This is a genomic window from Variovorax sp. V93 (genome assembly GCF_041154485.1).
Classification (GTDB): domain Bacteria; phylum Pseudomonadota; class Gammaproteobacteria; order Burkholderiales; family Burkholderiaceae_C; genus Variovorax; species Variovorax beijingensis_A.
The window spans coordinates 2,611,575-2,668,474 of record NZ_AP028669.1; the positions used below are offsets into that span (position 1 = coordinate 2,611,575).

47 protein-coding genes (2 of these 47 cut by a window edge) are annotated in these 56,900 nt (G+C 67.6%); 30 read left to right on the forward strand and 17 right to left on the reverse strand.

Features of this window, described 5'->3' with window-relative positions; all coding sequences use genetic code 11:
- Positions 1-1,039, reverse strand: partial view of a [protein-PII] uridylyltransferase gene (locus tag ACAM54_RS12395; protein WP_145743822.1) — the 5' end (the start) only. The gene continues 1,568 nt to the left of window position 1, outside the view; 1,039 of the gene's 2,607 nt are visible here — the first part of the coding sequence; its start codon is at positions 1,037-1,039; the stop codon falls past the left edge of the window.
- 34 nt (positions 1,040-1,073) lie between these two features.
- Complete coding sequence (gene map, locus ACAM54_RS12400) at positions 1,074-1,898, reverse strand: type I methionyl aminopeptidase (protein ID WP_012748043.1); 825 nt, start codon at positions 1,896-1,898, stop codon at positions 1,074-1,076.
- 197 nt (positions 1,899-2,095) lie between these two features.
- Here map and purL point away from each other — a divergent pair, with 197 nt between their 5' ends.
- On the forward strand, positions 2,096-6,118 hold the full coding sequence (purL, locus tag ACAM54_RS12405; protein WP_369650865.1) for a phosphoribosylformylglycinamidine synthase: 4,023 nt from the start codon (positions 2,096-2,098) through the stop codon (positions 6,116-6,118).
- Positions 6,119-6,187: 69 nt separating this feature from the next.
- Here purL and ACAM54_RS12410 read toward each other — a convergent pair whose 3' ends face one another.
- From ACAM54_RS12410 to ACAM54_RS12435, 6 genes are all read right to left on the reverse strand, one after another.
- Positions 6,188-6,973: a peptidylprolyl isomerase gene (locus tag ACAM54_RS12410; RefSeq protein WP_369650866.1), complete on the reverse strand. Its 786-nt coding sequence runs from the start codon at positions 6,971-6,973 to the stop codon at positions 6,188-6,190.
- 125 nt (positions 6,974-7,098) lie between these two features.
- A complete protein-coding gene (locus ACAM54_RS12415; RefSeq protein ID WP_145743827.1) occupies positions 7,099-7,380 on the reverse strand; it encodes a BolA family transcriptional regulator in 282 nt (93 codons plus the stop codon).
- On the reverse strand, positions 7,377-7,916 hold the full coding sequence (locus ACAM54_RS12420; protein ID WP_145743829.1) for a septation protein A: 540 nt from the start codon (positions 7,914-7,916) through the stop codon (positions 7,377-7,379). The genes ACAM54_RS12415 and ACAM54_RS12420 overlap by 4 nt, the downstream gene beginning before the upstream one ends.
- A gap of 25 nt (positions 7,917-7,941) precedes the next feature.
- Entirely contained in the window at positions 7,942-8,352 is a 411-nt protein-coding gene (msrB, locus tag ACAM54_RS12425) for a peptide-methionine (R)-S-oxide reductase MsrB (protein ID WP_012748038.1), read from the reverse strand.
- Positions 8,349-9,833 carry a YdiU family protein gene (locus tag ACAM54_RS12430; RefSeq protein WP_369650867.1) on the reverse strand — a complete coding sequence of 495 codons (1,485 nt, stop codon included), beginning with the start codon at positions 9,831-9,833 and terminating at the stop codon, positions 8,349-8,351. The genes msrB and ACAM54_RS12430 overlap by 4 nt, the downstream gene beginning before the upstream one ends.
- A 65-nt stretch (positions 9,834-9,898) precedes the next feature.
- On the reverse strand, positions 9,899-10,975 hold the full coding sequence (locus ACAM54_RS12435; RefSeq protein ID WP_369650868.1) for an AraC family transcriptional regulator: 1,077 nt from the start codon (positions 10,973-10,975) through the stop codon (positions 9,899-9,901).
- Between the two features lie 200 nt (positions 10,976-11,175).
- On the opposite strand from ACAM54_RS12435, the gene ACAM54_RS12440 reads away from it, so the two are divergent.
- The 20 genes from ACAM54_RS12440 to ACAM54_RS12535 all read left to right on the forward strand — a co-directional run bounded on the left by ACAM54_RS12440 (position 11,176) and on the right by ACAM54_RS12535 (position 35,339).
- A complete protein-coding gene (locus ACAM54_RS12440) occupies positions 11,176-12,972 on the forward strand; it encodes a carboxylesterase/lipase family protein (RefSeq protein WP_369650869.1) in 1,797 nt (598 codons plus the stop codon).
- Between the two features lie 130 nt (positions 12,973-13,102).
- Entirely contained in the window at positions 13,103-14,746 is a 1,644-nt protein-coding gene (locus ACAM54_RS12445) for a 3-(methylthio)propionyl-CoA ligase (RefSeq protein WP_369650870.1), read from the forward strand.
- A gap of 140 nt (positions 14,747-14,886) precedes the next feature.
- Positions 14,887-16,116, forward strand: coding sequence for a branched-chain amino acid ABC transporter substrate-binding protein (locus ACAM54_RS12450; RefSeq protein WP_145747408.1), 1,230 nt, complete (start codon positions 14,887-14,889; stop codon positions 16,114-16,116).
- A gap of 201 nt (positions 16,117-16,317) precedes the next feature.
- The gene (locus tag ACAM54_RS12455) at positions 16,318-17,556 is read left to right on the forward strand and encodes a branched-chain amino acid ABC transporter substrate-binding protein (RefSeq protein WP_145747409.1); all 1,239 of its coding nucleotides are present in this window, start codon (positions 16,318-16,320) and stop codon (positions 17,554-17,556) included.
- 82 nt (positions 17,557-17,638) lie between these two features.
- Positions 17,639-18,592 (forward strand): branched-chain amino acid ABC transporter permease, encoded by a 954-nt coding sequence (locus tag ACAM54_RS12460; protein WP_369650871.1) that lies wholly within the window; start codon positions 17,639-17,641, stop codon positions 18,590-18,592.
- 4 nt (positions 18,593-18,596) lie between these two features.
- Entirely contained in the window at positions 18,597-19,922 is a 1,326-nt protein-coding gene (locus ACAM54_RS12465) for a branched-chain amino acid ABC transporter permease (protein ID WP_369650872.1), read from the forward strand.
- The gene (locus ACAM54_RS12470; protein WP_145747412.1) at positions 19,922-20,698 is read left to right on the forward strand and encodes an ABC transporter ATP-binding protein; all 777 of its coding nucleotides are present in this window, start codon (positions 19,922-19,924) and stop codon (positions 20,696-20,698) included. The genes ACAM54_RS12465 and ACAM54_RS12470 overlap by 1 nt, the downstream gene beginning before the upstream one ends.
- Before the next feature lie 364 nt (positions 20,699-21,062).
- Positions 21,063-21,758 (forward strand): ABC transporter ATP-binding protein, encoded by a 696-nt coding sequence (locus tag ACAM54_RS12475; protein ID WP_369650873.1) that lies wholly within the window; start codon positions 21,063-21,065, stop codon positions 21,756-21,758.
- Positions 21,759-21,911: 153 nt separating this feature from the next.
- Positions 21,912-24,017: a 3-hydroxyacyl-CoA dehydrogenase NAD-binding domain-containing protein gene (locus ACAM54_RS12480; protein WP_369650874.1), complete on the forward strand. Its 2,106-nt coding sequence runs from the start codon at positions 21,912-21,914 to the stop codon at positions 24,015-24,017.
- 23 nt (positions 24,018-24,040) lie between these two features.
- Complete coding sequence (locus ACAM54_RS12485) at positions 24,041-25,516, forward strand: M20 family peptidase (RefSeq protein WP_369650875.1); 1,476 nt, start codon at positions 24,041-24,043, stop codon at positions 25,514-25,516.
- A 43-nt stretch (positions 25,517-25,559) separates the two neighbouring features.
- A complete protein-coding gene (locus ACAM54_RS12490; protein WP_369650876.1) occupies positions 25,560-26,735 on the forward strand; it encodes an acetyl-CoA C-acyltransferase in 1,176 nt (391 codons plus the stop codon).
- Between the two features lie 146 nt (positions 26,736-26,881).
- On the forward strand, positions 26,882-28,735 hold the full coding sequence (locus tag ACAM54_RS12495) for an acyl-CoA dehydrogenase (protein ID WP_369650877.1): 1,854 nt from the start codon (positions 26,882-26,884) through the stop codon (positions 28,733-28,735).
- Positions 28,736-28,737: 2 nt separating this feature from the next.
- Entirely contained in the window at positions 28,738-28,974 is a 237-nt protein-coding gene (locus tag ACAM54_RS12500) for a hypothetical protein (protein ID WP_192324630.1), read from the forward strand.
- Positions 28,975-28,989: 15 nt separating this feature from the next.
- Positions 28,990-29,292 (forward strand): Dabb family protein, encoded by a 303-nt coding sequence (locus tag ACAM54_RS12505; protein WP_369650878.1) that lies wholly within the window; start codon positions 28,990-28,992, stop codon positions 29,290-29,292.
- 31 nt (positions 29,293-29,323) lie between these two features.
- A complete protein-coding gene (locus ACAM54_RS12510) occupies positions 29,324-30,118 on the forward strand; it encodes an SDR family oxidoreductase (RefSeq protein WP_369650879.1) in 795 nt (264 codons plus the stop codon).
- A 1-nt stretch (position 30,119) separates the two neighbouring features.
- The gene (locus tag ACAM54_RS12515) at positions 30,120-30,581 is read left to right on the forward strand and encodes a PaaI family thioesterase (RefSeq protein ID WP_192324634.1); all 462 of its coding nucleotides are present in this window, start codon (positions 30,120-30,122) and stop codon (positions 30,579-30,581) included.
- A gap of 22 nt (positions 30,582-30,603) precedes the next feature.
- Positions 30,604-31,620, forward strand: coding sequence for an NADP-dependent oxidoreductase (locus tag ACAM54_RS12520; RefSeq protein WP_369650880.1), 1,017 nt, complete (start codon positions 30,604-30,606; stop codon positions 31,618-31,620).
- A 94-nt stretch (positions 31,621-31,714) separates the two neighbouring features.
- Positions 31,715-33,355, forward strand: a complete 1,641-nt coding sequence (locus ACAM54_RS12525) for an isovaleryl-CoA dehydrogenase (RefSeq protein WP_369650881.1) — start codon at positions 31,715-31,717, stop codon at positions 33,353-33,355.
- 35 nt (positions 33,356-33,390) lie between these two features.
- Positions 33,391-34,329: a glutathione S-transferase family protein gene (locus ACAM54_RS12530; RefSeq protein ID WP_369650882.1), complete on the forward strand. Its 939-nt coding sequence runs from the start codon at positions 33,391-33,393 to the stop codon at positions 34,327-34,329.
- Between the two features lie 104 nt (positions 34,330-34,433).
- Entirely contained in the window at positions 34,434-35,339 is a 906-nt protein-coding gene (locus tag ACAM54_RS12535; protein ID WP_145747427.1) for an SDR family oxidoreductase, read from the forward strand.
- A 33-nt stretch (positions 35,340-35,372) separates the two neighbouring features.
- On the opposite strand, the gene ACAM54_RS12540 is transcribed toward ACAM54_RS12535, so the two are convergent.
- Complete coding sequence (locus ACAM54_RS12540; RefSeq protein WP_369650883.1) at positions 35,373-36,299, reverse strand: LysR substrate-binding domain-containing protein; 927 nt, start codon at positions 36,297-36,299, stop codon at positions 35,373-35,375.
- A gap of 100 nt (positions 36,300-36,399) precedes the next feature.
- Between ACAM54_RS12540 and ACAM54_RS12545 the strand changes: the two genes are divergently transcribed.
- A complete protein-coding gene (locus tag ACAM54_RS12545; RefSeq protein WP_369650884.1) occupies positions 36,400-37,119 on the forward strand; it encodes an FMN-dependent NADH-azoreductase in 720 nt (239 codons plus the stop codon).
- Here the strand turns inward: ACAM54_RS12545 and ACAM54_RS12550 are convergent.
- Both ACAM54_RS12550 and ACAM54_RS12555 read right to left on the reverse strand, forming a co-directional pair.
- On the reverse strand, positions 37,086-38,117 hold the full coding sequence (locus ACAM54_RS12550) for an aldo/keto reductase (protein ID WP_145747430.1): 1,032 nt from the start codon (positions 38,115-38,117) through the stop codon (positions 37,086-37,088). The two genes, ACAM54_RS12545 and ACAM54_RS12550, sit on opposite strands and share 34 nt — an antisense overlap.
- Positions 38,118-38,155: 38 nt before the next feature.
- The gene (locus ACAM54_RS12555) at positions 38,156-39,349 is read right to left on the reverse strand and encodes an MFS transporter (RefSeq protein WP_369650885.1); all 1,194 of its coding nucleotides are present in this window, start codon (positions 39,347-39,349) and stop codon (positions 38,156-38,158) included.
- 94 nt (positions 39,350-39,443) lie between these two features.
- Between ACAM54_RS12555 and ACAM54_RS12560 the strand changes: the two genes are divergently transcribed.
- The gene (locus ACAM54_RS12560; protein ID WP_369650886.1) at positions 39,444-40,406 is read left to right on the forward strand and encodes a LysR substrate-binding domain-containing protein; all 963 of its coding nucleotides are present in this window, start codon (positions 39,444-39,446) and stop codon (positions 40,404-40,406) included.
- Here ACAM54_RS12560 and ACAM54_RS12565 read toward each other — a convergent pair.
- From ACAM54_RS12565 to ACAM54_RS12575, 3 genes are all read right to left on the reverse strand, one after another.
- Positions 40,355-41,128 (reverse strand): fumarylacetoacetate hydrolase family protein, encoded by a 774-nt coding sequence (locus ACAM54_RS12565; protein ID WP_369650887.1) that lies wholly within the window; start codon positions 41,126-41,128, stop codon positions 40,355-40,357. The two genes, ACAM54_RS12560 and ACAM54_RS12565, sit on opposite strands and share 52 nt — an antisense overlap.
- A gap of 147 nt (positions 41,129-41,275) precedes the next feature.
- On the reverse strand, positions 41,276-42,253 hold the full coding sequence (locus ACAM54_RS12570; RefSeq protein ID WP_186454309.1) for a tripartite tricarboxylate transporter substrate binding protein: 978 nt from the start codon (positions 42,251-42,253) through the stop codon (positions 41,276-41,278).
- A 113-nt stretch (positions 42,254-42,366) separates the two neighbouring features.
- Positions 42,367-43,611, reverse strand: a complete 1,245-nt coding sequence (locus ACAM54_RS12575; protein ID WP_145747435.1) for an alanine--glyoxylate aminotransferase family protein — start codon at positions 43,609-43,611, stop codon at positions 42,367-42,369.
- 121 nt (positions 43,612-43,732) lie between these two features.
- Here ACAM54_RS12575 and ACAM54_RS12580 point away from each other — a divergent pair, with 121 nt between their 5' ends.
- From ACAM54_RS12580 to ACAM54_RS12590, 3 genes are read left to right on the forward strand one after another with little or no spacing between them, the layout of a single operon-like run.
- Positions 43,733-44,431 (forward strand): GntR family transcriptional regulator, encoded by a 699-nt coding sequence (locus tag ACAM54_RS12580; RefSeq protein WP_145747436.1) that lies wholly within the window; start codon positions 43,733-43,735, stop codon positions 44,429-44,431.
- Between the two features lie 16 nt (positions 44,432-44,447).
- A complete protein-coding gene (locus ACAM54_RS12585) occupies positions 44,448-47,525 on the forward strand; it encodes an FAD-binding and (Fe-S)-binding domain-containing protein (RefSeq protein WP_369650888.1) in 3,078 nt (1,025 codons plus the stop codon).
- A 21-nt stretch (positions 47,526-47,546) separates the two neighbouring features.
- Positions 47,547-48,122: a methylated-DNA--[protein]-cysteine S-methyltransferase gene (locus ACAM54_RS12590; protein WP_369650889.1), complete on the forward strand. Its 576-nt coding sequence runs from the start codon at positions 47,547-47,549 to the stop codon at positions 48,120-48,122.
- 16 nt (positions 48,123-48,138) lie between these two features.
- Here the strand turns inward: ACAM54_RS12590 and ACAM54_RS12595 are convergent, their stop codons facing one another.
- Both ACAM54_RS12595 and ACAM54_RS12600 read right to left on the reverse strand, forming a co-directional pair.
- The gene (locus ACAM54_RS12595; RefSeq protein WP_369650890.1) at positions 48,139-49,359 is read right to left on the reverse strand and encodes an MFS transporter; all 1,221 of its coding nucleotides are present in this window, start codon (positions 49,357-49,359) and stop codon (positions 48,139-48,141) included.
- Between the two features lie 67 nt (positions 49,360-49,426).
- Positions 49,427-50,341: a LysR substrate-binding domain-containing protein gene (locus ACAM54_RS12600; protein WP_192324655.1), complete on the reverse strand. Its 915-nt coding sequence runs from the start codon at positions 50,339-50,341 to the stop codon at positions 49,427-49,429.
- 78 nt (positions 50,342-50,419) lie between these two features.
- Here ACAM54_RS12600 and ACAM54_RS12605 point away from each other — a divergent pair, with 78 nt between their 5' ends.
- Both ACAM54_RS12605 and ACAM54_RS12610 read left to right on the forward strand, forming a co-directional pair.
- Entirely contained in the window at positions 50,420-51,592 is a 1,173-nt protein-coding gene (locus ACAM54_RS12605) for an MFS transporter (protein ID WP_369650891.1), read from the forward strand.
- Positions 51,589-52,203: a pyridoxamine 5'-phosphate oxidase family protein gene (locus ACAM54_RS12610; protein WP_145747442.1), complete on the forward strand. Its 615-nt coding sequence runs from the start codon at positions 51,589-51,591 to the stop codon at positions 52,201-52,203. Before ACAM54_RS12605 ends, ACAM54_RS12610 begins: the two co-directional genes overlap by 4 nt.
- A gap of 18 nt (positions 52,204-52,221) precedes the next feature.
- On the opposite strand, the gene ACAM54_RS12615 is transcribed toward ACAM54_RS12610, so the two are convergent.
- Positions 52,222-54,090: a M48 family metallopeptidase gene (locus ACAM54_RS12615; RefSeq protein ID WP_369650892.1), complete on the reverse strand. Its 1,869-nt coding sequence runs from the start codon at positions 54,088-54,090 to the stop codon at positions 52,222-52,224.
- A 214-nt stretch (positions 54,091-54,304) separates the two neighbouring features.
- Between ACAM54_RS12615 and ACAM54_RS12620 the strand changes: the two genes are divergently transcribed.
- Positions 54,305-55,522, forward strand: a complete 1,218-nt coding sequence (locus ACAM54_RS12620) for a multidrug effflux MFS transporter (RefSeq protein ID WP_369650893.1) — start codon at positions 54,305-54,307, stop codon at positions 55,520-55,522.
- Positions 55,523-55,536: 14 nt separating this feature from the next.
- On the forward strand, positions 55,537-56,900 hold the 5' portion of the coding sequence (locus ACAM54_RS12625; RefSeq protein ID WP_369650969.1) for an MFS transporter. It continues 67 nt past the right edge of the window; 1,364 of the gene's 1,431 nt are visible here — the first part of the coding sequence; it begins with the start codon at positions 55,537-55,539; its stop codon lies beyond the right edge, outside the window.

Sequence of the window (56,900 nt, forward strand, 5' to 3'; positions counted from 1 at the left end):
CGTAGAGGTCGTCGCTCGCAATCTCGATGAGGCCCGCACGCTCGAAGAAGCGCTCGTTGATCGGCGTGTGCTGTTCGTCCACCGGCTGCAGCCGCTCCGCGATGTTCAGCAGCAGGATCTGGTTGAGCTGCGAAACCGCCTTGGCCGCCCAGTAGTAGCGCCGCATCAGCGCCTCGCTCGACTTGCGCTGCGATTCGCTTTCATAGCCGAAGCTCGCGGCCACGGCAGTCTGCAGGTCGAACACCAGGCGGTCCTCGCGCCGGTTGGCAATCACGTGCAGGCGCGCACGGATCAGCGAGAGCAGCGCTTCGTTGCGCTTGATCTGCTGCGCCTCGAAGGAGGTGGCCAGGCCGTTCTTGGCCAGATCGTCCCAGCGGCTGCCGAAGCCGGCGGCCTTGGCCATCCAGAGAATGGTTTGCAGGTCGCGCAGGCCGCCCGGCGATTCCTTGCAGTTGGGTTCGAGCGCGTAGGGCGTGTTGTCGAACTTCTGGTGGCGGTGGCGCATTTCCTGCGACTTGGCCACGAAGAAAGCCTGCGGATCGATGGCGCGAGCGAAGCGCCTGCGGAAGCCCACGAAGAGCTTCTTGTCGCCCGTGATCAGCCGCGATTCGAGCAGCGAGGTCTGGACCGTGACGTCCTTCTCGGCCTCAGCCAGGCACTCGTCGACGGTGCGCACGCTGGAGCCGATCTCGAGCCCCGCATCCCAGCAGTGGCCGATGAAGGCCTCGATGCGGGCCGGATCGATCGCGCCGGCCTCGCCCTCGGGCGGCAGCAGCAGCAGCACGTCGACATCGGAGTAGGGGAACAGTTCGCCGCGGCCGAAACCGCCCACGGCCACCAGCGCGAGCGCGTCGCCGAAATCGGCTTCGCGCCAGAGCGCGCACAGCGTCTGGTCGGCCAGCGCCGACAGCTGCCGCAGCACCGTGTGCACGCTGCGCGTGGGCGCGCGCGCAAAGCGCAGGGTGTCGAACAGCGCCAGCTTCCTGGCGCGATAGGCTTCGCGCAGGGTGGCGACATCGATCTTGGCGGGTTCGATCACGGCTGTGTCCTCGGCCGCGCGCCGCTCGCGCGGCTCACGTTTTCGTGGAAGTGACGAACGAGGGCAGGGGTGGGCTGCCTTCCGACAGCGTGAGCACCTCGTAGCCTGTTTCGGTGACCAGCACCGTGTGTTCCCACTGCGCCGACAGCGAATGGTCGCGCGTGACGATGGTCCAGCCGTCGTACTGGCCGCCCTTGAAGTCTTCCTTCACCTCGCGCTTGCCGGCGTTGATCATCGGCTCGATGGTGAAGATCATGCCGGGCTTGAGTTCTTCCAGCGTGCCCGGGCGGCCGTAGTGCAGCACCTGCGGCTCTTCGTGGAAGCGCTGGCCCACGCCGTGGCCGCAGAATTCGCGCACCACCGAATAGCCCTGGCCTTCGGCGAACTTCTGGATCGCATGGCCCACGTCGCCCAGGTGCGCGCCGGGGCGCACCTGCAGGATGCCGTGCCACATGGCTTCGAAGGTGATGCTGCACAGCCGCTTGGCGGCAATGGAGGCATCGCCGATGATGTACATGCGGCTGTTGTCGCCGAACCAGCCATCCTTGATGACGGTCACGTCGACGTTCATGATGTCGCCCTTTTTCAGCGGCTTGTCATTGGGAATGCCGTGGCAGACCACGTGGTTCACCGAGGTGCAGAGCGACTTCGGGAAGGGCACGCTGCTCGCGCCCATATAGCCCACCGTGGCCGAGGTGGTGCCCTGCTTGACCATGTATTCGGCGGCCAGGCGGTCGACATCGTTCGTGGTGATGCCGGGCTTGATGAAGGGCGTGAGGTAGTCCAGCACCTCGGAAGCCAGGCGGCAGGCGACGCGCATGGCTTCGATGCCTGCGGCGTCTTTGTAGGTAATGCTCATCCCGGAATTATCCCATTCAGCAGATGAACCTGCCCCCAACGCGGGGCACTTCGTGTCCCGCTGCCCCCCGAGGGGGGCGGCCATCTCGGGGCGGCCCGGCGATGGCCTAAAATTCAGGGCTTACGCGGATGGCCCCAGTCAGCGGCCATCCCCCTCGATTTTCTTGATTCCCAACGCGGCCCCAGGCCCCATCGACCGTGACGCAGCCCGCACCTCAAGCCCTTCCCGTCGTAACCCTTTTCGAGGGCGGCAGCGCACTCAGCGATTTCCGTGCGCGGCAGCTGCTGCCGAAGCTGCAGGCGATCGATGCGCGCATCGAGGGCATCGGTGCCCGTTTCGTGCACCTGGTGGTCACCGATGCGGCACTCGATGCGGCCGGCCGCGAGCGCTTCGCGGCGCTCCTGACCTACGGCGAGCCCTTCGAGGCCCCGGCCAAGGCGGGCGCTTCGGTGGTCGTCACGCCGCGCCTGGGCACCGTCTCGCCCTGGGCCTCCAAGGCCACCGACATCGCCCACAACTGCGGCCTGGCGCTGCGCCGGGTCGAGCGGGTCACCCAGTACCACCTGAAGCTCAAGGCCCCGCTGATCGGCAAGGCGCCCGTGCTCGAAGGCGACCTGCTGGCTGCCGTGGCCGGCCCGCTGCACGACCGCATGACCGAATCGGTGCTGGCCACGGTGGAGCAGGCCGCCAGCCTGTTCAGCGAGCTGCCGGCCCAGCCGATGGCGCTGGTCGACGTGCAGGGCGGCGGCCGCGCCGCGCTGGTGGCGGCCAACACGGGTTTCGGCCTGGCGCTGGCGGAAGACGAGATCGACTACCTGGTCGAAGCCTTCACCCGGCTCGGGCGCAACCCGAGCGACGTCGAGCTGATGATGTTCGCGCAGGCCAACAGCGAGCACTGCCGCCACAAGATCTTCAACGCCAGCTTCGCGATCGACGGCCAGGCCCAGCCGCAGAGCCTGTTCTCGATGATCCGCCACACCGAGAAGCAGAACCCGCAACACACCGTCATTGCCTATGCCGACAACGCCTCGGTGATGGAGGGCACGACGGTCGAGCGCTTCATTCCGGCTTCGGATTCGCAGAGCTATCAAAAAGATAGCGCGCTGAGCCACGTGCTGATGAAGGTCGAGACGCACAACCATCCGACGGCCATTTCGCCGTTCCCGGGCGCCTCGACCGGCGCGGGCGGCGAGATCCGCGACGAAGGCGCCACCGGCCGCGGCTCCAAGCCCAAGGCTGGCCTGACCGGCTTCACGGTGTCGAAGCTCTGGCCGGAAGAGGGCCACTACGGCAAGCCCGAGCACATCGCGAGCCCGCTGCAGATCATGACCGAGGGCCCGCTGGGCGGCGCCGCCTTCAACAACGAGTTCGGCCGGCCCAACCTGCTGGGCTATTTCCGCGAATACGAGCAGACCGTGGCGAGCGACGTCGACACGGTGCAGCGCGGCTACCACAAGCCCATCATGATCGCGGGCGGCCTCGGCAGCATCGACGCCACGCAGACGAAAAAAATCCAGTTCCCGGCCGGCTCGCTGCTGATCCAGCTCGGCGGCCCCGGCATGCGCATCGGCATGGGCGGCAGCGCCGCGAGTTCCATGGCCACGGGTGCCAACGCGGCCGAACTCGATTTCGACTCGGTGCAGCGCGGCAACCCCGAGATCGAGCGCCGCGCCCAGGAAGTCATCAACCACTGCTGGCAGCAGGGCGCGGCCAACCCGATCCTCGCGATCCACGACGTGGGCGCGGGCGGCCTGAGCAACGCCTTCCCCGAACTGACCAACGACGCCGGCCGCGGCGCGCGCTTCGACCTGCGCGCCGTGCCGCTCGAAGAGTCCGGCATGGCGCCCAAGGAAATCTGGTGCAACGAAAGCCAGGAGCGCTACGTACTGGCCATCGCGCCGGAATCGCTCGAACAGTTCAAGGCCTTCTGCGAGCGCGAGCGCTGCCCGTTCTCGGTGGTGGGCGTGGCGACCGAAGACCGCCAGCTGCTGGTGGCCGACGAGGGCGCCGAGGTACAACCCGTCGACATGCCGATGGACGTGCTGCTCGGCAAGCCGCCCAAGATGCACCGCGACGTCAAGACCGTTGCCCGCACCTTCAAGCCGCTCGACCTCACGGGCGTCGACCTGCAGAAGGCCGCCATCGACGTGCTGTCGCACCCGACCGTGGCCTCCAAGCGCTTCCTGATCACCATCGGCGACCGCACCGTGGGTGGCCTGAGCCACCGCGACCAGATGGTCGGCCCCTGGCAGGTGCCGGTGGCCGATTGCGCCGTCACGCTGGCCGACTACAAGGGCTTTGCCGGCGAGGCGATGAGCATGGGCGAGCGCACGCCGCTGGCCGCGCTCGACGCGCCGGCCTCGGGCCGCATGGCCGTGGCCGAGGCCATCACCAACCTGCTGGCCGCGCCGATCGAGCTCTCGCGCGTGAAGCTCTCGGCCAACTGGATGGCGGCCTGCGGCGAGCCCGGCGAAGACGCCGCGCTGTATGAAACCGTCAAGGCCGTGGGGCTGGAACTGTGCCCGGCGCTGGGCGTGTCGATCCCGGTCGGCAAGGATTCGCTGTCGATGCGCACGCAGTGGAAAGACGGCGACGAAGCCCGGAACGTCACCTCGCCCGTGAGCCTGATCGTGAGCGCGTTCGCCACGCTGGCCGACGTGCGCGGCACGCTCACGCCGCAGCTCGACGCCACCGAGGCCGACACCACGCTCGTGCTGATCGACCTGGGCCGCGGCCAGCACCGCATGGCCGGCAGCATCCTGGCGCAGACGCTGAACCAGAGCGGCGACACGGTGCCCGACCTCGACGACCCGGCACAACTGGTGGCGCTGGTCAATGCCGTGAACGCGCTGCGCGCCGACGGCAAGATCCTGGCCATGCACGACCGCAGCGACGGCGGCCTGTTCGCCACCGCCTGCGAAATGGCCTTTGCGGGCCACGTGGGCGTGGCGCTCAATGTCGACATGCTGGTCACCGAAGGCGACGGCATTTCCGACAGCCGCATGGAGACCGGCGACGCCAAGAACTGGGCGCAGCAGGTCAGCGCGCGGCGCGAGGAACTCACGCTCAAGGCACTGTTCAACGAAGAGCTCGGCATGGTGCTGCAGGTGCGCACGGCCGAGCGCAACGAGGTGATGCAGGTGCTGCGCGCCCACGGCCTCAGCGCGCACAGCCACTTCGTCGGCAAGACGCGGCCTGCCAGCTCCACGATGGAGGCCGGCAAGGGCAAGCTCGAGGTCTGGCGCGATGCCAGGTCGGTGTTCAGCGCGACGCTGCAGGACCTGCACCAGGTGTGGGATTCGGTCAGCTGGAAGATCGCCCGCGAGCGCGACAACCCGGCCTGCGCCGATGCCGAGCACGCCGCGGCCGGCGAGCCGGGCGACCCGGGCCTGCACTGGCATGTCTCGCCGCCGCTCGGCAAGGGCTGGGGCGAACTCGGCCCGGGGCTGCTGTCGTCGCGCCCCAAGGTCGCCATCCTGCGCGAGCAGGGCGTCAACTCGCATGTCGAGATGGCCTACGCCTTCACCGAAGCCGGCTTCGAAGCCTTCGACGTCCACATGACCGACCTGCAGGCGGGCCGGGCGGACCTCGCCGATTTCAAGGGCGTGGTGGCCTGCGGCGGCTTCAGCTATGGCGACACGCTGGGCGCCGGCATCGGCTGGGCGCGCAGCATCACCTTCAACCCGAAGCTGGCCGAACAGTTCAAGGCCTTCTTCGGCCGTACCGACACCTTCGGCCTGGGCGTGTGCAACGGCTGCCAGATGTTCGCCGAGCTGGCCGACATCATCCCGGGCGCCGAAGCCTGGCCGCGCTTCACCACCAACCAGAGCGAACGCTTCGAGGCGCGCCTGTCGATGGTCGAGGTGCTTGAATCGCCGAGCATCTTCTTCGCGGGCATGGCCGGCACGCGCCTGCCGATCGCGGTGGCGCATGGCGAGGGCTACGCCAACTTCAAGCACCGCGGCGATGCCGCCAAGGCCATTGCCGCCATGCGCTTCGTGGACAACCACGGCCAGCCGACCGAGCAGTACCCGTTCAACCCGAACGGCAGCGCCGGCGGCCTGACCTCGGTGACCACGCCCGACGGCCGCTTCACCGCCGTGATGCCGCACCCCGAGCGCGTGTTCCGCAACATCCAGATGAGCTGGACCGGCGGCGACAGGAGCGAACTGAGCCCCTGGATGCGCATCTGGCGCAATGCGCGCCGCTGGGTGGGCTGAAAGAAAAAGCCCGAAACGAAAAAGCGGCCCGCGGGCCGCTTTTTTCATGGGGCAGGAAAGCCGCGGGGCTTACTCGACCTTTGCCTTCGCGCGCAGCTCTTCCTGGTACTTCTGCAGGCGCTGCTGTTGCAGCTGCTGCGTGATCTGCGGCTGCACTTCTTCCAGCTTCGGCAGTTGCGCCTGGCGGATGTCGTCGACGCGGATGATGTGGTAGCCGAACTGTGTCTTGACCGGGGCTGCCGTGGTTTCGCCCTTCTTGAGCTTGATCATCGCCTCGGAGAACTCGGGCACGAAGCTCGCGGGGTTGGCCCAGTCGAGATCGCCGCCATTGGCGCCCGATCCCGGGTCCTTGCTCTGCTTCTTGGCGATGTCCTCGAACTTGGCGCCCTTCTTCAGGTCGGCCATGATCTTCTTGGCCTGGTCTTCGGTCTCGACCAGGATATGGCGGGCCTTGTATTCCTTGCCGCCATTGGCCGCCACGAACTTGTCGTACTCGGCCTTGACTTCAGCGTCCGAGACCGGGCTGGTCTTGCGGTAGTTCTCGAACAGGGCGCGGATCAGGATGGCCTGGCGAGCGAGTTCGAGCTGGTTCTTGTAGTCCTCGGTGGCGTCGAGGCCCTGCTTCTGCGCTTCCTGCATGAACACTTCGCGCGCGACGATTTCCTCGCGCAGCTGGCCCTGCATCTCCGGCGTGACCGGCCGGCCGGCTGCCGCCAGCTGCTGGGCCAGCACGTCCATGCGCGCCTTGGGCACGGGCTTGCCGTTGACGATGGCTGCGTTCTGCGCCTGGGCCGCCAGAGGAATCGCACCGAGCAGCGCTGCGGCCGCAACGGCCTGCAAGAGTTGTTTTTTCATGGAATGAATATCAGGCTGGAGGGAAATGCGCGGATAGGAAAAGCGCGTGGAAAAAAAGCGAAGGAGCGGGAAGAATGGGGTCGGGCCGCCGCGGCCGTCTCGGCGCGTGCCGGCAATCGAACGACTCAGAGCACCTCGATGGCGATGGCGTGCAGACCCTGTGCGATAAAAACTTGGAGGGCATCATACACAAGGCGATGGCGCGCCACGCGGGGCTTCCCTTCGAACAGTGGGGAAGCAATGCGGACCCGGAAGTGGGTGCCCCGGCCCTCGGCATTGGCGCCCGCATGGCCGGCGTGGGCGCCGCTCTCGTCGATCACCTCGAGCATGGTGGGCTGCAGCGCCTGGCGCAGCGCCGCTTCGAGCTCGCGTGCCGTGGGCAGCGGATGGGTGGTGGCGGTGCTCATACGGAGGGTTCGTCGTTCTTGAGGTGCGGCGAGATGTAGAGCCCCTGCGCCACCAGGAACACGATCGGGAACGCGTAGCCCCAGAGCTTGAAGTTGACCCATGCCTCGGTCGTGAAGTACGCCGCCACGTAGCCGTTGATGGCCGCCATGAAGAGGCAATAGCCGATCCACGCCACGTTCAGGCGCCCCCAGATGCGATCCGGCAGCTGCAGCTGCGAGCCCAGCAGCATCTTGAGGAAGTTCTTCTTCAGCGCCCAGAGCGCCACCGCCAGCGCGATGGCCATGGCGCCGTACAGGACCGTGGGCTTCCACTTGATGAAGCGGTCGTCGTGCAGCGCGAGCGTGAGCGTGCCGAACAGCAGGATCAGCACCAGCGTGGCCTTCTGCATGGCCTGCAGCTTGCGGTCGAGCGCGTAGATGATGCCCATCTGCAGCACGGTGGCGGCCATCAGCACGCCGGTGGCGGTGTAGATGTCGGCCAGCTTGTAGGCGCCGAAGAACAGCAGGATCGGAAAGAAGTCGAGGATCAGTTTCATGCGCTGGACGGGCCGGTTCGGTTGCTTATTTTTTCTTGAAGTCGAGCGAGGCGGAATTCATGCAGTACCGCAGGCCGGTTTCGGTGGGGCCGTCGGGGAACACGTGGCCCAGGTGGGCGCCGCAATTGGCGCAGACGTTCTCGGTGCGCACCATGCCATGCGAGCGGTCGACGATGTTCCGGATGGCGCCCGGCACGGCCTCTTGCGAGAAGCTCGGCCAGCCGCAGCCCGCATCGAACTTGGTGGACGATTCGAACAGCTTGGCGCCGCAGCAGATGCAATGGTAGGTGCCGTCGTCCCAGTGCGCCTCGTACTTGCCGGTGAAGGGCCGTTCGGTGGCCGCGTGGCGCGTGACCTCGAAGGCCGCGGGCTCGGCGCCTTTTTCGGCAAGCAGGGCCTTCCATTCGGCGTCGGTTTTCTCGATGGGAGTGGTCATGATGAGCAGCTGATTTCGATCGTGGAAGCCCAGTCGGGCGGGAACCCGGCATAGGCATCGGCGCCGGGATGTTCTTCAAATGGGGTTTCGAGCAGGGCCAACAAGGTTGCCACAGCCGAGAAGTCTTTCTGGCTCGCCGCTTCGATGGCTTGCTGGCCCAGGTGGTTCCGCAACACGTACTTCGGATTGGATTCGAGCATCAGGGCTGCGGCTTCCGCGCGCGGCGCCTGCGCATGGCGCTGCGAAAAGGATAGCAGCCAGGCATCGAAGCCCGCGCGGTCCAGAAACAGGTCGCGCACCGGTTCGACGTTGCCGTCGGCCATGTGCTGCGAAAGGCGGCGCCAGAAGATGGTGTAGTCGACCTTTTCGGCGGCCAAGAGCTTCAGCACGCCCTCGATGAGCGCACGGTCGCCTTCGGCCGGTTGCGCGAGGCCGAGCTTGGCGCGCATGCGGCCCTCGAATTCGCGCGGGAACACCGTCTTGTAGGACTCCAGCGCCGCGACGGCGATTTCCTGGTCGCCGATCAGCGGCAACAGGGCCTGTGCGAGGCAGAACAGGTTCCAGTAGGCCACGTTGGGCTGCTGGTTGAAGGCGTAGCGCCCGCTGGTGTCGCTGTGGTTGCAGATGTGGCGCGGATCGAAGCCGTCGAGGAACTGGAACGGCCCGTAGTCGATGGTGAGCCCGAGGATGCTCATGTTGTCGGTGTTCATCACGCCATGGCAGAAGCCCACGGCCTGCCACTGCGCAAGCAGGGCGGCGGTGCGCTCGCTCACGGCTTCGAGGAAGGCCGCGTAGGCGTTGCCGCTGAAGCGATCGGTGGTGCGGCAGGCCGGGTAGTAGCGGTCGATGACGTAGTCGGCCAGCGCACGCAGTTCGGCATCGCGCTGGTTGGCCGAAAAGTGCTCGAAGTGGCCGAAGCGGATGAAGCTGGGCGCCACGCGTGTCACGACGGCAGCGCTTTCGGGCACTTCGCGATACACCCGGGCGTCGGAGCCCGTGACGCAGAGCGCGCGGGTGGTCGGAATGCCCAGGCCGTGCATGGCCTCGCTGCAGAGGAATTCGCGGATGCTGGAGCGCAGCACGGCGCGGCCGTCGGCGCCGCGCGAGTAGGGCGTGCGGCCCGCGCCCTTGAGCTGCACCTCGAGGCCGCCCTCGGTTTCGCCAAGCATGATGGCGCGGCCGTCGCCGAGCTGGCCGGCCCAGACGCCGAACTGGTGGCCGCTGTACACGGTGGCGAAGGGCTGCGTGCCGGCCACGGGCAGGTTGCCGGTCAATGCCTCCAGCGTCCCGTCCGATTGCCGCCAATCGGACGGCAGGCCGAGCATGCGGGCCGTCGCCTCGCTGTGGCCCACCCAGTAGGAGGGATCGGGCAGCGGCGTCGGCCGCAGTTCGGTAAGAAAGGCGGGGCCCAGCGCCCGGAATCCGGGTTTCCAGCGCAATCCCAGGTCCGCGGCGGCCGTGTCTTCAGCAAGCAAGCTCATGCCCGGATTGTCCGGCAGAGCGCGAGACCCCTGGCGATGCGGGCCATCGGCGGGTCGAGGCCCGTTCAGTGGGCCAGCGCCGGCGTGTCCCAGATGCGCGCCCGGTATTGGGCGGGCGGCAGCCCGAACCAGCGCTTGCAGGCCCGGAAGAAGTTGCTGCTGTCGACGAAGCCGAGCATGTCGGCCACGTCGGTGAGCGTGTGGCGGTCTTCCGCCAGGTACTGCTGCGCCAGTTCGCGGCGGGTGCGGTCGAGCAGCGACTGGAACGACACCGATTCCTGCTGCAGCCGCCGCTGCAGCGTGCGCTCCGCGAGGCCGAGGCCGGCGGCCACGTCCTGCCGGCGCGGTTCGCCTTGCGGCAGCCGCCGTGCGATCTCGGCGCACACCAGGGTGCTGGTGGTGGTCTGGCCCAGCAGGTTCAGCTGGTCGTCCAGCAGGTGCTCCTGCATCTGGCCCAACGTGGGGTGGTGGGTGGGCAGCGGCATCGCCATGTCGGCTGCCGACAGCAGCAGCCGGTTGGCCGGCGCGTTGTAGTGGATGGCGCAGCCGAAGGCCTCGCGGTGCAGCCGGTCGTCGACGGGCGGCGGATAGACGAATTCGAGCGCCAGCGGCTGCAGCTCGCGCCGCGTGAGCCACTGGCACTGCATGAAGACGGTCAGCAGGGCGTATTCGACGCGCTGGCGCGGAATCGGGAGGCTGCCGCCGGTGTGCTCCATCACCATCCAGCAGCCGCGCGCCTCGCGCTGCAGCGAGAAGGCGGTCGCGTCGGAGATCACGGCCATGTAGCGCGTGAGCCGCACCAGCGCCGCGCCCAGGTCGGCGCTGCAGGCCATGGCGTGGCCGACCGTGCCCAGCTTGCTGTGCGTGGCGGCCAGGTCGCGGGCCAGGCCCAGCGTGGGCTTGCCGGCGCGCGCCACTGCCAGTTGCCAGAGCACGGAGATCTCGTCCACCGGGATGCGGGCATTCTGCCGATGCAGCGAATCGGGATCGAAGCCCGCATCGCGCAGCAGCGAGGGCACGTCGATTCCCTCGGCCTCGAACATCGAGAGCACGCCTTCGAGCCAGGCGGCCGAACTGGTCCGCAGCTCGGGCTGCTGCGCGCAGCCGGACCGGCGTTGCGGCCGGCGCTGGGCATGCGGCATGGAGGCTCCTGAAGTCATTGAATTGGCGCGCTTGCGATAGCGGCGGAAACGGCGTGCGTTCCTAGAATTTTTAAGGGGTTCGGCGGGCCGGAGTATGGCCACCGGACGCGCAGGCAGGAATTCCGATTAACCCGGTGTGGAGACAAAAAATGGATACGGCACTGACAGCAGCGGTACGCGCCCGGCCAGAAAACCAGGGCATGGCGGCAACGACCACGGCGGCGGCGCGGGCACTGGCCGCGGCCGCCTGCCTGGCCCTCGCGGCCTGCGGCGGCGGCTCCTCGGGCGGGTCGTTCTCGTTCCTGCCGGCCGCGCCGCCTGCGCCGCCGCCCGCCGCGCCGCCACCGGCCGTCGACGGCCCCATGGTGCGCCAGACCACTGCCGGCAAGGTCGAGGGCGTGGACGACAGCGCCAGCTCGGGTACCTGGTTCTGGAAGGGCGTTCCCTTCGCGCAGCCGCCGGTCGGCCCGCTGCGCTGGCGTGCGCCGGCGGAGCCCGAGGGCTGGAGCGGCATCCGCCCGGCCGCGAAATTCGGCAATGCCTGCCTGCAGATCGGCCGCCTCTTCAGCCCCGGAGCCAACAACACCTACGACGCCACCATCGGCACCATGCTGGGCAAGCCGGTCGGCAGCGAGGACTGCCTGTTCGTCAACATCTGGCGGCCCGCCACGGACGAGCAGAACCTGCCGGTGCTGCTGTTCGTGCACGGCGGCAGCAATATTTCGGGCTACACGGCCGATCCGCTCTACGACGGCGCCCGGCTCGCCAAGGCCGCCAACGCGGTGGTCGTCACCGCCAGCTATCGCCTGGGCATCCTGGGCTTCCTGAACATGCCGCAACTGCGTCCGGGCGGCAGCGCGGGCGACGACTCGGGCAACTTCGCGCTGCTCGACGTCATGGCGGCGCTGCGCTTCATCAAGAACAACGTCGCGAACTTCGGTGGCGATCCGGGCAACGTCACGCTCTCGGGCGAATCGGCCGGCGCCACCAACCTGCTGGCGGTGATGACCTCGCCAATGGCCAAGGGCCTGTTCCACAAGGCCTTCGAGATGAGCGGCGGGATCTCGCTCGCGAGCAACCTGCCGCCAGGCACGCTGCCGACGCTGGCGCCGGCCTCGGCTTCGCTCGCGCAGGGCCAGTCGATCCTCGAGAAGCTGCTCGTGGCCGATGGCACTGCCGCCGACGCAGCCGCCGCCAAGGCCTACATCGGCACGCGCACGCCGGCGCAGATTGCCGAATACCTGCGCGCGCAGGAGGGTGGCGCGATGCTGGCGACGGTGGTCGCCAATGGCCTGGGCAGCGTTGCGCCCATTCCCGACGGCACGGTGCTGCCTGCCGATCCCATCGGCGCGATCGCCGCCGGCAACTACGCCAAGGTGCCGATGCTCGCCGGGAATACGCGCGACGAGGGCAAGCTCTTCGCCTCGCTGCTGGGAACCATCGGCTTCCCGAAGCCGGGCTGGATCGTCACCGATGCCCAGCGCTTCTCGATGATGTTCAACTTCGACCCCGATGCGCAGTCCACGCTCACGGCGGCCGACATCATCGATCCGTCCTACCTTCCGGTAGACACGCCCGGCACGGGCTACAACGCGGCCACCGCCGTCATCACGAAGGGCCTGTTCGAGGCCAATCGCGACAACCTGCTCAACACGATGAAGACGCACCAGTCGAACATCTGGCACTACCGCCTCGACTGGGCGCAGGAGCCCTCACCGTGGAACGACGTGTACGGGGCTGCGCATGCCTTCGACCTGCCGTTCGTGTTCGGCAACTTCAGCGGCTCGCTGCTCAGCAACGTGATGGGCGGCAAGGCCAACCAGCCCGGCCGGCTCGCGCTGTCCAGGGCCGTGATGGCCAGCGTCGGTGCCTTCATGCGCAAGGGCGACCCGAGCACGCCCGAACTTGGTGCAACCTGGGCGACATGGCCGTCGCAGCTGCGGCTCGACGCCACGCCCTCGGCGGCCGTGGTCACGCCGGTGCAGGCCGTGCCTTGATCAGGCGCATCAATGAGCCGCTGCGTTCAATCCGGCAGTGCGGGTTTGTGTCATTGTGGAAGTGGCCGAAGCTTGCGTGAATCCGTTGTCCGCAAGCTTTCATGAAGTCATTTCAAAAAGGAGTCCGTAGATGCTGGGTTTGATGCAAGACCAACCGCTTTTGATCTCGTCGCTGATCGAGTTCGCCGAGCGCCACAACGGCGACGGCGAGATCGTCTCGCGCCGGGTCGAGGGCGACATCCACCGCACGACGTGGGGCGGTATCGCATCTCGCGCCCGGCAGGTGGCCAATGCGCTGGACGGTGAGCAGCTGCTGTTCAGCGACCGCATCGCCACCCTGGCCTGGAACGGCTACCGGCACCTGGAGCTGTACTACGGCGTGAGCGGCAGCGGCCGCGTGCTGCACACCATCAACCCGCGCCTGCACCCCGACCAGATCGCCTGGATCGCCAACCACGCCGAAGACCAGATCCTGTGCTTCGACCTGAGCTTCCTGCCGCTCGTGCAGGCGGTGCATGCCAAGTGCCCCACGGTCCGCAAATGGATTGCCCTGTGCGATGCCGACAAGATCCCGGCGGACAGCGGCGTGCCCAACCTCGTAAGCTACGAAAGCTGGATCGGCGGGCAATCCACCGGCTACGACTGGCCCACCTTCGACGAGAACTCGGCCTCGAGCATGTGCTACACGAGCGGCACCACGGGCAACCCCAAGGCCGCGCTCTACAGCCACCGCTCGACCATGCTGCATGCCTACGCCGCGGCCCTGCCGGACGTCATGCGGCTGTCGGCGCGCGACTCGGTGCTGCCGGTGGTGCCGATGTTCCACGTCAACGCCTGGGGCATTCCGTACTCGGCCGCGCTGGTGGGCTGCAAGCTCGTGTTTCCCGGCCCGGCGCTCGACGGCAAATCGGTGTACGAGCTGATCGAATCCGAAGGCGTCACCTTCGCGGCCGGCGTGCCCACCGTGTGGCAGATGATGCTCGGCCACATGCAGGCCAACGGCCTGAAGTTCAGCAAGCTCAACCGCACCGTGATCGGCGGTTCGGCCTGCCCGCCGGCCATGATCACGGCGTTCCAGGAGAACTACAACGTCGAGGTGCTGCATGCCTGGGGCATGACCGAGATGAGCCCGCTGGGCACGCTGTGCACGCTCAAGAACAAGCACCTGTCGCTGCCGCCCGATGCGCAGCTGCAGATCCGCATGAAGCAGGGCCGCGCCATCTTCGGCGTCGACATGAAGATCGTCGACGGCAACGGCAAGGAGCTGCCCTGGGACGGCAAGGCCTACGGCGACCTGTTGGTCAAGGGCCCATGGATCGTGAAGGAGTACTTCAAGGGCGAGGGCGGCGACCCGCTCATCCGCGACGAGCAGGGCCGCGGCTGGTTCCCCACCGGCGACGTTGCCACCATCGACGCCGAGGGCTACCTGCAGATCACCGACCGAAGCAAGGACGTGATCAAGTCCGGCGGCGAATGGATCAGCTCCATCGAGATCGAGAACATCGCCGTCGCGCACCCGGCCGTCGCCATGGCCGCCTGCATCGGCGTGCACCACCCCAAGTGGGACGAGCGGCCGATCATCGCGGTGGTGAAGAAGCCCAATGCGGAAGTCGCGCGCGAGGAGCTGCTGAAGTTCTACGAGGGCAAGACGGCCAAGTGGCAGATCCCCGACGACGTGGTGTTCGTCGAGGCGATTCCGATCGGGGCCACCGGCAAGATCCTCAAGACCAGGCTGCGCGAACTGCTCAAGGACTACAAGCTTCCCACCACCTGACCAGGCGCCAAGGCCCGTCCGCACTGTCGCGTATGCGATAGCAGGGCCGCTTCGGCGGCCTTCCTTCCGGGCAATCCCTGTGCGGCGAAGAAAAGGGCGCTTGTACGCTGGCATCCCGACTTTCACTCCGGAGACTCTTCATGCAATTTGCCATCAAGTCCGCAGCCGCCTGTGCCATGTTGGTCGGCATGACGGCCGCATTCGCCCAGAAGGGCGAGACCGTCAAGATCGCCTGGCTCGATCCGCTGTCGGGCCTGATGGCAGCCGTGGGCACCAACCAGCTCAAGACCACGCAGTTCCTGGCCGAGGAGTTCAACAAGAAGAATGCCTCGGGCGTGAAGTTCGAGATCATCGCGATCGACAACAAGCTGAGCCCGCAGGAAACCACCGCCGCGCTGCGCTCCGCGCAGGACCAGGGCGCGCGCTACATCACCCAGGGCAATGGCTCCGGGCCGGCACTGGCCATCATCGACGCCATCGAGAAGAACAACGCACGCAATCCGGGCAAGGAACTGCTCTACCTGAACTATGCGGCGGTCGACCCGGACCTCACCAACAGCAAGTGCAGCTACTGGCACTTTCGCCTCGATGCCGACACCTCCATGAAGATGGAGGCGCTGACCACCTGGATGAAGGACCAGCCCGACATCAAGAAGGTCTACATCCTGGGCCAGAACTACGCGCACGGCGTGCAGGTGTCCAAGTTCGCGAAGGAAGACCTGAAGGCCAAGCGCCCCGACATCCAGATCGTGGGCGACGACCTGCACCCGCTCGCCCAGGTGCGCGACTTCTCGCCCTACATCGCCAAGATCAAGGCCTCGGGCGCGGACACCGTCATCACCGGCAACTGGGGTTCCGACCTGTCGCTGCTCATCAAGGCCGCCAACGATTCGGGCCTGGACGTCAAGTTCCTCACCTACTACGCCTTCGGCACCGGGACCCCGACGGCCATGGGCGCCACCTCCGCCGGCAAGATCTACACCGTGGCATATGGCCACTACAACATGGGAGGCGAAATCCAGAAGCTGCTCGCCGGCTACAAGAAGAAGATGAACGACGACCTGACGCAATCGTCGATCTACCACACGTTCGCGCTGCTCGACGCCGCCTTCGTGCAGACCAGGTCGACCGATCCGGTCAAGGTTGCGGCCGCGCTCGAGGGCATGAAGATCAAGAGCTTCAACGGGGAGGTCGAGATGCGCAAGGCCGACCACCAGCTGCAACAGGGCCTCTACATCTCACGCTGGGAGAAAGCCAGCGCCAAGTACCCCTATGACGCCGAGAACACCGGCTACACCAATGTCCCCGTGAAGTACTACGAGTCGTATGTGGCCAGCACGCCGACGACCTGCCAGATGAAGCGCCCTTGAGCGTCTTTGTGAACGCATTTCCTACTCGTGGGTAGAAGCTGTCTACCCTCGGGTAGAAATTGGAGAAATGCGCTGTCGCCTGCGCGATAGAAACGGGCCTTTGCGGCCGCCCCCTTCGGGCATTCCCTGAGGGGAGGGGCAGTGAACGCTTGTACGCTCGTGCAAGTCTTTTTGATTCGGTTTGACCAGGAGAAATAGATCGTGAAGTTCGCTCTGAAAATCGCTACCGCATCCATCCTTGCAGCGAGCGCCGCCGGCGCCCTGGCCCAGAAGGGCGAGACCGTGAAGATCGCCTGGCTCGACCCGCTGTCGGGCCTGATGGCGGCCGTTGGCACCAACCAGCTCAAGACCTTCCAGTTCCTGGCCGAGGAGTTCAACAAGAAGAACGCGGCCGGCGTGAAGTTCGAGGTCATCGCCATCGACAACAAGCTGAGTCCGCAGGAAACCACCAGCGCGCTGCGCTCCGCGATGGATCAGGGCGCGCGCTACGTGGTGCAGGGCAACGGCTCCGGCCCGGCGCTGGCCATCATCGACGCGCTCGAGAAGCACAACGCCCGCAACCCGGGCAAGGAAGTGCTCTACATCAACTACGCGGCCGTCGACCCCGACCTCACCAACAGCAAGTGCAGCTACTGGCACTTCCGGCTCGACGCCGACACCTCCATGAAGATGGAAGCGCTGACCGCCTTCATGAAGGAGCAGCCCGACATCAAGAAGGTCTACCTCATCAACCAGAACTACTCGCACGGCCAGCAGGTCTCCAAGTTCGCCAAGCAGAACCTCAAGGACAAGCGGCCCGATGTCGAGATCGTGGGCGACGACCTGCATCCGCTCGCGCAGGTGCGCGACTTCTCGCCCTACATCGCCAAAATCAAGGCTTCGGGTGCCGACACCGTCATCACCGGCAACTGGGGCTCCGACCTCGCGCTGCTCATCAAGTCGGCCAACGACTCGGGCCTGAACGTCAAGTTCTACACCTACTACGCCGTGACCAACGGCACGCCCACCGCCATGGGCGCGGCTTCGGACGGCAAGGTCTACCAGGTGGGCTACAGCCACTACAACGCGCCCGGCCCCGTGCAACCGTTGATGAACGAGTTCAAGAAGAAGTTCAACGACGACATGTACACCACTGACATCTACACGGTGTACGCCATGCTCAGCGAAGCCTTCGTGCGCACCAAGTCGACCGAGCCGGTCAAGGTGGCGGCCGCGATGGAAGGCATGAAGTTCAAGAGCTTCAACGGCGACGTCGAGATGCGCAAGGCCGACCACCAGCTGCAGCAGGGCCTGTGGATCACGCGCTGGCAGAAGGCCGACGCCAAGAACCCCTACAGCCCCGAGAACACCGGCTACACGCTGGCGCCCGTCAAGTTCTACGAGGCCTACGTTGCGAGCACGCCCACGTCGTGCCAGATGAAGCGGCCCAACGCCTCGTGATCGCCTGATCGCGCGCCGACCGGTCGAGGCCCGACTTGAACACTCGGGCCTTTTTTCTTTTCTCACCTGACACGAAAGACCGATGAACGTCGAATTCTTCGTCATCTCGCTGCTCAACGGCGTCAGCTACGGGCTGCTGCTGTTCATGCTGAGCTCCGGCCTTACGCTGATCTTCAGCATGATGGGCGTGCTCAACTTCGCGCACGCCAGCTTCTACATGCTGGGCGCCTACATCGCCTACACGCTGTCGGGCATCGTCGGCTTCTGGCCGGCGCTGTTCATCGCGCCGCTGCTGGTGGGCCTGCTGGGCGCCGCCTTCGAGCGCTACAGCCTGCGCCGGGTCCACAAGTTCGGCCACGTGCCGGAGCTCCTGGTGACCTTCGGGCTTTCGTACCTCATCCTGGAGCTGGTGCAGCTCGCCTGGGGCCGCTCGACCGTGCCCTACGGCCTGCCGCCGCAGCTGCAGGGGCCGCTGTTCTCGCTGTACGGCACGCAGTTTCCCAAGTCGCGCTCGTTCATCATGCTGGTGGCGGTGCTGATGCTCATCTCGGTGTGGCTGCTGCTCACGCGCACGCGCATCGGCCTGGTGATCCAGGCGGCGCTCAAGCACCCCGACATGGTCGAGGCGCTGGGCCACAACGTGCCGCGCGTCTTCATGCTGGTGTTCGGCGGCGGTGCCGCGCTCGCGGGCCTAGCGGGCGTGGTGGGCGGCAACACCTACGTCACCGAGCCCGCGATGGCGGCCTCGGTCGGCTCGATCATCTTCGTGGTGGTGGTGGTCGGCGGCATGGGCTCGCTGGCCGGCGCATTCCTGGCGTCGCTCTTGATCGGCATCATCCAGACCTTCGCGGTGGCCATGGACCAGTCGTTCGCGGGCGGCCTGCAGCTGCTGGGCTTCACGGTGACCGACCAGACCTTCGGCTACGAGCTGCTCAAGCTCACGATCTCGCAGGTCGCGCCGATCCTGCCGTACCTGTTCCTGGTGCTGATCCTCATCTTCAGGCCCAAGGGTCTTCTTGGCACCCGGGAGGACTGAAGCCATGACAGGCACAACCACCACGACCACTGCGGCCACCACGCAGTACTACCGCTTCAAGCCCTGGAACATCGGGCGCTTCCTGATCTGGTCGCTGTTCGCGATCGTGCTGATCGTCTCGCCGCTGCTGTTCAAGAGCAGCCTGGCGCTCACCATGCTCTCGCAGATGGGCTACCTGATCATCATCTGCCTGAGCTACAACATCCTGCTGGGGCAGGGCGGCATGCTGAGCTTCGGCCATGCGGTGTATGTCGGGCTCGGTTCCTTCCTTGCCATCCACGTGATGAACATGGGCGACAAGGGCGGGCTGCAGATTCCGCTGGTGGCCATTCCGCTGGTGGGCGGCCTGGCCGGCATGTTCTTTGCCATCCTGCTGGGCTTCGTCACGACCAAGAAGTCGGGCACCACCTTCGCGATGATCACGCTGGGCATCGGCGAGCTCGTGGCCTCCATGGCGCTGATGTTCCCGAGCTTCTTCGGAGGCGAGGGCGGCATCACCACCAACCGCGTGTACGGGCCGAGCTTCTTCGGCTTCAACTTCGGCCCGCAGATCCAGGTGTACTACCTGATCGCCGCCTACTGCTTCGTCTGCACCGCGCTCATGTATGCCTTCACCGGCACGCCGCTCGGCCGCATGCTGAATGCGGTGCGCGACAACCCGGAGCGCGTGGAGTTCATCGGCTACAACACGCAGCGCGTGCGCTACTTCGCCTTCATCATCGCGGGCTTCTTCGCGGGCATTGGCGGCGGGCTGGCATCGATCAACTTCGAGATCGTGAACGCGGCCGACAGCCTGAGCGCCATCCGCTCGGGCGGCTACCTGCTGTTCACTTTCCTGGGCGGGGCGGTGTTCTTCTTCGGCCCGATCATCGGCGCGGTGCTGCTGGTGTTCGCCTCGATCCTGCTGTCGGAGCTCTCGAAGGCCTGGCAGCTCTACTTTGGCCTGGTGTTCGTGTTCATGGTGATGTTCGCGCCCGGCGGCATCGCCAGCCTGGTGATGATGAACCTGCGGGTTGCCAAGTTCGGCAAGTTCAACCGCTTCTGGCTGCTGTATGTCGCGCTGGCCGTGGCGCTGGTGCCGGTGGTGGTGGGCGCTGCCGCGCTGATCGAGATGATCTATCACATCCAGCTCAATTCGGCGCTCGGGCCCAAGCTGAATTACTTCGGCGTGGCGATCGATACGTCCGCCGCGGCAAGCTGGCTCGGCGCCGCCGCGATCCTGGCCGTGGGCCTGGCCGCGCTGGAGGTGGCGCGCCGGCGCTTCGTGCGTGTCTGGGGCCAGGCGCAGGAAGAGATCGAAGCAGAAATCAAGCGCCGGGAGGCCGCGTAATGAGCGCGCAATATGCACTGGAACTGAAGTCGCTGCGCAAGAATTTCGGCAAGACCGAAATCATCCGCGGCGTGGACCTGGCCGTGAAGGCCGGGGAGCGCGTGGCCATCATCGGCCCGAACGGGGCGGGCAAGTCGACGCTGTTCAACCTGATCAGCGGGCGGCTCGCGCCCACGAGCGGCGAGGTGCTGCTGAACGGCCAGCGCATCGACGGCAAGAAGCCTTTCGAGATCAACCGGCTGGGCCTGTCGCGCAGCTTCCAGATCACCAACATCTTCCCGAAGCTCAGCGTGTTCGAGAACCTGCGCTGCGGCGTGCTGTGGAGCCTGGGCTACCGCTACACCTTCCTGCGCTTTCTCTCGAACCTGGACGACGCCAACGCGCGCACCGAAGAGCTCATGCGGCAGATCGGCCTGCAGCGCAAGCGCGACGTGCACGCGGTGAACCTCACCTATGCGGAGCAGCGCGCGCTCGAGATCGGCGTGACCATTGCCGGCGGCGCCGGCGTCATTCTTCTGGACGAGCCCACGGCGGGCATGAGCAAGACCGAGACCGCGCATTTCATCTCGCTGATCAAGCACGTCACGGTCGGCAAGACGCTGCTGACGGTGGAGCACGACATGGGCGTGGTCTTCGGGCTGGCCGACAAGATCGCGGTGGTGGTGTATGGCGAGGTCATCGCCTTCGACACGCCGGCCGCGGTTCGTGCCAATGCGCGGGTTCAGGAGGCCTATCTGGGATCTTCGGTTGCCGATGCGCAGGGGGCGGGGCACTGATGGCAATCCGCTTTTCTCTGCGTCGCGTTGTGTTTGACATGCCTTGTCCAGGGCGCGATCCCGCCGACGGGGTACCTTGCTCCGCGAATGTCCCCCGGCCTGCGGCCTCCTCCTTGATTTCGCTGCGCAAGGCACCCCATCGACGTGATCGTTATTCAGAGCGGTGGTTGATCGGCCAGCATCACAGCCGCGCCCATCGTGCGCAGGGCATCGGGTGCTCCCCGCAGCGAAATAATGGGGGAGGCCGAAGGCCGGAGGACATTCGCGGAGGGGAGTACCCGGTGTCCTGTGCACGCGCTCTGAACAACAGCGCCCCGAACAAGAACAAGCAACCTGAAACACAAGCCGCCGCGGAGCAAATGACATGCTGAAGCTTCACGACATCCACGCCTACTACGGCAAGAGCCATGTGCTGCATGGCGTTTCCTTCAACGTCGGGGCCGGCGAAATCGTCGCGCTGCTGGGCCGCAACGGCTCGGGCCGCTCGACCACCGCCAAGGCCATCATGGGCCTGGTGCATGCCGAGGGCACGCTGCGCTGGAAGGACCAGGACATCCTGCGCCGGAAGGCCTACGAAATTGCGCACCTGGGCATCGGCTACGTGCCCGAGAACCGCGACATCTTTCCCAAGCTCACGGTGCACCAGAACCTGCTCTTGGGCCAGAAAGGATCGGGCAAGGGCAGCCGCTGGTCCTTCGACGACATGTACGGCATGTTCCCGCGCCTGAAGGAGCGCCAGCACACCGAGGCCGGCGTGCTCTCGGGCGGCGAGCAGCAGATGCTCACGCTGTGCCGCACCTTGATGGGCGACCCCGACCTGATCATCATCGACGAGCCCACCGAAGGCCTCGCGCCCAAGATCGTCGAGCTGGTGGGGCAGTACCTGAAGACGCTCAAGGACAAGGGCATCTCGGTGCTGCTGATCGAACAGAAGCTGACCATCGCCATGCAGATCTCGGACCGCGCGCTCGTCATGGGCCACGGCAGCATCGTGTTCGATGGAACCCCCGACAGCCTGCGCGCCGATGCCGCCACTCGCAAAGAGTGGCTGGAGGTCTGAAGAAGCCCTCCAGGGATCCGGGCCGCGCCCCGGATCCTCTTGTCCCGACAGCGACTGCGTGCCATTGTTGGGCCACGCGAAACGCCTAGAATCCTCTCGAAAAAGAACACTCGTGCTTTTTCTTCTTTTTCTTCACACACCAAGGAACGCAGCATGACGGCTGAATACAAAGTGCTCGGCGATGTCGCCGTGATCACACTGACCAACCCGCCGGTCAACGGTCTCGGTTTCTCGACCCGCATCGGCATCACCGATGGGCTCGCGAAGGCCAATGCCGATGATGCCGTCAAGGCCATCGTCATCACCGGTGCCGGCAAGGCGTTCTCGGGTGGCGCGGACATCAAGGAATTCGGCACGCCCAAGGCGCTGCAGGAGCCCAACTTGCTGAGCGTGATCCTTGCGCTCGAGGCTTCGCCGAAGCCGATCGTCGCGGCCATCCATTCGGTGTGCATGGGCGGCGGGCTTGAGCTGGCGCTCGGCTGCCACTACCGCGTGGCGGCTCCCGGCACGAGCATTGCGCTGCCCGAGGTCAAGCTGGGCCTGATTCCCGGCGCCGGCGGCACGCAGCGCCTGCCGCGCGTGCTCGGTGTGGAGACCGCCCTGAACATGATCGTGAGCGGCGAGCCCGTGAAGAGCGAACTGCTCGCGAGCCTGCCGGGCCAGAAGCTGTTCGACAAGCTCGCGGCCTCGCCCGAGTCGGTGTTCGAGGAAGCCGTTGCCTTCGCCAAGAGCGTCGCGGGCAAGACCGGCGACGCATTGCCGCTGGTGCGCAACCTGCCGTGCAAGCACCCGCAGGGCGATGCCTACTTCCAGTTCGCGAAGAACATGGTCGGCGGCATGTCGAAGAACTACCCTGCGCCGCTCAAGTGCGTCGATGCCGTTCAGGCCGCGACGAAGATGAAGTTCGACGAAGGCATGGCCGAGGAGCGCCGGATCTTCACCGCGCTGATGTTCACGCCCGAATCGCTGGCGCTGCGCCACCTGTTCATGGCCGAGCGCGCCGCCTCCAAGATTCCCGACGTGCCCGAGGATACGCCCAAGCGCGAGATCAAGTCGGTGGGCGTGATCGGCGCCGGCACCATGGGCGGTGGCATCTCGATGAACTTTTTGAATGCGGGCATTCCCGTGAAGATCCTCGAGATGAAGCAGGAAGCGCTCGACCGCGGCATTGCGACCATCCGAAAGAACTACGAATCCCAGGTCAAGAAGGGCAAGCTCAAGCAGGACAAGTACGAGCAGCGCATGGCGCTTTTGAGCACCACGCTCGACTACAACGACCTGAAGGATGCCGACCTGATCATCGAAGCCGTGTTCGAGGAACTCGGCGTGAAGGAAAAGGTGTTCAAGGAACTCGACCGCGTGGCCAAGAAGGGCGCCATCCTGGCTTCCAACACCTCGACGCTCGACGTCGACAAGATCGCCGCCTTCACCCAGCGTCCGCAGGACGTGGTCGGCATGCACTTCTTCAGCCCGGCCAACGTGATGAAGCTGCTCGAGGTGGTGCGCGGCAAGGAAACGGCCAAGGACGTGCTGGCCACCGTGATGGACATCGGCAAGAAGATCAAGAAGACGGCCGTGGTCTCGGGCGTGTGCGACGGCTTCATCGGCAACCGCATGATCGAGCAGTACTCGCGCCAGGCGGGCTTCCTGCTGGACGAGGGCGCCACGCCGCAGCAGGTCGACAAGGCGATCGAGAAGTTCGGCTTTGCGATGGGTCCGTTCCGCATGGGCGACCTGGCCGGCAACGACATCGGCTGGGCGATTCGTAAGCGCCGCGCCGTGGAGCATCCGGACATGAAGTACAGCCGCACGGCCGACAAGCTCTGCGAACTGGGCCGCTTCGGCCAGAAGACCGGCGCAGGCTGGTACGACTACCAGGCCGGCAAGCGCGACGCGATTCCGTCGGAACTCGTCAACAAGATGATCGAGGACCACCGCAAGGAATTGGGCATCACGCCGCGCAAGATCTCCGATGAAGAGATCGTGCAGCGCCTGGTCTATGCGCTGGTCAACGAAGGCGCACACATCCTGGAGGACGGCATCGCGTCGAAGTCCGGCGACATCGACATGGTGTACCTCACCGGCTATGGCTTCCCGATCTGGCGCGGCGGCCCGATGCACTACGCATCGCAGCTCGGCCTGTACAACGTGGCCGAAACCATGAAGCGTTTCGCCAAGAACCCGCGCGACGACGCCGAGTTCTGGCAGCCCGCGCCGCTGATCCAGAAGCTGGTGGCCGAAGGCAAGCAGTTCAGCTGATCGCGAAGGGACTCCGGCCGCCCATGTTGAAACGCATCTTCCTCGGGCTGCTGCTGGTGCTGCTGGCACTGGCGGCGGCCGTGGCGGCCAAGACCTGGACCACGCCATCGCAGCAGCTGGCGGTGGCGCCCGCACCCAAGCTGGACATCGACCTGCAGGCGGCCGCGAAGCGGCTGTCCACGGCGATCACGTTCCGCACGGTGTCCAGCCTCGACGACCCGGCCGCGAACCTGGCCGAGTTCGACAAGATGCATGCCTACCTCGCGCAGCAGTTCCCCAGGCTCCACGCGACCCTCAAGAAGGAAGTGGTCGGCAACAGGGCACTGCTCTACACCTGGGCCGGCAGCGATCCGCAGGCCAGGCCCGTCGCGCTCATGGCGCACCAGGACATGGTGCCCATCGCGCCGGGCACCGAGAAGGCCTGGACGGTCGACCCCTTCGCGGGCGAGATCAAGGACGGCTTCGTCTGGGGCCGCGGCACGCTCGACAACAAGAGCAACCTGTTCGCGCAGATGGAAGCCATCGAGCTGCTGGTCGCAAGCGGCTTCCAGCCGAGGCAGACCGTCTACCTAGTGATGGGCGACGACGAGGAGGTGAGCGGCCTGCGCGGCGCGCAGCCGATTGCCGAGCTGCTCAAGTCGCACAACGTGCGCCTGGACTGGGTGCTCGACGAGGGCCTGCTGATCCTCGACGGCGTGCTGCCCGGCCTGTCGAAACCGGCGGCGCTCATCGGCCTGGCCGAGAAGGGCTACGGCACCTTCTTTCTTTCGCTCGACACCGCGCCCGGCCATTCGTCGATGCCGCCGCAGCACAGCGCCATCGGCAGCATGAGCGCGGCGCTCGCGCGGCTCGAAGCCAACCCGATGCCCGGCGGCATCAAGGGCGTGGCCGCGCAGATGTTCGGTGCGCTCGCGCCCGAGATGAGCGGCGTGAACCGCGTGATGCTCTCCAACCTGTGGCTCACCGAACCGCTGGTGCGCGGCCAGCTCGAGAAAAGCCCGAGCAGCAACGCGATGCTGCGCACGACCACGGCGCTCACCATCGTGCGCGCCGGCAACAAGGACAACGTGCTGCCCGGCCGCGCCGAGGCGGCGGTCAACTTCCGCATCCTGCCGGGCGACACCATCGACAGCGTGGAAGCGCATCTGCGCAAGAGTCTGGGCAACGACGAGATCAAGATCAAGCGCTATCCAGGCAACTCGGAGCCATCGCCCGTCTCGCCGACCGATAGCACGGGCTACCGCGCAATCCAGCAGGCGGTGCGCCAGTCGTTTCCCGATGTGGTGGTGGCCCCCGGCCTCATGACGGCCGCCACCGACTCGCGCCACTTCAGTCTGGTGAGCGACGCGGTCTTTCGTTTCTCGCCGCTGCGCATGAAGGGCGAGGACCTCGCGCGTTTCCACGGCAACAACGAGCGCGTCTCCATCGCCAACTACGGCGAGATGATCGGCTTCTATCACCAGCTCCTGCGCAACGGCAACGCCGCGCCGGCGCAATGACGACCACAACCCTCTTTCCCTTCCATCTTCAAAGGACCTCACCATGACCAGCGCCGTCATCGTTTCCACCGCCCGCACGCCGCTCGCGAAGAGCTGGAAGGGTGCTTTCAACATGACGCACGGCGCCACGCTCGGCGGCCACGCCGTTCAGCACGCCATCTCGCGCGCCGGCATCGAAGCCGCCGAAGTCGACGACGTGATCATGGGCTGCGCCACGCCCGAGGGCGCCACCGGCTCCAACATCGCGCGCCAGATCGCGCTGCGCGCCGGCTGCCCGGTCACCACCTCGGGCATGACGATCAACCGCTTCTGCTCGTCGGGCCTGCAGACCATCGCCACCGCCGCGCAGCGCATCATCGCGGGCGAGGGCGAGGTGTACGTGGCCGGCGGCGTCGAGAGCATCTCCTGCGTGCAGAACGAAGCCAACAAGCACATGCTGGCCGACCCCTGGCTCGTGAAGCACAAGCCCGAGATCTACTGGAACATGCTGCAGACGGCCGAGCAGGTGGCCAAGCGCTACAACATCGGCCGCGACGCCATGGACGAATACGGCGCCGCCAGCCAGCAGAAGGCCACCGCCGCGCTCGAAGCCGGCCGCTTCAAGGACGAGATCGCGCCGATCACCGTGCTGGCCGGCGTGGCCGACCCGGTGATGGGCCTGCGCACCAAGGAAGTGACCGTCGAGAACGACGAAGGCATCCGCCCCGGCACCACCAAGGAAGGCATCAGCGGCATTCGCCCGGCGCTGCCCGGCGGCCTGATCTCGGCCGGCAATGCCAGCCAGTTCTCCGACGGCGGCGGCGCCTGCGTGGTGGTCGACGAGAAGTACGCGCAGCAAAAAGGCCTGAAGCCGCTCGGCCGCTTCCTCGGCTTTGCCGTGGCCGGCTGCGAGCCCGACGAAATGGGCATCGGCCCGGTGTTCGCGATTCCGAAGGTGCTCAAGCGCCTGGGCCTCACGGTCGACGACATCGACCTGTGGGAACTCAACGAAGCCTTCGCCGTGCAGGTGATCTACTGCCGCGACAAGCTCGGCATTCCGGGCGACCGCCTGAACGTGGACGGCGGCGCCATTGCCGTGGGCCACCCCTACGGCGTGAGCGGCCAGCGCCTGACCGGCCATGCGCTCATCGAAGGCAAGCGCCGCGGCGCGAAGAAGGTGCTGGTCACGATGTGCATCGGCGGCGGCATGGGCGCTGCGGGCGTGTTCGAAATCATCTGACTCTCCGCCAGTCTGCGGCGCATTGCCACACTGCGTGCGTATTGCCTCCGCCCACCCCCTTCCGGGGGCAACACCAGCGGCCCGGCTGAGCCGGTTCCGCGGTGTTCCTGGCGAAGAACCCGCGTTCATTCACACCGAGATCAGCCATGAGCCTTCGTCCCACCCTCGACTTCCTGCTCTACGATTGGCTCGACGCAGAATTGCTGAGCCAGCGCGAACGCTTTGCCGACCATTCGCGCGAAACCTTCGACGCGGTGCTCGACACCTGCGAGCGCATTGCGCGCGAGAAGTACGCGCCGGCCAATCGCATCGTCGACACGCAGGAGCCGCACTTCGATGGCGAGAAGGTCGTGCTGCCGCAGGCCACGCACGATGCGCACAGGGCCTTTGTCGAATCGGGAATGATGAGCGCGGCGCAGGACTACGACATCGGCGGCATGCAGCTGCCCTACACGCTGCAGGCCGCGGCCAACAGCTTCTTCGCAATGGCCTCGGTCAGCATCGGCTCGAACATGCTCACCAGCGGCAACGCCAACCTGCTGATGGTGCACGGCACCGGGATGCAGAAGGATGTGTTCGCCAAGAACGAGTTCTCGGGCCGCTGGGCCGGCACCATGTGCCTGTCCGAGCCGCAGGCCGGCTCGTCGCTGAGCGACGTGGCCACGCGCGCCGTGCCCGATGGCGACGACTACCAGAGCGATCCGCTCGGGCCGCGCTACCGGCTCACGGGCAACAAGATGTGGATCTCGGCGGGCGACCATGAACTGACCGAGAACATCGTGCACATCGTGCTCGCGAAGATTCCGGACGCGAATGGCAAGCTGGTGCCGGGCACGCGCGGAATCTCGCTGTTCATCGTGCCGAAGCGCATGGTGAATACCCGAGGCGAGCTGACCGGCGAGCGCAACGACGTCGCATTGGCAGGCCTCAACCACAAGCTGGGCTGGCGCGGCACCACCAACACGCTGCTGAACTTCGGCGAGGGAAAGTACCCGGTCGGCGGCAAGGCCGGCGCGGTGGGCTACCTGGTCGGCGAGCCGGGCAAGGGACTGCACTGCATGTTCCACATGATGAACGAGGCGCGCATCGGCGTCGGCACGGCCGCCACCATGCTGGGCATGGCCGGCTACCACGCCTCGCTCGACTACGCGAAGACCCGGCCGCAGGGCCGGCTCGTGAAGAAGGCGGAGCAGCCCGGCACGGCGGTCGCGAAGGACTCGGCCAGCCCGCAGGTGCGCATCATCGAGCATGCCGACGTGCGTCGCATGCTGCTTGCGCAGAAGGCCTACTGCGAAGGCGCGCTGGCGCTGGAACTGTACTGCGCGCGGCTGGTCGACGAGCAGAAGACCGGCGAGGCGCAGGCTGCCGACGGCGCGCGCCTGCTGCTGGAGGTGCTCACGCCCATTGCCAAGAGCTGGCCCAGCGAGTGGTGCCTGGAAGCCAATTCGCTGGCCATCCAGGTGCATGGCGGATACGGCTACACGCGCGATTTTCCGGTGGAGCAGTACTGGCGCGACAACCGCCTGAACATGATCCACGAAGGCACGCACGGCATCCAGGCGGCCGACCTGCTGGGCCGCAAGGTGCTGATGGAAAAGGGCCGCGGCCTGCAACTGCTGGGCGGGCGCATCGCCGAAACCATCGGCCGCGCCGCCAAGGGGCCCGGGCTCGCGGCGCATGCCAAGGCGCTGGAGGCCGCATGGCAGCGCATAGTCGGCGCCACCGAGGCCGCCTGGTCCACCGGCGACCCGGCCGATGCGCTGGCCAACGCCGTGCCCTACATGCAGGCCTTCGGCCATACCGTGCTGGCCTGGATCTGGCTGGACGTGGCGCGGCGGGCGCTTGAAATCGATGCGGACAAGGCGAGGGCGGTAACAGCTGGCAAGATAGGCGCCACGGACTACTTCTTCCACTACGAGCTGCCGAAAATCGGTGCCTGGCTCAACGTGGTCGAGAGCCGCGACCCTACCTGTACAGCACTGCCCGAGGACGCTTTTTGACAATGGCCAACGCCGCCCCCAACAACACGCCCAACCCCGCCAAGCCGCCGAAGCCGCACGCGCGGCTCGAGAAGTGGATCTGGATCCTGATCTACGGCGGCCTGCTTTTCATGATTCTCGGCATTGCCACGGGCCGCACCGAGCCGGCGCTCGGCTGGTCGATGGCCGTGCCCGGCGCCGTGGTCGCGCTGGTGGGCGTCGTGCTGATCTACGTGCGCTCGCGCCTCAACGACAAATAACCGCAAAGACAAACCATGCTCAAGCACATCGTGATGTGGAAGTTCAAGGAACATGCCGAAGGCGCCGACAAGGCGACCAACCTTCTCAAGGCCAAGGCGCTGCTCGATGCCTGCGCCAGGCTGTCGCCCGGCACGCTGCGTTTCGAGGTGGCCATTGCCCAGCCCGGGCTCGAAGCCACCTACGACCTGGTCCTGTATTCGGAATTCACCGACGCGGCCGCGCTCGCGGCCTATGCGGACCATCCGCAGCACGTGGCGCTGAAGCCCTTCATCGGCGCCGTGCGCGAAGCGCGCCAGTGCATGGACTACATCGCCTGAACATTCCAGACCGAACAACGGAGACTTTCCCATGACCGCCCGCACCATCCAAAAGCTGTTCGACCTCGGCGGCAAGACCGCCCTCATCACCGGCGGCTCGCGCGGCCTGGGCCTGCAGATGGCGCATGCGCTCGGCGAGGCCGGCGCGAAGATCATGCTGAGTTCGCGCAAGGCCGACGACCTGGAGCAGGCCGCGGCCGAACTGCAATCGGCCGGCATCGACGCGCGCTGGATCGCCGCCGACTGCTCGAAGGAAGAAGACACGCGCCGCCTGGCCGACGAGACACTGCAGCGCATGGGCGCGATCGACATCCTCGTGAACAACGCGGGCGCCAGCTGGGGCGCGCCGGCCGAGAGCCATCCGGTCGAGGCCTGGGACAAGGTGATGAACCTCAACGTGCGCGGCTATTTCATGCTGTCGCAGCATGTGGCCAACGGCTACATGATCCCGAAGAAGACGGGCCGCATCATCAACATCGCCTCGATCGCGGGCCTCAACGGCAACCCGCCCGAGATGCAGACGCTGGCCTACAACACCTCGAAGACGGCGGTGATCGGCTTCACGCGCACGCTGGCCGCCGAATGGGGCAAGTACAACATCAACGTGAACGCAATCTGCCCGGGCTTCTTCATGACCAAGATGGCCGCCGGCCTCATCAAGTCGCTGGGCGAGGAAAAGATGGCCTCGCATGCGCCGCTCGGGCGCCTGGGCGACGAGGAAGACCTGAAGGGCATCACGCTGCTGTACGCGAGCGATGCCGGCAAGCACATCACGGGGCAGTGGCTGGCTGTGGATGGTGGCGTGAGCGTGGTCCTCGGTGCTTGAAATGGCTGAAGATTCCAACGACATCAACATCCGCTCCTACACGAGCCAGATCCCGTTCGCGCGCCACCTGGGCTTCGAGCTCACGAAATTCGAGGGCGGCGAGTCCGAGATCATCTACACCGCCAAGCCCGAACACCTCAACACCTTCGACGTGACGCACGGCGGCGCCTGCATGACGCTGCTCGACATCACCATGGCGGCCGCGGCGCGCAGCGTGGCGCCCGAGACGGGCGTGGTCACCATCGAGATGAAGACCAGCTTCATGCAGCCTTCGGTCGGGCCTCTGCATGCGCGCGGCACGCTGATCCACCGCACCGCGACGCTGGCCTTCACCGAGGCCAGGATCTACGACGAACTGGAGCGCGTGTGCGCGCATGCCACCGGCACCTTCAAGTACGTGAAGCGCCGGCTGCCCACAGGCCCCGCGAGCGCCAACGCGATGCGCCCGCCTTCCACCGATTGATTGCATTCCCCCGGAGACACCCATGCCCACCAACAAGCAGATCCACCTCGACAACCGCCCCGACGGCGAAGCCGTTGCCAGCAACTTCAAGCTCGTGACCGCCGAGACGCCCGCGCTCAAGGACAACCAGGTGCTGGTGCGCCACCACTACATGAGCCTCGACCCGTACATGCGCGGGCGCATGAACGATTCCAAGAGCTACGCCCAGCCGCAGCCCGTGGGCCAGGTCATGCAGGGCGGCACCGCCGGCGAAGTGGTCGAGAGCAAGCACCCCAAGTACGCCGTTGGCGACAAGGTGGTGGGCTTCGGCGGCTGGCAGGAATACAGCGTGGTCGATGCCTCGCAGCCCGGCGCGCTCAAGAAGGTCGACACCACGCAGGTGCCGCTGTCGCACTACCTGGGCGCGGTCGGCATGCCGGGCGTCACGGCCTGGTATGGCCTCGTGAAGATCATTGCGCCGAAGGCCGGCGAGACGATGGTCGTCACGGCGGCCAGCGGGGCGGTGGGCAGCGCCTTCGGTGCATTGGCCAAGGCGCGCGGCTGCCGCGTGGTGGGCATTGCGGGCGGCCCGGACAAGTGCAAGTACGTGACCGACGAGCTCGGATTCGACGCCTGCATCGACTACCGCCAGCACCCCGACGTCAAGAGCATGAGCGCCGCGCTCAAGGAGGCCTGCCCGAACGGCATCGACGGCTACTTCGAGAACGTGGGCGGCTACATCTTCGACGCCGTGCTGCTGCGCGCCAACGCCTTCTCGCGCGTGGCGCTGTGCGGAATGATCGCGGGCTACGACGGGCAGCCGCTGCCGCTTGCGAACCCGGCGCTGATCCTCATCAACCGCATGAAGATCGAGGGCTTCATCGTGAGCGAGCACATGGAGGTGTGGCCCGAGGCGCTGGCCGAACTCGGTGCGCTGGTGGCCAGCGGCAAGCTCAGGCCGCGCGAGTCGGTGGCGCAAGGCATCGAGGCTGCCCCTGAGGCCTTCCTGGGTTTGCTCAAGGGCAAGAATTTCGGCAAGCAACTGGTCAAACTGATCTGATGAATTGAACGCACGGCAAGGAGGCCGGTATGCGCGCCGCGCCGGGCCGCCCCAAGCCAGCGTGCACCGCAGTGCGAAGCACGGAGGTATTCGAATGAATTCGACGCACGAGGTATTCAACCAGCCCGAGCCGCTGGTGGGCTACAACCTGTTCGAAACCAACCGGCCCCTGCGCGATGCGCTGAAGTTCAATGCGCCATCTCTTCAGCTCGCGCAGCTGAACGAACTGGGTGCGGCCATCGGCTCGGCCGAGATGCAGGCGCATGCGCGGCTCGCCAACATCCACCCGCCCGAACTGCACACGCACGACCGCTTCGGCCGGCGCATCGACGAGGTGGAGTTCCATCCGAGCTATCACGTGCTCATGGCCGCCGCCGTGGGCGCAGGCCTGCACGGCACGCCCTGGACAGGCACCTCGGCCTCGCCGCACCTGCTGCGCGCGGCCGGCTTCATGCTTTTCACCGAGCTGGAGCCGTCGATCCTTTGCCCGGTCTCCATGACCTACGCCGCCACGCCCGCATTGCGCGGCAATGCCGCCGTGTACGCCGACTGGGGCCCGAAGCTCGGCAGCCTCTGGTACGACCCCGCGCTCGCTTCGTTCAAGGACAAGCCTGGCGTGACCATGGGCATGGGCATGACCGAGAAGCAGGGCGGCTCCGACGTGCGCGCCAACACCACGCGCGCCGTGCGCGAGGCTGGCGACGCCTGGGGCGAGCGCTACGCGATCACCGGCCACAAGTGGTTCTTCTCGGCGCCGATGTGCGATGCCTTCCTGGTGTTGGCCCAGGCGCCGGCCGGCCTGAGCTGCTTCTTCCTGCCGCGCGTGCTGCCCGACGGCACGCGCAACGCCATCCACATCCAGCGCCTGAAGGACAAGCTCGGCAACAAGGCCAACGCCAGTTCCGAGGTCGAGTTCCACGGCGCCAGCGCGTGGCTCGTGGGCGAAGAGGGTCGCGGCATTCCGCAGATCCTCGAGATGGGCACCATGACCCGGCTCGACTGCGCGCTGGGCACCAGCGGCCTGATGCGGCAGGCGCTGAGCATCGCGCTCAACCATGCGAGCCAGCGCATGGCCTTCGGCAAACCGCTGATCGGGCAGCCGCTCATGAAGAACGTGCTGGCTGACCTGGCCCTGGAGAGCGAAGCCTCGACCGCGCTGGCCATCCGCCTCGCGCGGGCCTTCGACCGGCAGGCCGACGAGCACGAGCGCCTGATGGCACGCCTGCTCACGCCGGTCGCCAAGTTCTGGATCTGCAAGCGCGGCAGCCACTTTGCGCAAGAGGCCATGGAATGCCTTGGCGGCAACGGCTATGTGGAAGAGGGCGGCGAAGGCATCATGGCGCGCATCTACCGCGAGATGCCGCTCAACTCGATCTGGGAAGGCGCAGGCAACATCATGGCGCTCGACCTGCTGCGGGGCCTGCGCAAGGGCGATGCGGTGGCCGCATTGGCCAAGGAGCTGGCGCCCGCGCGCGGCCAGCATGCGGCGCTCGACCGTCTGGCCGACGCGCTGCCGGCACGCATCGAGGCCATGGCTTCCGAGGCCGAGGCGCGACGCCTCGCGCAGGACGTGGCCCTGGCCGTGCAAGCGGCGTTACTCGCGCAGACCGCACCGCCGGCCGTCGTGGGCGCCTTCTGCGCATCGCGGCTGGGCGGCGACTGGGGCAACGTGTTCGGCACGCTGGGTGCGGGCACCGATTTCGATTCGATCATCGGGCGTGCGCAGCCGCGCTGAGCTCGGCAACACACTCATCCACGGGAAACCAGCACATGGCCGAACTCATCCTGCACCACTACAACACCTCGCCGTTCTCCGAGAAGGTGCGGCTCATCCTCGGCGCCAAGAAGCTGCCGTGGAAATCGGTGCTCATTCCGCCCATCATGCCCAAGCCCGACGTGGAGGTGCTCACGGGCGGCTACCGCAAGACGCCGTTCCTGCAGATCGGCGCCGACATCTACTGCGACAGCGCGCTGATCGCCGACGTGCTCGAGCACCTGCAGCCCGAAGCCACGCTCTACCCCGAGCCTGAAAAAGGCATGTCGCGCATCCTCGCGCAGTGGGCCGACACCACCCTGTTCTGGGCCGCCATGGCCTGGAGCATGCAGCCCCGGGGCGCGGCCGAGATCTTCGCCAAGGCGCCGCCCGAGGCCGCCAGGGCCTTCGGCGAAGACCGCGCGAAGATGAGCACGGGCAACATGACGCGGCTGCGTCCGGCCGACGCCACCAGTGCCTACAAGTCGTACCTGCGCCGCCTGTCCGACATGCTCGACGACAAGCCCTACCTGCTGGGCGAGGTGCCGTGCATCACCGACTTCTCGGTCTATCACCCGCTCTGGTACACGCGCCGCATCGACTCGGTGCGCGGCATCCTCGACCTCACGCCCGCGGTCATCGACTGGATGGAGCGCATGGCCGCGATCGGCCATGGCAGCATCGAAAAATCCAGCTCGGACGAAGCCATCGCCATCGCCAAGGCCGCCACGCCGCACACGCTGCTGACCGACAGCACCTTCCAGGACGACCATGGCATTGCGCTGGGCAGTGCGGCCACCGTCCGGGCCGAGAGTTTCGGCCTGGAGGAAACGCCCGGCACGCTGGTGGCCGCCACGCGCACGCACTACACGCTGGAGCGCAGCCACGAGCGCGTCGGCACGGTGCACGTGCACTTTCCACGCATCGGCTACGTGCTGAAGCAAGCCGAAGCCTGAAGTCCCCGAGCGGGCACCTTCGTGACTGCGCCGTGGCGTGTTCCGTATTTCAATAGCGGTTCCAACGTCAGTCAGAGACATTCAACGCAAGAAGGAACCGGCAAATGATTCAGGACTTCAAGGGCAAGACGGCCGTACTCACCGGCGCGGGTTCGGGCTTCGGCCTCGAGTGCGCGCGCATCGGCGCCACGCGCGGCATGAACCTCGTGCTGGTCGACGTGCAGCAGGACGCGCTCGACAAGGCCCGCGCCGAGATGGAGGCCGCCGGCGCGCAGGTGCTGGCGCGCAAGGTCGACGTATCGGACGCCGCGCAGATGGAAGCCCTGGCCCTTGCGGTGAAGGAGCGCTTCGGCGCGCCGCACTTCGTGTTCAACAACGCAGGCGTGGGCGCGGGCGGCCTGGTGTGGGAGAACACCGTGGCCGACTGGGAGTGGGTACTGGGCGTGGACCTGTGGGGCGTGATCCACGGCGTACGCCTGTTCACGCCGATGATGCTCGAGGCCGCCGCGAAAGACCCGGCCTACCGCGGCCACATCACCAACACCGCGAGCATGGCCGGGCTGCTCACGCCGCCCAACATGGGCATCTACAACGCCGCCAAGGCCGCGGTCGTGAGCCTCACCGAGACGCTGTACCAGGACCTGACGCTGGTCACGGACCAGATCGGCGCGAGCCTCCTGTGCCCGTATTTCGTGCCCACGGGCATCACGAGCAGCGAGCGCAACCGGCCGAACGCGCCCAAGGAAACCGAGCTCACCAGGAGCCAGCTCATTGGCCAGGCCATGAGCAACAAGGCGGTGAGCAGCGGCAAGATCACGGCGGCCGAAGTGGCGGCAAAGGTGTTCGATGCGATCAGCGACAACCAGTTCTATGTGTTCAGCCACCCGAAGGCGCTGGGCAACGTGCGCAGCCGCATGGAGAACATCGTGGCGGTCAAGAACCCGGCCGATCCGTTCCTCGAGCGGCCGGAGATCGGGCAGAAGCTGCGGGAGCAACTGCGCGGGGGATGAAAGGCTGGCGCCGGGGACGCTCGCGGATGGGTTTCAGGCCTTCGAAGCCTGCGACGCGATCCACTCCCACACGGCTCGCACGGCCGGCTCGCCTTCATGCCCGGCGGCCACCGCGAGAAAGTAGCTGCCCGTGTCGAGCGCCGGGCCGAAGGGCTGCACCAGCGCGCCGCTGCGCAGTTCCTCGGCCGCGAGTGTGAGGCTCAGGAGCGCGACGCCGTGGCCCGCGAGCGCGGCCAGGATGGCGTGGGTCTCGTCCGAGAACGACAGGCCCGCGGCCTTCATTGAGCGGCCCCGCGGCGGCGCGAGGCCGGCCTCCTTGAACCAGCGCGGCCACAGCGCGGGCGCTGCGGCGCCGGGCTGCCAGTCGCAATGGATCAGCTGGTGCTTCGGCAGGTCGGCCGCGCGCTTCAGGCCCAGCATCGGGCTGCACAGCGGCGCGTAGCGCTCGGGCATCAGCTCGCGCGACACCAGGCCCGGCCAGTTGCCGCTGCCTGATCGAACGGCAATGTCGGCGCCGCCGCGCGCCAGGTCGACCAGCGTGTCGCTCGCATGCAGCCGCAGCTCGATGCCGGGACAGGCCTTGCGGAAGGCCGCCATGCGCGGCAGCACCCAGCGTGCTGCGAAGGCGGTGTTGGTGGTGAGCGTGACGGCCTGCGAGACCGAGGGCCGGCGCAGCCTTTCGACGCCGGCCTCCAGTGCGTCGAAGCCCGCGCGCAGGTCGTCGAACAGCCGCTCGCCCGCGGGCGTCAGCGCGAGCTGCCGCGTGAGCCGGCGGAACAGTGGACGGCCCAGCGTGTCTTCGAGCGCGCGCACCTGGTGGCTGATGGCCGAAGGCGTGACCGAAAGCTCCAGCGCCGCGCGCTGGAAGCTCAGGTGCGCGGCCGCCGCCTCGAAGGCCCGCAGCGAGAGCAGGGGAGGGAGGCGCCGGGGGCGCCGGATGGATGAGCCAAACTCGTTCATCGATGGAGAAATGATCGTTTGTCGAAGGTCTTGCACGTCTTTAGATTCAGGACCAGCGCCGCCATTGTGGCAGTGCAAGACAGAACAGGCTAATTCATCCATGAACCCAATGAACCTCCTTCATATCGACGCCAGTGCCCGTCCGGGCCGCTCCGGCATCGATCCCCATGGCTCGCACACGCGCCGGCTGTCGGCGCGCTTCGTCGAGCGCTGGCGCGAGGCGCGGCCGGTGGACCGCGTCGATTACCTCGACGTGGGCCGGCATCCGCCCGCGCATGTCGATGCCCGATGGATCCACGCGGCCTTCACCGCGCCCGCCGATCGCGAACCCTGGATGGCCGACGTGCTGGCCGAGAGCGACCGCCTGGTCGACCAGCTCGTGGCCGCCGACCTGATCGTGGTGGGCCTGCCGATGTACAACTTCAGCGTGCCTGCGCAGTTCAAGGCCTGGATCGACAACATCGTGCGCGTGGGCCGCACCTTCGGCTTCGATCGCTCGCGCGGTGCGGTGCCGTACTGGCCGATGCTCGCCGATGCGGGCAAGCGCATGGTGCTGCTCGGCGCGCGCGGCGACCACGGCTACGACCCGGGCGGCCGCATCGCGCACCTGAACCATGCCGAGCGCACGGTGCGCTCGGTGTTCGGCTACATCGGCATCACCGAGGTGTTCGAGGCGGCGGTGGAGTGCGACGAGTTCGGCGGCGAGCAACTGGCCGAGTCGCTGCGGCAGGCGGAGCAGAAGGTCGACGGCCTGGTCGACCAGCTCGCGGCCGAGCCGCGGTCAGCTCACACCGCCACCGGGCTGCGCTCCGCGAACTGACCATTCCAGTACGGGTAGTAAGGGTAGGGCGGCGTCACCGCGCTGGCCGCGTCGAGCCGCTGGATCTGGTCTGCGCTGAGCTGCCAGCCGAGCGCGCCGAGGTTCTGCCTGAGCTGCTCTTCGTTGCGCGCACCGATGAGCACGCTCGACACGGTGGGCCGCTGCAGCAGCCAGTTGAGCGCGATCTGCGGCAAGGTCTTGCCGGTTTCCTCGGCCACCTGGTCCATCGCATCGACCACGCGGTAGAGGCGCTCGTCGTCCACGGGCGGCGCGAAGCCGGCAGTTTCATGCAAGCGGCTTCCGGCGGGCAGCGGCTGGCCGCGCCGCAGCTTGCCGGTCAGCCGGCCCCAGCCGAGCGGGCTCCAGACGATGGCGCCCAGGCCCTGGTCCAGGCCCAGCGGCATCAGTTCGAATTCGTAGTCGCGGCCGATCAGCGAGTAGTAGGTCTGGTTGGCCACGAAGCGCTGCAGCCCGAGCCGGTCGGAGGCCGAGAGCGACTTCATCAGCTGCCAGCCCGAGAAGTTCGAGGCACCGATCAGCCGCACCTTGCCCGCGCGCACCAGGTCGTCGAGCGTGTCGAGCACCATCTCGACCGGCGTCATCGCGTCGAAGGCGTGCAGCTGGAGGATGTCGATGTAGTCGGTGTCCAGGCGCTTGAGTGCGGCATCGGTTGCGGCGATCAGGTGGTGGCGCGAGGCGCCGACATCGTTCGGCCCGTCGCCGGCGCGCAGCGCGAGCTTGGTCGAGATGATGGCCTTGTCGCGCCGGCCCTTGAGCGCGGCGCCGAGGATCGATTCCGAAGCACCGTTCGAATACACGTCGGCCGTGTCGAACAGCGTCACGCCGGCATCCAGCGCCAGGTCGACGATGCTGCGCGCGCCCTCCACGTCGGTGTTGCCCCAGGCGCTGAAGAGCGGACCCTGCCCGCCGAAGGTGCCGGCGCCGAAGCCGAGTGCGGGGACCTTGAAGCCGGAGCGGCCGAGAAAGCGTTGTTCCATGATGTTTGTCTTTATGGTCGTTGAAAAAGATGAGGAGTTCAGGCCTGTGCCGACGCGCAATCGGACGCCCTGGCATTGCCGCGTTCGCGCCGGTCGAGCGAACGGCTCCAGAGCGCGATCGCCAGCCCCGCGAGCGTGAGCAGCGCCGCCACCCAGCCGAGCGCGCGCAGGCCCGGACCATGGTCGATGACCACGCCGCCCACCCAGGCGCCGAGCGCATTGCCCAGGTTGAAGGCCGCGATGTTGAGGCTCGACGCCAGGTTCTGGCCCGCGCCCGAGGCCTTCTCGAGCACGCGCAGCTGCATCGGCGCCACGGTGGCGAACGAAGCGATGCCGAGCAGGCCGACGAACACCACGGCCGCGAACGGCGTCCCGATGCTGAACTGCATCGCGCCCAGCACCGCGGCCAGCGCCACCAGCGTACCGAGCACGGCCGGCATGGTCGACCTGTCGGCCAGCCTGCCGCCGAGGATGTTGCCCACGGCCAGGCCACCGCCGAACACCAGCAGGATCGGCGACACCACCGATTCGGACAGGCCCGTGACCTGCGTCAGCAAGGGCTGGATGTAGGTGAACACCACGAACACGCCCGCGTAGCCGAGCACCGTCATCGCCAGGCCGAGCAGCACCTGCGGCCGCGCGAGCACTGCGAGTTCCTCGCGCAGCGGCGCCGGCCTGGCTTCGCCCTTGACGTGGGGCACGAACACGGCAAGCACCGTGAAGGCCAGCACGCCGATCAGCGTCACCGCCCAGAAGGTGGCGCGCCAGCCGTAGTGCAGCCCGAGCCAGGCGCCGGCGGGTACGCCCAGCAGTGTGGCGGCCGTGAGGCCGGTGAACATGATGGCGATGGCCGAGGCGCGCCGTTCCGGCGCCACGAGCCCAGTGGCCACCACCGAGCCGACGCCGAAGAAGGTGCCGTGCGCGAGCGAGGTGACCACGCGCGCGGCCATCAGCAGCTCGTAGCTGGGCGCGAGCGCGCAGGCCAGGTTGCCGAGCGTGAAGATCGCCATCAGCGCGAGCAGCACGGTCTTGCGCGGCAGCTTGCGGGTGGCGATGGTCAGGATCGGCGCACCCACGGCCACCCCGAGCGCATAGCCCGAGATCAGCAGGCCGGCGGCCGTGATGGAGACGTGCAGATCCGACGAGACCTGCAGCAGCAGGCCCATGATGACGAATTCGGTGGTGCCTATTCCGAAGGCACCGGCGGTAAGGGCGAGTAGAGCGATTGGCATGATGCCCTGTACTGTGCGGGCATCCGGCATCGATGACTAGAATGCCGCTGCTACACGCACTTGTGAATTGAAGTCACAGACAAGGACACCCGCCATGCCGCGCATCGACGTCAACCGCTCCGGCGAAATGGAAGCCTTCGTGCAGGTGGTCGAAGCCGGCGGCTTTTCCGCGGCGGCGCGGCTGCTCGACATGACGCCTTCGGCGGTGAGCAAGCTGGTCGCACGGCTCGAATTGCGGCTGGGCATCCAGCTGGTGTACCGCTCCACGCGCAAGCTGCAGCTCACGCCCGAAGGCCTGCATTTCTACGAGCGCAGCACGCGCGTGCTGGCCGACATGGACGAGGCCGAGCGTTGCGCCGCCGCCGGCGCTGCGCCGCGCGGGCGCGTGAGCATCAACGCGAGCGTGTCCTTCGGGCACCACAAGCTGGTTCCGCTGGTGCCGCGCCTGCTCGAGCTGCATCCGCAGATCACGCTGGACATCGCGCTGACCGACCGCATCGTCGACCTGATGGACGAACGCGCCGACATCGCGATCCGCTGGGGCCAGCTGCCGCCGTCCGACCTGGTGGCGCGGCGCCTGGGCGAGACCAGCCAGTCCATCGTGGCCTCGCCCAGCTATCTTGCGAAGTACGGCACGCCGCACACGCCGCAGGAACTGGAGGCGCACAACCGCCTGGGCTGGTCCTACCGGCGCAACACGCCCGACTGGCCCTTGCGCGTGGATGGACGAATGGTCTCGCTGCCCGTGTCCGGGCCGGTGCGCGCGGGCGACGGCGAAACCCTGCGCCAACTGGCCCTTGCCGGCGCGGGCGTGGCGCGGCTGTCGCTGTACCACATCCAGCACGACATCGATGCGGGCCGGCTGGTGCCGCTGCTCGAGGAATTCAACCCGGGCGAGGTGGAGCCGATCCACGCGGTGTACATCGGCAAGGCCGGCACCTTGCCGGCGCGCGTGCGCGCGGTGCTCGACTTCCTGGTGGCGTACTCGGGTGTCGGAGGAGGGCGCTACACGCTCAAGCGCAGCGCGCCGATGCCCGCGAATTCCACCGCCACCTGATCGCCGCGGCGGCAGGGCACGATGCCGACCCAGGAGCCGGTGGTGACCACGGTGCCGGCCGGCGCGGTCTGCCCATGGCGCGTGACGTGGCGCAGCCAGGCCGGCAGCAGCCACGCGGGATCGGCCAGCGGATGGGTGCCTTCGCGCACCACGGTTTCGGCGTTGCCGACCTTCGTTTCGCAGCGCTGCGAAGCCCAGTCGACCGCGGCATAGGACTGCCATTCGCCGATCGCGAGCGCGCCGTGCACCTGCGAATCGGCCAGGCGCAGCAAGGCGGGCGTGGCGGCCAGGTCCTGCCAGCGCGAATCGACGATCTCGACGGAGACGGCCATGGCGTCGATGAGCGAAGCCGCATCGCCGTGGTCGAGCTGCGCGGCTTGCGCGGGCGTCACGTCCTGTCCGAGGCGCAGCGCGATCTCGGCCTCGATGCCGGGTACGTGAAAGGCAAGGTCGCTGAAATCGGCCGGGCTCGCGCGCACGCCGGCCGGGGGCAGCGGCGCATGCGTGAGCGTGGCGCTGCGCGAGCCGCCGCCGGATTTCCAATGGCGGGGGACGGCGCCGTCGTCGCCGAACCAGCCGAGCGCGGCGGCCACGGCGTCCTGCACTTCATAGGCCTGGGTTGCGTCTTGCAGCGCGTCGGTCCAGGGCGCGGCGTCGAGGGTGCGGTTGTTCCGGCGCGCGGCGATCAGCGCGTCGGCGAGGGCGGTCATCGATGAGTTCATTCGGCGATTTTCTCAGTTGCTCTGGCGTGTTGTATTTGCGGGTTCTTGTGTTCGGGCGCTGCTGTTCAGGGCGCGTGCACAGGCCACCGGGTACTCCCCTCCGCGAATGTCCCCCGTCGGCGGGAGCGCACCCCGAACAAGAGCGCTTCAAGTGTCCACATGCACCTTGCCATCCTTCACCACCTTCGCCCACTTGGCGATCTCGGTGGCAATGAACTGTTTGAACTTGTCCTGCGACCCGCCGCCATCCTCGGCGCCATAGGTGTCGAGCTTTTCCTGCACGTCGGGCATCGCGAGTGCCGTGTTGACGTCGCGGTTCACCTTCTCGGCAATGCCCTGCGGCAGCTTGCCCGGGCCCGCGAGCCCGTACCATGTGGTGGCCTCGAAACCCGCGAAGCCCTGCTCTTGCATCGTCGGCACGTTCGGATGTCCCTTGGCGCGCTTGCCGCGCGTTTGCGCCACGGCCAGCACGCGGCCGCTCTTCACGTGCGGCGTGGCCGCGGTCATGGTCTCGAAGCTGTACTGGATCTGGCCGCCCATCAGGTCGGCCAGCAGAGGGCCGCTGCCCTTGTAGGGCACATGCAGCGCATCGACCCCGGCCTGCAGCTTGAACATTTCCAGCGCCAGGTGCTGCGCCGACCCCGCGCCCGCCGAACCGAAGCTCACCGTGCCGGGCGAGGCCTTGCATGCCGCCACGATGTCCTTCACCGTGAGCGCCTTCTGCGCCGGGCTGGCGATCAGCAGGTTGGGCGTGACGCCCACCAGCACGATCGGCACGAAGTCGCGCTCCACGCTGTAGCGCAGCTTGGGCTGCAGGCTGGGCGCGAGCGCATGGCTGTTGATGTGCGCCATCAGCAGCGTGCTGCCGTCGCTGGGCTGCTGCGACACGTATTCGGCCGCCAGCACGCCGGCCACGCCGCCCTTGTTCTCGACGATGACCTGCTGGTTCCACATCACCGTGAGTTTCTGGGCCACCACGCGTGCGAGCGCATCGGTGCCGCCGCCGGGCGGAAAGCCCACCACGATGCGCACCGGCCCCGAAGGCCACTCCTGCGCGAAGAGCCGGGGCACGCCCAGCGTGGCGGCCGCGGCACCCGCGGCTTGGATCAGCGTACGTCTCTGCATCATCTTTGTCTCCAGTGGGTGTGGGGTCCGATGCGTGCCGGGCTCGAAGGCCCGGCAAGGTGGCGGCCGCCGCGCCGTTCGAGCGGCGCGCTGCGGCCGGCGTGTTCTTGCGGCTACGCGGCCTTCTGCAGGCCGGCATGCGCCGCCGCATGGCTCGCGAAATGGTCCATCGCGGCCTGCACGCCGCTGCCCGCGAGCTTGATGCCACTGAGCTTCATGCCCATCTCGACGCCCGCGACCATGGCCACCAGCGTCAGGTCGTTGCTGTCGCCCAGGTGGCCCATGCGGAACATGCGGCCCTTGAGCTTGCCCAGGCCGGTGCCCAGCGAAAGGTCGAAGCGCTGGTGGATCAGGCGGCGCAGCGCATCGGCATCGACGCCCTCGGGCGTGATCACGCCGGTGAGCACGGGCGAATACACGGCCGGGTCGGCGCACTGGATCGGCAGGCCCCAGGCATTGACTGCCGCGCGCACGCCGGCGGCCCAGCGCTGATGGCGCGCAAACACGTTGTCCAGCCCTTCGGCCAGCAGCATGTCGAGCGATTCCGACAGGCCGTAGAGCAGGTTGGTGTTGGGCGTGTAGGGCCAGTAGCCGTCCTTGTTCATCTCCACGATCTCGTCCCAGGCCCAGAACGCGCGCGGCAGCCTGGCGCTTTTCGAGGCTTCGAGCGCGCGCGGCGAGAGTGCGTTGAAGCTGATGCCCGGCGGCAGCATCAGGCCCTTCTGCGAGCCGCTGATGGTGACGTCCACGCCCCATTCGTCATGCCGGAAATCGGCGCTCGCCAAACCCGAGATGCTGTCGACCATCAGCAGGGCCGGGTGGCCCGCCGCATCGATGGCCTTGCGCACCGAGGCGATGTCGGAAGTGACGCCGGTGGAGGTTTCGTTGTGCACCACGCACACCGCCTTGATCTTCCTTTCGGTGTCCTTGCGCAGGCGGGCCTCGATGAGGTCGGCCTGCACGCCGCGGCGCCAGCTGGGTGCGGCGGGCAGCTGCTCGTCCTTGCCGGACCAGGCGAGGAATTCGGTCGACAGGCCGAGCCGCGTGGCCATCTTCTGCCACAGCGATGCGAAGTGGCCGGTCTCGTACATCAGCACGTGGTCGCCCGGGCTCAGCGTGTTGGCGAGCGCAGCCTCCCAGGCGCCGGTGCCGGAAGCGGGGTAGATCGCGACCGGATGCTTGGTCTTGAAGATCTGCTTGATGCCGCCGAGCACCTTGAGCCCCAGTGTTCCGAACTCGGGCCCGCGGTGGTCGATGGTCGGCAGGCTCATGGCCCGCAGGATGCGGTCGGGCACCGGGCTCGGCCCGGGAATCTGGAGGAAGTGGCGGCCGGTGGGATGGAGGTCGAGTTGCAGCATGGACTGTCCTTTCGCTTTCAGTTTTGCATTCAAAATTGAATTTGATGTGATGGTTTACCCTTATATGTTTGGGTTGTTGATGTCGTTTTTTGCATTCAAAATGCATTCAAGGGAAACAGAAATGACCGCCGACATCATCGAAATCTCACGCCTCGCGCTGCACGACCAGGTGGCTTCGCGCCTGCGCACGATGCTGGTCGAGGGGCATATCGCGCCCGGTGCCAAGCTCAACGAGCGCGAGCTCTGCCTCCAGCTGCGCGTCTCGCGCACGCCGCTGCGCGAGGCCATCAAGCTGCTCGCGGCCGAAGGGCTGGTCGACCTGCTGCCCAACCGCGGCGCGGTGGCGGTGAAGCTCACCGAGGCCGACGTGCTCAACACCTTCGAGGTGCTGGCCATGCTCGAAGGCATGTCGGGCGAGCTGGCGGCCAAGCGCATCACCGACGAAGAACTGGCCGAGGTGCGCGCGCTGCATTACGAAATGATGGCCTGCTTCGCGCGGCGCGATCTCTCGGGCTACTACCGCCTCAACGCGCGCATCCACACCGCCATCAACGAGGCCGCGGGCAACCCGGTGCTGGCCGGCACCTACCGCTCCATCAATGCCCGCGTGCAGTCGCTGCGCTTTCGCACCAACCAGGACGAGGCCAAGTGGAAGCACGCGGTCGAGGAGCACGAACAGATGGTCCAGGCGCTGGCCGCGCGCGATGCGCCGGCGATGCGCAAGGTGCTGGTCGCGCACCTGATGCGCAAGCGCGACACGGTGCTCGAGCTGATGCGCACCGGCCAGATCTATCCCCAGGCCCACAACAAGGCGAGCTGAGCTTCACCACCACACCATGCGCGTCGATCCCGCCAGCCACATCCAGCCCGCCGGAACCGTTCTTCCGCCCAACGACACCTGCGAGCTGCTCGCACGCCGGCTGCGCGCCGAGACCGAAGGCGAGGTGCTGTTCGACGACGGCTCGCGCGGCCGCTACGCCACCGATGCGTCGATCTACCAGATCACGCCGGTCGGCGCCTTCGTGCCGACGAATGAACGCGACATTGCCACCGCCATCGACATCGCACGCGACCTGAAGGTGCCGGTGCTCGCGCGCGGCGGCGGCACCAGCCAGTGCGGCCAGACCACGGGCGCCGCGCTGGTGATCGACAACAGCAAGCATTTCCGCCGCGTGCTCGACGTGAACGTGGAGGAGGGCACGGCCACCGTCGAGCCCGGCCTGGTGCTCGACCACCTCAATGCGCAGCTCAAGCCGCACGGCCTGTGGTACCCGGTGGACGTGTCGACCAGCGCGCAGGCCACGCTGGGCGGCATGGCGGGCAACAACTCCTGCGGCTCGCGCTCCATCGCCTACGGCAACATGGTGCACAACGTGCTGGGCGCGAGCGCCTGGCTCTCGAGCGGCGAGCTGGTGGAGTTCGGCCCGCAATCCACGTTGGGCGCCCGCGCGGCGGGCATCGCGAAGTTCGTGCACGGGCTCGCGCTGGCGCACCGCGAGCAGATCCACGCCCACTGGCCCAAGGTGCTGCGCCGCGTGGCCGGCTACAACCTCGACATCTTCGACAACCAGAGCGAGCGCCCCTATACCGCCGACGGCAGCGTGAACCTCGCGCACCTTTTGATCGGCGCCGAAGGAACGCTGGCCTACACGAGGAGCCTCAAGCTCAAGCTCGCGCCGCTGCCGCGGGCCAAGGTGCTGGGCATCGTGAACTTCCCGACCTTCCATGCGGCCATGGATGCGGCGCAGCACATCGTGAAGCTGGGCCCCACGGCGGTGGAGCTGGTCGACCGCACGATGATCGAGCTGAGCCTGGCCAACCCGGCCTTCAAGCCCACGGTCGAAACCGCGCTGATCGGCAAGCCCGCGGCCATCCTGCTGGTGGAGTTTGCCGGTGCCGACAAGGCCGCTTTGCTGCCGCAACTGAAGCAACTGGTCGAGCTGATGGGCGACTTGGGCCTGCCCGGCAGCGTGGTCGAAATGCCCGACGACGCGCGCCAGAAGAACCTGTGGGAAGTGCGCAAGGCCGGCCTCAACATCATGATGAGCCTGAAGGGCGACGGCAAGCCGGTGAGCTTCATCGAGGACTGCGCCGTGCCGCTCGAGCACCTGGCCGAATACACCGATGCATTGACCGAGGTGTTTGCGAGGTACGGCAGCCGCGGCACCTGGTATGCGCACGCCTCGGTCGGCACGCTGCACGTGCGGCCGATCCTGGACATGCGCACCGACGGCGGCGCCAAGATGCGCGCGATTGCGGAAGAAGCCGCGGCGCTGGTGCGCAAGTACAAGGGCGCCTTCAGCGGCGAGCATGGCGACGGCCTGTGCCGCGGCGAGTGGATCGAGTGGCAGTTCGGCCCGGCCCTCAACGAGGCCTTCCGCGCCATCAAGCAGGAGCTCGATCCGGCCCACCTGTTCAACCCCGGCAAGATCGTCGACCCGCCGCGCATGGACGATGCATCGCTGTTCCGCTTTGCGCCGCCCACCGCGCCCAGGCCCTACCGGCGCATCGAACTCAAGCCCGTGCTCGACTGGTCGGCCTGGAACGTCAATGCCGACCCGGTGACCGAGCAGACCACCGCGCCCGGCACCGGCGGCGACAGCACCGGCGGCCTCGCCAAGGCCGTGGAGATGTGCAACAACAACGGCCACTGCCGCAAGTTCGACGCCGGCACCATGTGCCCGAGCTACCGCGTGACGCGCGACGAGCAGCACCTCACGCGCGGGCGCGCCAACACGCTGCGCCTCGCGCTCTCGGGCCAGCTCGGTGCCGATGCATTCACCGGCGAAGAGATGCACGAGACCATGGACCTGTGCGTTGGCTGCAAGGGCTGCAAGCGCGACTGCCCGACCGGCGTCGACATGGCGAAGATGAAGATCGAGTTTCTCGACCACTACAAGAAGCGCCACGGCCACTCGCTCAAGGACAGGCTGGTGGCCCGCATGCCCGACTACGCCCACAGGGCGAGCCGCGTGCCCTGGCTCATGAACCTGCGCAACACCGTGCCCGGCGCGGCCTGGCTGGGCGAGAAGCTGCTGGGTTTTTCAGCGCGCCGGTCGCTGCCCCAATGGCGCTCGGACACCTTCTGGCGCGCCAAGGCCGACCTGCACGGCATGTTCGCCAGCCGCGAGGCCGTGCTGTCGGTGCAGGCGAACGGCGGCCGCGCCGCGGTGCTTTTCGTCGACACCTTCAACGGCACCTTCGAAAGCGAGAACGCGCTGGCGGCGGCACGCGTGCTCAAGGCCGCGGGCTACACGCTGCACACGGTCGAGAAGAGCGGCGGGCATCACTGCTGCGGCCGCACCTTCCTGGCCAGCGGCATGGTTGGCGAGGCCAAGCGCCGTGCCGAGGCGCTGATCGATGCGCTCAGGCCCCTCGCCGAGGCCGGCATTGCCATCGTCGGGCTCGAGCCGTCGTGCCTGCTCACGCTGCGCGACGAAACCCTGGTGATGGGCTTCGGCAAGAAGGCCGAAACCGTGGCGAAGCAGGCTTTGCTGTTCGAGGAGTTCATTGCGCGCGAACTCAAGGCCGGCCGCTTCAAGCTCGCGCTCACGCCGGCCACGGCGCCGATCCTGCTGCACGGCCATTGCCACCAGAAGGCCTTCGGCGCAGTCAGCCCGATATTGGATGTGCTTCGGCTCATTCCCGGCGCCGAGCCCGAGCTGATCGAAAGCTCCTGCTGCGGCATGGCCGGCAGTTTCGGCTACGAAGCGCGGCACATCGACGTGTCGATGCAGATGGCCGAGGCCAGCCTGCTGCCCGCGATCCGCGCGCGGCCCGACGCCATCGTGGTGGCCGACGGCACCAGCTGCCGCCACCAGATCGGCGACGGCGTGCAGCGCGAGGCGGTGCACGTGGCGGTGCTGCTGGAGCGGCACCTGGTGCCGCCAACCCTGCCGCCCGATCAGGCTTAGCGGCTGGCACACAATGACGCGATGAATGCAGCATCGCGCAGCACCAGCAGCGAAACCATCGAGCCGGGCTTTGCCTTGTTCGAAACCGCAATCGGCACCTGCGCGCTGGCCTGGGGTCCGCGCGGGCTCGTCGGCGTGCAACTGCCTGAAGAAAACGGCGCAGCCGGCACGCGGGCGCGCATGCGGCGCCGTTTCCCCGCGTTGCCCGAGGCCGATCCTCCTGAAAGTGCACAGGGCGCGATCGCGGCTATCCAGGGATTGCTGCGGGGCGAATCCGACGACCTCAGCGACATCGTGCTCGACATGGGCGCCGTGTCGGAATTCCACCAGCGCATCTATGCGATTGCGCGGCGCATTCCGCCCGGGCAGACGCGCACCTATGGCGAGATCGCGGCCGAACTCGGCGACAAGGGCCTGTCGCGCGCGGTGGGCCAGGCCATGGGCCACAACCCGTTCGCGCCCGTGGTGCCGTGCCACCGCGTGCTGGCCGCGGGCAACAAGCCCGGTGGCTTTTCGGCGGGCGGCGGCGCGCTGACCAAACTGCGCATGCTCGACATCGAAGGCGCGCGCCCGAACGGAATGGCTTCGCTTTTCTAGCAGCCTCCGGAGGCCGTCACGCCGCCGCAACCGGCAGCCGGTGCAGCCCCGCAATGCGCGAGGTAAAAATGATTCCCGCCTGCAGCACGAAACCCGCCAGCGCGAGCAGCAGGCAGGCCGGCTCGCCCCACGCGGCACCCACCGCGCCGCCCAGCGCGGCGCCGATCGGCCGGGCGCCCGCATTGATGGTGAGGAACACCGCCGACACCCGGCCCAGCATCGCCCCGGCCGTGACGCTCTGCCGCAGCGTGGTGGTGGTGATGATCCAGACCATCGGCCCGGCACCGAACAGAAAGAACGACAGCGCGGCCAGCGATGCGGCCGGCACCAGCAGCGTGGCCGCCATGGCCGCCGCGGCCACCACCGCCACCGCGGGCCCGATCTGGATCGCACGGCCGAACGGCAGGCGCGCCACCACGCGCGATGTCAGCAGCGCGCCCGCCACCATGCCCGCGCCGTACATCGCCAGCGTGAAGCCGACCGCCTGCGCGCCAAGGCCGAGCACCCGCACCGCATACGGCACGTAGCCGGCCTGCAGCACGAACCACGAGATGTTGAAGACCGCGCCCGTCGTCAGCATGGGCCGCAGCAATTCGTGCTGCCAGACAAAGCGCGCGCCATCGCGCACATCGAGCAGCGGATGGCGCTGCGATGCAGCCGGGCGCGGCGCCTCGGCCAGGCGCAGCAGCAGGCCGACTGCCGACATCGACAGCACGGCCGCCAGCACGAAGGCCGTCGGAGCACCCGCCCACGCAACCAGTGCGCCCGCCAGCGCAGGCCCGGCCGTGAATGCGGCGCTGCGCGCAAGCTCCAGCCGGCCGTTGGCCTCGGCCAAGGCGTCGCGCGGCACGAGCGCCGGCACCAGCGCGGGCGCCGCGACGCTGAAGCCCACGGTGCCGACCGCGCCCAGGAACCCGAGCACCGCGAGCCAGCCGATGCCGAGGCTGGACGCCAGCACCAGGGCCAGCAGCACCAGCAGCGAGGCGGCGCGCAACCCCTCGGACGCGACCATCAGCCGCTGCCGCGACATGCGATCGGCCAGCAGGCCAAGCGGCATCGACAGCAATAGAAAAGGCAGCGTCTGAATGGCGGCAAGGAAGCCGATCTCGCCCGGCCCGGCACCGAGCACGAGCACCGCGACCAGAGGCACCGCCGCAAGGCTCAGCTGCTCGGCGGACTGTGCCGCGAGGTTGGACCACGCGAGGTGGACAAAGGGGCGGGGAAGGGGGGCTTTCATGCGGCAGGGTGCTTCATGTGGGAGGAAGCACCCATGCTGCGGGCGCGCGCCGTCCGGCGCTGGCCGTTTACGGACCTGCGAGCGCCATTGCGGCTTGCGAGTCCGAGGCCCTCATTTCCTCGAACCATTGCGCGACGCATGCGGCTTCCGGCGCGGCGTCGGGTGCCAGGCCGTAGTAGTAGCGGTTCAGCGTCATGCGCAGCGAGGGCAGCGGCGACTGCAGCCGGCCCGAGGCCAGGTCGTGCGCCACCAGCGAGGTTGGCGCCAAGGCAATGCCGAGCCCGTCGACCGCGGCCTGCAGCACGAAGTGCAGGTGGTCGAACTGCAGCCGCCCCGCCGGCTTGGCGCGCGGTGCGCCGACGTGCTTCTTCCAGGCGTCCCAGTCTTCCTTGCGCGTGCGGGCCGACAGCTGCACGTGCGAGGCCAGCGCGCGCAGGTCCGAAAGCGGATGTGCCTTGAACAGCGCCGGTGCGCCGACCACCAGCACTTCGTCCTCGAGGAAAGGGCGAAGCTCGATGGAGGGCGGCCAGCCCTCAAGCCCGCGGCGCACGGCAATGTCGAAGCTGCCCGCGGCCTGCTCGGGCATGACCGTGCTCGTGACCACCTGCGGTTCAATCTCCGGAAAGCGCTCGACGAACGAAGGCAGGCGCGGAATGAGCCAGCGCACCGCGAAGGAGGGCCGCACGTTGATCCTCACGGCACGGGCCGGCCCCTGTGCCTGCAGCGCACGCGCCGCCGCATGGATCTGCGCGATGGCCGGGCCTGCCTCGGCAAAGAACTGCTGTCCTTCCGCGGTCAGGGCGACCTGGCGAATGCGGCGCTCGAACAGCGCGACGCCCAGGCATTCTTCGAGGCTCTTGATCTGCCGGCTCACCGCGCTGTGGGTCACGTGGAGTTCGATGGCCGCGCGCGTGAAGCTCTGGTGGCGGGCCGCGGCGACGAAGGCGCGCACGGCATTGAGGGGCGGTTCTCGAAGCGGCATGCGTGCAATTTTCTCACGCATGGCGGGCGTTAATGTCGTTTGTCGGCAGGCCGTGCCACGGCGCACCATGCGGACTCGATGCTTCGCACCACGCCCGCTCCAGCGCTCGCTGCCACCGACCTGAACTCCCGCCACGCGGCCATTGCGCTCGGGCTTTCGCTGCCGGCCGATGTCGTGCTCTACCTGCTGCTGCCGATGTATGCGGGACAGTTCGGCGTCACGCTGGCGGAGGCCGGCATGCTGCTTGCGGCCAATCGGCTCGTGCGCATTGCGGGGTACGGCTGGGTGGCGCGCTTCTATGCGCGCAACGGCGACCGGCTCACCTGCACCATCGCGGTGGTGGCGGCCGCGTTCTGCGGACTCGGCTACGCCACGCTCTCGGGCTTCTGGGCGCTGCTGCCGCTGCGGCTCGTGTGGGGCCTGTGCTTTGCCGCGCTCAACCTGTCGACGCAGTCGCTGGCCACGGCCGAACTGCTGGGTGCGGCGCGCCGCAACGGGCGTTCGCGCGCGCTCATCGCGATGGGACCGGTGCTTGCGCTGCCGCTCGGCGCGTTGCTGGCGCTGTGGGCCGGCCCGCGCGTCATCTTCTGCATTCTTGCCGCGTTCTCGCTGGCGGCGGTGCTGGCCACGCGGCGCCTGCCTTCGGCGCCGCACGGCAGCGCACACAGCCGGCCTGCGCGCCGCTTCGGGCGGCCCAACAGCCTCGACGCCTGGTCGTTCATGGAAGGGCTCACGCTCGACGGGCTCTTCATCGTCGGCCTGTCCTACCTGGGCAAGGACCTGATGCCGGGCGGCGCGGTGGTGATGGCCGGCTCGCTGATGGCGCTGCGCTACCTGGCGGAAATCCTGCTGAGCCCGGTCGGCGGCCACATGGCGGAGCGCTTCGGCGCCGAGCGGCTGCTGGTGAGCCTCTCGCTCGTGACGGCGATCGCGCTGGCGGGCTTCGGGCTGGGCTGGCTGTGGAGCTGCGCGGCATCGATCGTGGTGCTGCGCGCCTTGCAGCTGCCCTTGCTGCCGCCCATCGTGGCGCGCCGCACCCCGGGGCCCGGGCGCATGCATGCGCTGGCCGCGCGCGCGGTGTGGCGCGACATCGGCGCCGGCATCGGGCCGCTGCTGGCCGGGCTCCTGCTGCCGGCCGTGGCATCGTCGTGGCTCTACGGCATTTGCGCGCTGCTGCTGGCCGCGGCGGCACTGGCCTGCGGCAGGAACCCGTCGGCATCACCGGACCAGAAACAAGGAGTGATCCCATGACCCATGCCATCGACACCATCGAACGGCTCGAAGCGCTGTTCGGCGAAGCCGGCGAGGCCTCGCTCAAGAAGGAGGTGCCCTGGCTGCACCCGAGCTACCAGGCGCTGATTGCCGCTTCGCCTTTCGCGGTGCTCGCCACCAGCGGGCCCGGCGGGCTCGACGCCTCGCCGCGCGGCGACCCGCCCGGCTTCGTGGCGGTGCAGGACGAGAAGACGCTGCTGCTGCCCGAGCGCCGCGGCAACAACCGCATCGACAGCCTGCGCAACATCGTGGCCGACCCGCGCGTGGCGCTGCTGTTCCTGATTCCCGGCGTGGGCGAGACCTTGCGCGTGAACGGCAGGGCGCGCATCACGACCGAGCCCGGGCTCATGGCGCGCTTTGCGATGGAGGGCAAGCTGCCGCAGTGCGTGATCGAGATCGGGGTCGAGTCGGTTTTCTTCCAGTGCGCGCGCGCCATCCAGCGCTCGAAACTGTGGGCGCCGCTGCCGGCGGAATCGCGCCGCGAGGTGCCCACGCCCGGCGCCATCCTGTCGGCGCTGACCGATGCCGCGTTCGACGGCGAGGCCTACGACCGCGAGCTGCCGGCGCGGCAGCGCTCCACCTTGTATTGAGCAGCGCCCCGCGGCTCGTCAGGGTTGTGGCGATTCCTGTTGTTGTTGCTGCTGAGCCCGCATGATCTGGTGGCGCTGCCAGTAGCGGCCGACCGCGCCCTTGAAGTTTTCCTTCTGCTTGCCGAGGCCGCCCACCTTGACCTTGGTGGTGCGCGCGCCGAGCATGCCCTTGTCGTGGTGCGTGACCACCAGCAGGTCGCCGAAGGTGTTGTCCTGGAAAGTCAGGTTCTTGACTTCGTCCCAGCCGATGGTCGAGCCGCCGTCCACGCTCTGACGCAGGCCCGCATGGCTCACCTCGATGTTCTCGCCGTTCTTCAGCGCGAACGCGACCGGCGGAAAGTGGCGCAGCACCACGGCGCGCTCTTCTTCGGTGGCCGGCTCGTAGCGGTAGGCGAGGCTCAGTTCGTGGTTCTGCACGAAGCGCTGCTCGTAGTCGCTCCACAGCCGCTGTTCGATGGCGGCGGCGGTTTCGATGTCGTCGGCCCACGAGGCCGCGGGCGCGGTCGCGACGATGGCGCCGTAGGCGCTCTCGGGCACGTGGTGGCCGACGTTGCGCATGCGTTCGAGCAGCGGCGGATGGCTGTCGTAGGGATGCGGCACGTCGGCGGTCTTCATGGTTTCGACGAACGCATCCGAATTGGCATAAGGCGGCAGGCCCGCGGCCACGAAGCCGGCGATGCCCAGCGCGCCGTCGTGCTGGCGGTCCTGCGCAAAGAGCTTGCGTTCGACGTCGTTGCGGTAGCTCGCATAGGCTGCGATCTTGATGAGCGACTGCACGATGGCGCCCGGCGCCGTGAGGCTCGCGGCGACGCTGTCGGCCTTGTACTCGCGCTCGCGGCTGTCGCGCGCCAGGGCAAAGGCGAAGATCATGCGGTAGAGGCGCAGCAGGTAGTGCGCCACGATGCTCAGCCCGCCCTCGCGCATCTTCCAGGTGTACTGGTCGAACTGCAGCAGCTTGGGTCCGAGCGCCGCGCTGCTGCGGGTGTCGCCGCCGCCCAGGTGGGCCAGCTCGTGCGCCAGCACCGCGTCGGCCTCGGACTGGTCGAGCACGCGCAGCAGCGGAATGCTCACGAACAGCGTGCGGCCTTGCAGCGTGCGTCCGCCCACCTCGCAGGGCGCCTCGGTGACGAAGAAGTTGGTGTCGATGCCGGCCACGATCTGGTCGGGCGGCGCGGTCTTCACGCGCGCGGCCAGCTGGCGGATGCGCTCCCACAGGCGCGGTGCATCGGCCTCGGCCACCACTTCGCCCTCGATCTCGTTGCCGAAGGGCAGCTTCTTGAACAGCGTGTAGATCGCATAGAACACGGCCACCGCGGCCGCGATGCCCGCGATGATGATCAGCTTGACGTAGTAGCTCTGCATGAAGTACGCCGTGAGCCAGAACGACAGCCACACCAGCATCGCGCCCTGCAGCGCGACCTCGAGCGCGCTCGACACCGTCATGAGCCGCCAGCCCGCCACAAAGCTCGCATAGCGCAGGCCGCGGTTGGCAAAGGCCAGTGCGCCCAGCACCAGCGCCGCCGCGAGCAGTGCCGCGCCCAGCACCAGCGTCCAGCCGGCGGCGCGGTCGGCCCAGTGGAACTGCCAGTGCATCGAATAGGGGCTGCACACCTTGTCGTGGAAGTTCTTGTCCTCCGGCGCGGTTGCGCTGCAGGCCCTGGAGAGCGGATGGCTGCGGTAGAACTCGGTGGCCTGCGCCTTGTCGCCGGCGGACAGGCGGGTGTCGGAGGCGATGCGCTTCTCGATCGCCTGCAGGAATTCGGCGTCTTCCGTGCGCAGCGCGTACTCCGTGAAGACCAGCGTCGCCGCCGGAATGGCGAAGAGCGACACCAGGGTCAGAAGGAAGACGCGAAAAAGGTCGGCATGGATCGTTCGGGCGAGGGCCATGGGGTGCTGCTCCTGGATGCGATGTTGTGATTGGTTGTGGCGAAATTTCCGGGACAGCCGATAGCGTAGCGGCCGTTTGGCGCGTTGCGCATGGCGGACATCGTTCACGCGACCAGTGTGAATACCAAGGTCGTACTCTTTGCCCAGAATTAGCAACAGCCGGTCGGCGACCCCACGCCTGCACCGGATGCCGCGCTTGGCGACAATCGGTCCAATGCGTTCTTCGTCTCCCTTTTTCAAGATGGCCCTGCTGCTGGGCCTGCTCTCCGCCATCGGGCCCTTCGCCATCGACATGTACCTGCCGGCGCTGCCGGCCATCGGCCAGGCGCTGCGCGCCGACATCGGCGCGGTGCAGATGAGCCTCACGGCGTTCTTCCTTTCGCTGGGCGCGGGCCAGCTGCTGTACGGCCCGGTCTCGGACATGGTCGGGCGCAAGCCGCCGTTGTATGCCGGGCTGGTGCTGTTCGCGCTGGCGAGCGTGGGCTGCGCGCTGGCCACCGACATCCACACGCTGATTGCGCTGCGCTTCGTGCAGGGCCTGGGCGCGGCGGCCGGCATGGCGATCCCGCGCGCGGTGGTGCGCGACCTGCACACCGGCACCGATGCCGCACGGCTCATGTCGCTGCTGATCCTGGTGTTCAGCGTGTCGCCGATCCTCGCGCCGCTGGCGGGCAGCGCCGTGATCGCGGTGGCGGGCTGGCGCGGCGTGTTCTGGGCCGTGACCCTCGCCGCTGTGGCGGGCCTCGCGATGATGGTCACGCAGCTGCGCGAAACGCGGCCGCCTTCGGAGCGCGTCGAAAGCAGCCTCGGCAGCGCCCTGTCGGCGTACTGGCTGCTGCTGCGCGACTGGCATTACCTCGGGCTGGTGTTCATCGGCGGCTTCGCGATGGCGGGCTTCTTCACCTACCTGGCGAATTCGTCGTTCGTGATGATCGACCACTACGGCCTGTCGCCCGCGCTCTACAGCGTGGCCTTCGGCGTGAACGCGGCGGCCTTCATCGGCGCCTCGCAGTTCACGGGTTCGCTGGGCGAGCGCTTCGGGCTGGTGGGTCTCGTCAAGTTCGGCGTGGTGGCCTCGGGCATCGCGATGCTGGCCATGTTCGCGTACTTCGCGGCGGGCGGCGACAGCCTCTGGGTGCTGATCGTGCTGTACTTCATCGCCTCCGGCTTCATGGGCCTGGTGATTCCGACCACCGGCGTGCTCGCGCTGGAAATGCACGGCGCCATCGCGGGCACGGCCTCGGCGCTGCTCGGCACGCTGCAGATGCTGACCGGCGCGCTGGCGATGGCGGTGGTGGGCCTCTTTACCGACGGCCGCCCGCTGCCGATGGTGACCGGCATGGCCGGCGGCGCGCTGATCGCGCTGGTGCTGACCTGGCTCACGCTGGGCAGCGTGCGGTCCGAACCCACGCGCAGGACGCAAGAGGCGTGAGCGGCGCGGCACACATGCAGGCCGCGGCGACAGCCGACGACCAGGCCGCGCAGCAGTTCGATGGCCTGGACCTGCCCGCGCGCCGGCGCGCGATGCTGGTGATCATCCTCGGCATCATGGTGGCGGTGCTCGACGGCACCATCGTCAACCTGGCGCTGCCGGGCATTGCACGCGAACTGCAGGCCAGCCCCTCGCATGCCATCTGGGTGGTCAACGCCTACCAGATCGCCACGCTGGTCATGCTGCTGCCGCTCGCGTCGCTCGGCGACCTGGTCGGCTACCGGCGGGTCTACCTGGTGGGCATGGCGGTGTTCACGGTGTCCTCGATCGGCGCCACCTTCGCCGATTCGCTCGCCACGCTGATTGCCGCGCGCACCTTCCAGGGCCTGGGCGCGGCCGGCATCATGAGCGTGAACGCGGCGCTGGTGCGGCTGACCTTTCCGTCGGCGCTGCTGGGCCGCGGCATGGCGATCAACTCGATGGTGGTGGCCACGTCCTCGGTGGCCGGGCCCTCGGTGGCGGCCGCCATTCTCTCGGTGGCTTCGTGGCCGTGGCTGTTTGCCATCAACGTGCCGCTGGGCGCCATCACGCTGGCGCTCGGCCTGCGGGCGCTGCCGTTCAACCGCGTGGCGCCGGCGGCGGGCCTGCGCTTTTCGCCAATCGACGTGGCGCTCAACGTGCTGATGTTCTCGCTGGTGTTCCTGGGCGTCGACCGGCTGGGCGTGCGCGAGGGCGGCGTGCCCGGCGGCTCGCAGTCGTCGGCCTGGCTCATCCTGCTGGCCGGCGTGGCGGTGGGCTTCGTCTATCTGCGGCGGCAGCGCAGGCTGGCGGTGCCGCTGTTTCCGATCGACCTGCTGCGCATTCCGGTGTTCGCGCTTTCGATGGGCACTTCGGTCGCCGCCTTCTGCGCGCAGATGCTGGCCTACATTGCGCTGCCGTTCCTGCTGCTCGAGGTGTACGGCCGCAGCCACATCGAGGCCGGGCTGCTCATCACCGCCTGGCCGCTGGCCATCGTGGCGATGGCGCCGATCGCGGGCCGGTTGATCGGGCGCTACCCGGACGGGCTGCTCGGCGGCATCGGGCTGGGCCTGCTCGCCACTGGCCTGGCGCTGCTGGCGGCGCTGCCGGCGCATCCGGGCAACGCCGACATCGCCTGGCGCATGGCGCTGTGCGGGTTGGGCTTCGGCCTGTTCCAGTCGCCCAACAACCACACCATCGTGACCTCGCCGCCGGCGCACCGCAGCGGCGCGGCCAGCGGCATGCTGGGCACGGCGCGCCTCACGGGGCAGACGCTCGGCGCGGTGGTGCTGGCCGGCGTGTTCAGCGTCTGGAGCCCGCATGGCGGCCATGGGCCGGTGGTGGCGCTGGTGCTGGCGGC

Bases quoted from the DNA above. Each gene is read 5' to 3' on its own strand.
- ACAM54_RS12445 (WP_369650870.1), top strand. From the start codon at position 13,103: ATGCTGGGTTTGATGCAAGACCAACCGCTTTTGATCTCGTCGCTGATC.
- ACAM54_RS12550 (WP_145747430.1), bottom strand. From the start codon at position 38,117: ATGGAACAACGCTTTCTCGGCCGCTCCGGCTTCAAGGTCCCCGCACTC.
- ACAM54_RS12500 (WP_192324630.1), top strand. From the start codon at position 28,738: ATGGCCAACGCCGCCCCCAACAACACGCCCAACCCCGCCAAGCCGCCG.
- ACAM54_RS12595 (WP_369650890.1), bottom strand. From the start codon at position 49,359: ATGAAAGCCCCCCTTCCCCGCCCCTTTGTCCACCTCGCGTGGTCCAAC.
- ACAM54_RS12485 (WP_369650875.1), top strand. From the start codon at position 24,041: ATGTTGAAACGCATCTTCCTCGGGCTGCTGCTGGTGCTGCTGGCACTG.
- ACAM54_RS12600 (WP_192324655.1), bottom strand. From the start codon at position 50,341: ATGCCGCTTCGAGAACCGCCCCTCAATGCCGTGCGCGCCTTCGTCGCC.
- ACAM54_RS12615 (WP_369650892.1), bottom strand. From the start codon at position 54,090: ATGGCCCTCGCCCGAACGATCCATGCCGACCTTTTTCGCGTCTTCCTT.
- ACAM54_RS12620 (WP_369650893.1), top strand. From the start codon at position 54,305: ATGCGTTCTTCGTCTCCCTTTTTCAAGATGGCCCTGCTGCTGGGCCTG.
- ACAM54_RS12510 (WP_369650879.1), top strand. From the start codon at position 29,324: ATGACCGCCCGCACCATCCAAAAGCTGTTCGACCTCGGCGGCAAGACC.
- ACAM54_RS12520 (WP_369650880.1), top strand. From the start codon at position 30,604: ATGCCCACCAACAAGCAGATCCACCTCGACAACCGCCCCGACGGCGAA.
- ACAM54_RS12575 (WP_145747435.1), bottom strand. From the start codon at position 43,611: ATGCTGCAACTCGACCTCCATCCCACCGGCCGCCACTTCCTCCAGATT.
- ACAM54_RS12535 (WP_145747427.1), top strand. From the start codon at position 34,434: ATGATTCAGGACTTCAAGGGCAAGACGGCCGTACTCACCGGCGCGGGT.
- ACAM54_RS12490 (WP_369650876.1), top strand. From the start codon at position 25,560: ATGACCAGCGCCGTCATCGTTTCCACCGCCCGCACGCCGCTCGCGAAG.
- ACAM54_RS12555 (WP_369650885.1), bottom strand. From the start codon at position 39,349: ATGCCAATCGCTCTACTCGCCCTTACCGCCGGTGCCTTCGGAATAGGC.
- ACAM54_RS12460 (WP_369650871.1), top strand. From the start codon at position 17,639: ATGAACGTCGAATTCTTCGTCATCTCGCTGCTCAACGGCGTCAGCTAC.
- ACAM54_RS12440 (WP_369650869.1), top strand. From the start codon at position 11,176: ATGGCGGCAACGACCACGGCGGCGGCGCGGGCACTGGCCGCGGCCGCC.
- ACAM54_RS12540 (WP_369650883.1), bottom strand. From the start codon at position 36,299: ATGAACGAGTTTGGCTCATCCATCCGGCGCCCCCGGCGCCTCCCTCCC.
- ACAM54_RS12505 (WP_369650878.1), top strand. From the start codon at position 28,990: ATGCTCAAGCACATCGTGATGTGGAAGTTCAAGGAACATGCCGAAGGC.
- ACAM54_RS12410 (WP_369650866.1), bottom strand. From the start codon at position 6,973: ATGAAAAAACAACTCTTGCAGGCCGTTGCGGCCGCAGCGCTGCTCGGT.
- ACAM54_RS12470 (WP_145747412.1), top strand. From the start codon at position 19,922: ATGAGCGCGCAATATGCACTGGAACTGAAGTCGCTGCGCAAGAATTTC.
- ACAM54_RS12495 (WP_369650877.1), top strand. From the start codon at position 26,882: ATGAGCCTTCGTCCCACCCTCGACTTCCTGCTCTACGATTGGCTCGAC.
- ACAM54_RS12475 (WP_369650873.1), top strand. From the start codon at position 21,063: ATGCTGAAGCTTCACGACATCCACGCCTACTACGGCAAGAGCCATGTG.
- ACAM54_RS12545 (WP_369650884.1), top strand. From the start codon at position 36,400: ATGAACCCAATGAACCTCCTTCATATCGACGCCAGTGCCCGTCCGGGC.
- ACAM54_RS12525 (WP_369650881.1), top strand. From the start codon at position 31,715: ATGAATTCGACGCACGAGGTATTCAACCAGCCCGAGCCGCTGGTGGGC.
- ACAM54_RS12585 (WP_369650888.1), top strand. From the start codon at position 44,448: ATGCGCGTCGATCCCGCCAGCCACATCCAGCCCGCCGGAACCGTTCTT.
- ACAM54_RS12610 (WP_145747442.1), top strand. From the start codon at position 51,589: ATGACCCATGCCATCGACACCATCGAACGGCTCGAAGCGCTGTTCGGC.
- ACAM54_RS12480 (WP_369650874.1), top strand. From the start codon at position 21,912: ATGACGGCTGAATACAAAGTGCTCGGCGATGTCGCCGTGATCACACTG.
- ACAM54_RS12605 (WP_369650891.1), top strand. From the start codon at position 50,420: ATGCTTCGCACCACGCCCGCTCCAGCGCTCGCTGCCACCGACCTGAAC.
- ACAM54_RS12430 (WP_369650867.1), bottom strand. From the start codon at position 9,833: ATGAGCTTGCTTGCTGAAGACACGGCCGCCGCGGACCTGGGATTGCGC.
- ACAM54_RS12580 (WP_145747436.1), top strand. From the start codon at position 43,733: ATGACCGCCGACATCATCGAAATCTCACGCCTCGCGCTGCACGACCAG.
- ACAM54_RS12415 (WP_145743827.1), bottom strand. From the start codon at position 7,380: ATGAGCACCGCCACCACCCATCCGCTGCCCACGGCACGCGAGCTCGAA.
- ACAM54_RS12465 (WP_369650872.1), top strand. From the start codon at position 18,597: ATGACAGGCACAACCACCACGACCACTGCGGCCACCACGCAGTACTAC.
- ACAM54_RS12565 (WP_369650887.1), bottom strand. From the start codon at position 41,128: ATGAACTCATCGATGACCGCCCTCGCCGACGCGCTGATCGCCGCGCGC.
- map (WP_012748043.1), bottom strand. From the start codon at position 1,898: ATGAGCATTACCTACAAAGACGCCGCAGGCATCGAAGCCATGCGCGTC.
- msrB (WP_012748038.1), bottom strand. From the start codon at position 8,352: ATGACCACTCCCATCGAGAAAACCGACGCCGAATGGAAGGCCCTGCTT.
- ACAM54_RS12530 (WP_369650882.1), top strand. From the start codon at position 33,391: ATGGCCGAACTCATCCTGCACCACTACAACACCTCGCCGTTCTCCGAG.
- ACAM54_RS12560 (WP_369650886.1), top strand. From the start codon at position 39,444: ATGCCGCGCATCGACGTCAACCGCTCCGGCGAAATGGAAGCCTTCGTG.
- ACAM54_RS12590 (WP_369650889.1), top strand. From the start codon at position 47,547: ATGAATGCAGCATCGCGCAGCACCAGCAGCGAAACCATCGAGCCGGGC.
- ACAM54_RS12570 (WP_186454309.1), bottom strand. From the start codon at position 42,253: ATGCAGAGACGTACGCTGATCCAAGCCGCGGGTGCCGCGGCCGCCACG.
- ACAM54_RS12420 (WP_145743829.1), bottom strand. From the start codon at position 7,916: ATGAAACTGATCCTCGACTTCTTTCCGATCCTGCTGTTCTTCGGCGCC.
- ACAM54_RS12435 (WP_369650868.1), bottom strand. From the start codon at position 10,975: ATGCCGCATGCCCAGCGCCGGCCGCAACGCCGGTCCGGCTGCGCGCAG.
- ACAM54_RS12515 (WP_192324634.1), top strand. From the start codon at position 30,120: ATGGCTGAAGATTCCAACGACATCAACATCCGCTCCTACACGAGCCAG.
- ACAM54_RS12450 (WP_145747408.1), top strand. From the start codon at position 14,887: ATGCAATTTGCCATCAAGTCCGCAGCCGCCTGTGCCATGTTGGTCGGC.